Source organism: Pseudomonas sp. LTGT-11-2Z, from assembly GCF_003691445.1.
Taxonomy (GTDB): domain Bacteria; phylum Pseudomonadota; class Gammaproteobacteria; order Pseudomonadales; family Pseudomonadaceae; genus Aquipseudomonas; species Aquipseudomonas monteilii.
In genome coordinates this window covers 5,178,953-5,236,142 of the sequence record NZ_CP033104.1, presented here as the reverse complement: position 1 = coordinate 5,236,142, position 57,190 = coordinate 5,178,953, and the positions used below count along the sequence as shown (strand labels likewise).

The 57,190-nt window shown below is 59.8% G+C and carries 56 protein-coding genes and 1 tRNA gene (2 of these 57 cut by a window edge); 45 read left to right on the top strand and 12 right to left on the bottom strand.

Going from position 1 to position 57,190, the window contains the following annotated elements; genetic code table 11:
• From D8767_RS24740 to D8767_RS24720, 5 genes are all read left to right on the top strand, one after another.
• A protein-coding gene (locus tag D8767_RS24740; RefSeq protein WP_016713236.1) for a hypothetical protein crosses the window boundary here: on the top strand, positions 1-441 show its 3' end. The gene continues 687 nt to the left of window position 1, outside the view; the window shows 441 of its 1,128 coding nt (coding positions 688-1,128); its start codon lies beyond the left edge, outside the window; it ends in the stop codon at positions 439-441.
• 126 nt (positions 442-567) lie between these two features.
• Positions 568-951 (top strand): YkgJ family cysteine cluster protein, encoded by a 384-nt coding sequence (locus tag D8767_RS24735; protein ID WP_025753817.1) that lies wholly within the window; start codon positions 568-570, stop codon positions 949-951.
• Positions 952-1,127: 176 nt separating this feature from the next.
• Positions 1,128-1,691: a GNAT family N-acetyltransferase gene (locus D8767_RS24730; protein ID WP_016713234.1), complete on the top strand. Its 564-nt coding sequence runs from the start codon at positions 1,128-1,130 to the stop codon at positions 1,689-1,691.
• Between the two features lie 110 nt (positions 1,692-1,801).
• On the top strand, positions 1,802-2,341 hold the full coding sequence (locus D8767_RS24725; RefSeq protein WP_016713233.1) for a hypothetical protein: 540 nt from the start codon (positions 1,802-1,804) through the stop codon (positions 2,339-2,341).
• A 20-nt stretch (positions 2,342-2,361) separates the two neighbouring features.
• Entirely contained in the window at positions 2,362-2,748 is a 387-nt protein-coding gene (locus D8767_RS24720; RefSeq protein WP_016713232.1) for a lysozyme inhibitor LprI family protein, read from the top strand.
• A gap of 76 nt (positions 2,749-2,824) precedes the next feature.
• Here D8767_RS24720 and mnmH read toward each other — a convergent pair whose 3' ends face one another.
• Together mnmH and selD are read right to left on the bottom strand one after the other, a co-directional pair.
• Complete coding sequence (mnmH, locus tag D8767_RS24715) at positions 2,825-3,937, bottom strand: tRNA 2-selenouridine(34) synthase MnmH (RefSeq protein ID WP_016713231.1); 1,113 nt, start codon at positions 3,935-3,937, stop codon at positions 2,825-2,827.
• The gene (selD, locus tag D8767_RS24710) at positions 3,937-4,971 is read right to left on the bottom strand and encodes a selenide, water dikinase SelD (RefSeq protein WP_016713230.1); all 1,035 of its coding nucleotides are present in this window, start codon (positions 4,969-4,971) and stop codon (positions 3,937-3,939) included. Before selD ends, mnmH begins: the two co-directional genes overlap by 1 nt.
• 126 nt (positions 4,972-5,097) lie before the next feature.
• Between selD and D8767_RS24705 the strand changes: the two genes are divergently transcribed.
• Genes D8767_RS24705 through phnE form a run of 4 tightly spaced genes read left to right on the top strand, consistent with a single transcriptional unit; the run spans position 5,098 to position 8,343 of the window.
• Complete coding sequence (locus D8767_RS24705) at positions 5,098-5,952, top strand: putative selenate ABC transporter substrate-binding protein (protein WP_016713229.1); 855 nt, start codon at positions 5,098-5,100, stop codon at positions 5,950-5,952.
• Positions 5,949-6,758 (top strand): phosphonate ABC transporter ATP-binding protein, encoded by an 810-nt coding sequence (locus D8767_RS24700; RefSeq protein ID WP_081259017.1) that lies wholly within the window; start codon positions 5,949-5,951, stop codon positions 6,756-6,758. The genes D8767_RS24705 and D8767_RS24700 overlap by 4 nt, the downstream gene beginning before the upstream one ends.
• Entirely contained in the window at positions 6,752-7,579 is an 828-nt protein-coding gene (locus D8767_RS24695; protein ID WP_016713227.1) for an ABC transporter permease, read from the top strand. The genes D8767_RS24700 and D8767_RS24695 overlap by 7 nt, the downstream gene beginning before the upstream one ends.
• Positions 7,576-8,343: a phosphonate ABC transporter, permease protein PhnE gene (gene phnE, locus D8767_RS24690; RefSeq protein ID WP_016713226.1), complete on the top strand. Its 768-nt coding sequence runs from the start codon at positions 7,576-7,578 to the stop codon at positions 8,341-8,343. Before D8767_RS24695 ends, phnE begins: the two co-directional genes overlap by 4 nt.
• Here the strand turns inward: phnE and D8767_RS24685 are convergent.
• Positions 8,340-9,227: a bestrophin family protein gene (locus D8767_RS24685; protein ID WP_016713225.1), complete on the bottom strand. Its 888-nt coding sequence runs from the start codon at positions 9,225-9,227 to the stop codon at positions 8,340-8,342. The genes phnE and D8767_RS24685 overlap by 4 nt on opposite strands.
• Before the next feature lie 308 nt (positions 9,228-9,535).
• Positions 9,536-10,183 carry a trypsin-like peptidase domain-containing protein gene (locus D8767_RS24680; protein ID WP_020371268.1) on the bottom strand — a complete coding sequence of 216 codons (648 nt, stop codon included), beginning with the start codon at positions 10,181-10,183 and terminating at the stop codon, positions 9,536-9,538.
• Between the two features lie 558 nt (positions 10,184-10,741).
• On the opposite strand from D8767_RS24680, the gene D8767_RS24670 reads away from it, so the two are divergent.
• From D8767_RS24670 to D8767_RS24655, 4 genes are all read left to right on the top strand, one after another.
• Positions 10,742-12,061, top strand: a complete 1,320-nt coding sequence (locus D8767_RS24670; protein WP_080578101.1) for a tyrosine-type recombinase/integrase — start codon at positions 10,742-10,744, stop codon at positions 12,059-12,061.
• An 81-nt stretch (positions 12,062-12,142) separates the two neighbouring features.
• Positions 12,143-12,688 (top strand): hypothetical protein, encoded by a 546-nt coding sequence (locus tag D8767_RS24665; protein ID WP_016713220.1) that lies wholly within the window; start codon positions 12,143-12,145, stop codon positions 12,686-12,688.
• 325 nt (positions 12,689-13,013) lie between these two features.
• The gene (gene mobC, locus D8767_RS24660; protein WP_033724061.1) at positions 13,014-13,385 is read left to right on the top strand and encodes a plasmid mobilization relaxosome protein MobC; all 372 of its coding nucleotides are present in this window, start codon (positions 13,014-13,016) and stop codon (positions 13,383-13,385) included.
• Positions 13,382-15,490: a relaxase/mobilization nuclease domain-containing protein gene (locus D8767_RS24655; protein WP_080578100.1), complete on the top strand. Its 2,109-nt coding sequence runs from the start codon at positions 13,382-13,384 to the stop codon at positions 15,488-15,490. Before mobC ends, D8767_RS24655 begins: the two co-directional genes overlap by 4 nt.
• A 1,312-nt stretch (positions 15,491-16,802) precedes the next feature.
• Here the strand turns inward: D8767_RS24655 and D8767_RS24650 are convergent.
• A tRNA-Leu gene (locus D8767_RS24650) sits at positions 16,803-16,887 on the bottom strand.
• 106 nt (positions 16,888-16,993) lie between these two features.
• Here D8767_RS24650 and queA point away from each other — a divergent pair.
• The 6 genes from queA (at position 16,994) to D8767_RS24620 (ending at position 23,060) form a co-directional block, all read left to right on the top strand.
• On the top strand, positions 16,994-18,043 hold the full coding sequence (gene queA / locus D8767_RS24645) for a tRNA preQ1(34) S-adenosylmethionine ribosyltransferase-isomerase QueA (RefSeq protein WP_016713217.1): 1,050 nt from the start codon (positions 16,994-16,996) through the stop codon (positions 18,041-18,043).
• Positions 18,044-18,057: 14 nt separating this feature from the next.
• Positions 18,058-19,173 carry a tRNA guanosine(34) transglycosylase Tgt gene (gene tgt / locus D8767_RS24640; protein ID WP_014589748.1) on the top strand — a complete coding sequence of 372 codons (1,116 nt, stop codon included), beginning with the start codon at positions 18,058-18,060 and terminating at the stop codon, positions 19,171-19,173.
• 43 nt (positions 19,174-19,216) lie between these two features.
• Positions 19,217-19,552, top strand: coding sequence for a preprotein translocase subunit YajC (yajC, locus tag D8767_RS24635; RefSeq protein WP_016713216.1), 336 nt, complete (start codon positions 19,217-19,219; stop codon positions 19,550-19,552).
• Between the two features lie 63 nt (positions 19,553-19,615).
• Complete coding sequence (secD, locus tag D8767_RS24630) at positions 19,616-21,478, top strand: protein translocase subunit SecD (RefSeq protein ID WP_016713215.1); 1,863 nt, start codon at positions 19,616-19,618, stop codon at positions 21,476-21,478.
• A gap of 10 nt (positions 21,479-21,488) precedes the next feature.
• Entirely contained in the window at positions 21,489-22,397 is a 909-nt protein-coding gene (secF, locus tag D8767_RS24625; protein ID WP_016713214.1) for a protein translocase subunit SecF, read from the top strand.
• Positions 22,398-22,517: 120 nt separating this feature from the next.
• Positions 22,518-23,060, top strand: a complete 543-nt coding sequence (locus D8767_RS24620; protein ID WP_029380268.1) for a glycine zipper 2TM domain-containing protein — start codon at positions 22,518-22,520, stop codon at positions 23,058-23,060.
• A 103-nt stretch (positions 23,061-23,163) separates the two neighbouring features.
• On the opposite strand, the gene suhB is transcribed toward D8767_RS24620, so the two are convergent.
• Positions 23,164-23,982, bottom strand: a complete 819-nt coding sequence (gene suhB, locus D8767_RS24615; protein ID WP_016713212.1) for an inositol-phosphate phosphatase — start codon at positions 23,980-23,982, stop codon at positions 23,164-23,166.
• Between the two features lie 151 nt (positions 23,983-24,133).
• Between suhB and trmJ the strand changes: the two genes are divergently transcribed.
• The 21 genes from trmJ (at position 24,134) to D8767_RS24510 (ending at position 42,789) form a co-directional block, all read left to right on the top strand.
• Entirely contained in the window at positions 24,134-24,889 is a 756-nt protein-coding gene (gene trmJ / locus D8767_RS24610) for a tRNA (cytosine(32)/uridine(32)-2'-O)-methyltransferase TrmJ (protein ID WP_016713211.1), read from the top strand.
• A 3-nt stretch (positions 24,890-24,892) separates the two neighbouring features.
• Entirely contained in the window at positions 24,893-25,678 is a 786-nt protein-coding gene (gene cysE, locus D8767_RS24605) for a serine O-acetyltransferase (protein ID WP_016713210.1), read from the top strand.
• 179 nt (positions 25,679-25,857) lie between these two features.
• Positions 25,858-26,349: a Fe-S cluster assembly transcriptional regulator IscR gene (gene iscR, locus D8767_RS24600; RefSeq protein ID WP_025753812.1), complete on the top strand. Its 492-nt coding sequence runs from the start codon at positions 25,858-25,860 to the stop codon at positions 26,347-26,349.
• 46 nt (positions 26,350-26,395) lie between these two features.
• Positions 26,396-27,610, top strand: coding sequence for an IscS subfamily cysteine desulfurase (locus tag D8767_RS24595; protein WP_016713208.1), 1,215 nt, complete (start codon positions 26,396-26,398; stop codon positions 27,608-27,610).
• 46 nt (positions 27,611-27,656) lie between these two features.
• Positions 27,657-28,043, top strand: coding sequence for a Fe-S cluster assembly scaffold IscU (gene iscU, locus D8767_RS24590; RefSeq protein ID WP_003248539.1), 387 nt, complete (start codon positions 27,657-27,659; stop codon positions 28,041-28,043).
• A 28-nt stretch (positions 28,044-28,071) separates the two neighbouring features.
• Complete coding sequence (iscA, locus tag D8767_RS24585; RefSeq protein WP_003248536.1) at positions 28,072-28,395, top strand: iron-sulfur cluster assembly protein IscA; 324 nt, start codon at positions 28,072-28,074, stop codon at positions 28,393-28,395.
• A gap of 8 nt (positions 28,396-28,403) precedes the next feature.
• Complete coding sequence (gene hscB, locus D8767_RS24580) at positions 28,404-28,925, top strand: co-chaperone HscB (RefSeq protein WP_016713207.1); 522 nt, start codon at positions 28,404-28,406, stop codon at positions 28,923-28,925.
• 42 nt (positions 28,926-28,967) lie between these two features.
• Complete coding sequence (gene hscA / locus D8767_RS24575) at positions 28,968-30,830, top strand: Fe-S protein assembly chaperone HscA (RefSeq protein ID WP_016713206.1); 1,863 nt, start codon at positions 28,968-28,970, stop codon at positions 30,828-30,830.
• A gap of 3 nt (positions 30,831-30,833) precedes the next feature.
• Positions 30,834-31,175, top strand: a complete 342-nt coding sequence (fdx, locus tag D8767_RS24570; RefSeq protein ID WP_016713205.1) for an ISC system 2Fe-2S type ferredoxin — start codon at positions 30,834-30,836, stop codon at positions 31,173-31,175.
• Positions 31,176-31,185: 10 nt separating this feature from the next.
• The gene (gene iscX, locus D8767_RS24565; RefSeq protein ID WP_016713204.1) at positions 31,186-31,386 is read left to right on the top strand and encodes a Fe-S cluster assembly protein IscX; all 201 of its coding nucleotides are present in this window, start codon (positions 31,186-31,188) and stop codon (positions 31,384-31,386) included.
• Between the two features lie 88 nt (positions 31,387-31,474).
• Positions 31,475-31,900, top strand: a complete 426-nt coding sequence (gene ndk / locus D8767_RS24560; RefSeq protein ID WP_016713203.1) for a nucleoside-diphosphate kinase — start codon at positions 31,475-31,477, stop codon at positions 31,898-31,900.
• Between the two features lie 28 nt (positions 31,901-31,928).
• Positions 31,929-33,074: a 23S rRNA (adenine(2503)-C(2))-methyltransferase RlmN gene (gene rlmN / locus D8767_RS24555; RefSeq protein WP_016713202.1), complete on the top strand. Its 1,146-nt coding sequence runs from the start codon at positions 31,929-31,931 to the stop codon at positions 33,072-33,074.
• A gap of 14 nt (positions 33,075-33,088) precedes the next feature.
• Positions 33,089-33,850 (top strand): type IV pilus biogenesis/stability protein PilW, encoded by a 762-nt coding sequence (gene pilW / locus D8767_RS24550; protein ID WP_016713201.1) that lies wholly within the window; start codon positions 33,089-33,091, stop codon positions 33,848-33,850.
• Positions 33,847-34,881, top strand: a complete 1,035-nt coding sequence (locus tag D8767_RS24545; protein ID WP_016713200.1) for a RodZ domain-containing protein — start codon at positions 33,847-33,849, stop codon at positions 34,879-34,881. The genes pilW and D8767_RS24545 overlap by 4 nt, the downstream gene beginning before the upstream one ends.
• A 3-nt stretch (positions 34,882-34,884) precedes the next feature.
• Positions 34,885-35,994, top strand: a complete 1,110-nt coding sequence (ispG, locus tag D8767_RS24540) for a flavodoxin-dependent (E)-4-hydroxy-3-methylbut-2-enyl-diphosphate synthase (protein ID WP_016713199.1) — start codon at positions 34,885-34,887, stop codon at positions 35,992-35,994.
• Positions 35,995-36,019: 25 nt separating this feature from the next.
• Positions 36,020-37,309 carry a histidine--tRNA ligase gene (gene hisS / locus D8767_RS24535; RefSeq protein ID WP_016713198.1) on the top strand — a complete coding sequence of 430 codons (1,290 nt, stop codon included), beginning with the start codon at positions 36,020-36,022 and terminating at the stop codon, positions 37,307-37,309.
• Positions 37,310-37,347: 38 nt separating this feature from the next.
• Complete coding sequence (locus D8767_RS24530; protein WP_016713197.1) at positions 37,348-37,989, top strand: tetratricopeptide repeat protein; 642 nt, start codon at positions 37,348-37,350, stop codon at positions 37,987-37,989.
• Entirely contained in the window at positions 37,990-39,132 is a 1,143-nt protein-coding gene (gene bamB, locus D8767_RS24525; RefSeq protein WP_016713196.1) for an outer membrane protein assembly factor BamB, read from the top strand.
• A 116-nt stretch (positions 39,133-39,248) separates the two neighbouring features.
• Positions 39,249-40,712 (top strand): ribosome biogenesis GTPase Der, encoded by a 1,464-nt coding sequence (gene der, locus D8767_RS24520; RefSeq protein ID WP_016713195.1) that lies wholly within the window; start codon positions 39,249-39,251, stop codon positions 40,710-40,712.
• Positions 40,713-40,861: 149 nt separating this feature from the next.
• On the top strand, positions 40,862-42,010 hold the full coding sequence (locus D8767_RS24515) for a pyridoxal phosphate-dependent aminotransferase (RefSeq protein ID WP_016713194.1): 1,149 nt from the start codon (positions 40,862-40,864) through the stop codon (positions 42,008-42,010).
• Positions 41,998-42,789 (top strand): amidohydrolase, encoded by a 792-nt coding sequence (locus tag D8767_RS24510; protein WP_016713193.1) that lies wholly within the window; start codon positions 41,998-42,000, stop codon positions 42,787-42,789. Before D8767_RS24515 ends, D8767_RS24510 begins: the two co-directional genes overlap by 13 nt.
• 129 nt (positions 42,790-42,918) lie before the next feature.
• Here the strand turns inward: D8767_RS24510 and D8767_RS24505 are convergent, their stop codons facing one another.
• Together D8767_RS24505 and D8767_RS24500 are read right to left on the bottom strand one after the other, a co-directional pair.
• Complete coding sequence (locus D8767_RS24505) at positions 42,919-45,474, bottom strand: sulfite reductase flavoprotein subunit alpha (protein ID WP_016713192.1); 2,556 nt, start codon at positions 45,472-45,474, stop codon at positions 42,919-42,921.
• Between the two features lie 102 nt (positions 45,475-45,576).
• Complete coding sequence (locus D8767_RS24500; RefSeq protein ID WP_019098671.1) at positions 45,577-47,868, bottom strand: TonB-dependent siderophore receptor; 2,292 nt, start codon at positions 47,866-47,868, stop codon at positions 45,577-45,579.
• A 222-nt stretch (positions 47,869-48,090) separates the two neighbouring features.
• Between D8767_RS24500 and D8767_RS24495 the strand changes: the two genes are divergently transcribed.
• Positions 48,091-48,771, top strand: a complete 681-nt coding sequence (locus D8767_RS24495) for a Fe2+-dependent dioxygenase (protein ID WP_016713189.1) — start codon at positions 48,091-48,093, stop codon at positions 48,769-48,771.
• 3 nt (positions 48,772-48,774) lie between these two features.
• Entirely contained in the window at positions 48,775-49,542 is a 768-nt protein-coding gene (locus D8767_RS24490; protein ID WP_016713188.1) for a tetratricopeptide repeat protein, read from the top strand.
• Between the two features lie 69 nt (positions 49,543-49,611).
• On the opposite strand, the gene D8767_RS24485 is transcribed toward D8767_RS24490, so the two are convergent.
• The gene (locus D8767_RS24485) at positions 49,612-50,775 is read right to left on the bottom strand and encodes a type III PLP-dependent enzyme (RefSeq protein ID WP_016713187.1); all 1,164 of its coding nucleotides are present in this window, start codon (positions 50,773-50,775) and stop codon (positions 49,612-49,614) included.
• A 494-nt stretch (positions 50,776-51,269) separates the two neighbouring features.
• Here D8767_RS24485 and D8767_RS24480 point away from each other — a divergent pair, with 494 nt between their 5' ends.
• From D8767_RS24480 to D8767_RS24470, 3 genes are all read left to right on the top strand, one after another.
• Entirely contained in the window at positions 51,270-51,767 is a 498-nt protein-coding gene (locus D8767_RS24480) for a sigma-70 family RNA polymerase sigma factor (protein WP_016713186.1), read from the top strand.
• A 20-nt stretch (positions 51,768-51,787) separates the two neighbouring features.
• On the top strand, positions 51,788-52,750 hold the full coding sequence (locus tag D8767_RS24475) for a FecR family protein (protein WP_016713185.1): 963 nt from the start codon (positions 51,788-51,790) through the stop codon (positions 52,748-52,750).
• A 107-nt stretch (positions 52,751-52,857) separates the two neighbouring features.
• Positions 52,858-55,287: a TonB-dependent receptor gene (locus D8767_RS24470; protein WP_016713184.1), complete on the top strand. Its 2,430-nt coding sequence runs from the start codon at positions 52,858-52,860 to the stop codon at positions 55,285-55,287.
• Between the two features lie 35 nt (positions 55,288-55,322).
• On the opposite strand, the gene D8767_RS24465 is transcribed toward D8767_RS24470, so the two are convergent.
• The 3 genes in view from D8767_RS24465 to D8767_RS24455 are tightly spaced (each overlapping or abutting the next) and all read right to left on the bottom strand, a layout consistent with a single transcriptional unit that may run on beyond the window.
• Positions 55,323-56,480, bottom strand: a complete 1,158-nt coding sequence (locus tag D8767_RS24465) for a betaine/proline/choline family ABC transporter ATP-binding protein (RefSeq protein WP_016713183.1) — start codon at positions 56,478-56,480, stop codon at positions 55,323-55,325.
• Positions 56,477-57,130, bottom strand: a complete 654-nt coding sequence (locus D8767_RS24460) for an ABC transporter permease (protein ID WP_016713182.1) — start codon at positions 57,128-57,130, stop codon at positions 56,477-56,479. The genes D8767_RS24465 and D8767_RS24460 overlap by 4 nt, the downstream gene beginning before the upstream one ends.
• On the bottom strand, positions 57,127-57,190 hold the 3' end of the coding sequence (locus D8767_RS24455; protein ID WP_016713181.1) for a glycine betaine ABC transporter substrate-binding protein. Its footprint extends 851 nt past the window's final position; only the last 64 of its 915 coding nucleotides appear in the window; the start codon falls outside the window, past its right edge; its stop codon occupies positions 57,127-57,129. The genes D8767_RS24460 and D8767_RS24455 overlap by 4 nt, the downstream gene beginning before the upstream one ends.

Sequence of the window (57,190 nt, the reverse complement as noted above, 5' to 3'; positions counted from 1 at the left end):
TTTGCCTGCGTGATCCCGTCAGTGGCCAGTGGTACGCAGATCTGCATTTATCCGATGCCGGGGCGTCATGCCACGCTGGTAGGCAACGCGTCGGTCGATGGTGCGAGCGGCGGCGAGGTGCTCAAGGAACCCGGGCTGGTCGTTCGTCATTTTGCCGAAGTCTGCCTTGCCCGCTGGGGTGTTGAGCTGGGCAAGCGACTGGCCTTGAGCGATAGGCAGCTCATGGAGTATCACCGGGCTATGAGCGCTGCTGAAAGGCAGTACCACGCCATGCGCAGCGAGTCTTACACGGTGCTGACCGAGGGTGAGCGAGATAATCGGTTGGTGCATTGCGGCGAGGTTTGTACGCACTTCAGCAAGGTGTGCGGTGATGACTATGACCCGACCGAAGGCCTGGCGTTGACGCGTTGGGACGCGACTACCTACAAGGCGCTGCGGTAGCGGATGCGGGCGGCCGGATCAGCGGCAAAATATTTTGCATGGCCCCTCTATCCAGCCGCCCCGGGTTCGAATGAAAATGGCGCCGCGGGCCAGCCCCGATAACAACAACCTTCCCTCCGTGGCATCATGTCTGAATATAACCCTTGCCTTGACTGCGGCGCCTGCTGCGGGTACTTCCGTGTGTCCTTCTTCTGGGGCGAATGCCAGTCTGCCGGGGGCCTTGTGCCAGACGACCTGGTGGTGCAGATCAACCCCACCCGCGTTGCCATGATCGGCACCGACGCCAAGCCATGCCGCTGCGTCAGCCTTGAGGGCGAGATCGGTAAAGAGGTGGCTTGTACCATTTATGCCAACCGTTCCAGTCCTTGTCGCGAGTTCGAGGCGTCGTGGGAGGGTGGGGTGCACAACCCCAGCTGTGACGATGCGCGGGCGGCGTATGGGCTGCCGCCGCTGACCCCGCCGGGGGCCAATGAGCCGCATTGGCCGGATGATGGGGCTGAGGTGGCCTGATTGCACTGGGTTAGGCTGATGGCCTTATCGCGGGCAATTCCGCTCTTACAGGTATTGCGCCGCAACCTGTAAGAGCGGCCTTGTGTCGCGATGGGCCGCAACGCAGCCCCGGGATGCCCGAACTCTGCGCTTGACGTTAAACTGTCATCTCCCCAGCAATGGACAGGAGATCCGGCGTGACCCCACCCCGCAGTTTCCCCAGTGACCTCTGCCTCGACAGCCCGCGTCTGCACTTGCGCCCCATGCGCCATGCCGATGCCGCGCAATGGCTGGCGATCATGGCCGACCCCGAGGTCATGCGTTATTGGCACCATGCCCCCTGGCAAGACCTGGCCGAAGCCGAAAGTGCCCTGGCCGCCGACCGCGAAGCCTATGCCAATGGTGACCAGCTCAAGCTCGGCATGTACCGCCGCGACAATGGCGAACTCATCGGCATGGTCCAGTTGTTCAACATCGACGATGTCTCCCGCCGTGGCGAGATTGGCTATTGCCTGGCCAGCGCGGTGCAGGGCAGGGGTTATATGGACGAGGCATTGACCTGCTTCATCGACTACCTGGCCCACACCCTGCACATGCGCCGCCTTGAAGGCGAAATCGACCCGCGCAACCAGGGCTCGGCACGCACCCTGGAGCGTCAGGGCTTCGTGCTCGAAGGCACACTGCGAGCGCGCTGGTGCGTGGCCGGCGAGTTGTCCGACTCGGGTCTCTACGGCCTGCTGCTGGAGCCGCCTGTTGCATAGTCTTGCGGCGAATTTCGCGGTAACCCTGCGCGGGACTCGCTGAGGGTTTGGAGGCGGGGCAGGGCCTGGGTTAAGGTCGTAGGCTGTCCCGTTTCCACCAGGTGTGTCCCTTGCCCGTTTTCTACCTGAGCATCAGCTTGCTGCTGTATTTGCTCGCCCTGTTCTTCGATGGCGTGCTGATGAGCGGCAACCATCACATGCCGGCCCTGCAGATGTTGCTGTACGGGCCTTGGGGCGTGCCATTCGGATTGTATCAGTGGTTTGCCAATCCGCTGTTGGCCTTGGCGATTCTTGCCCATCGACGTTTCCGCCGGCTGGCCCTGCTTTTCGGCCTTGGCGCGCTTTACCTGGCGGCCAGTAGTTTCGGCATCGAGCGCTTGCCAGATAACCAGAGCTACGAGTTCCACGACTTTGCAGGTTTTGGCGCTGGTTTTTACCTGTGGCTGGTTGCGATGCTGGTGTTCTGCCTGGGCCAGGCATGGCATTGCTGGAAGGCACGCAGCACCGACGACATGCCGGGTTGGACCTGGCTTGATGTTGCGCTGATCGCCGCATTGGGTGTGGCAATGTATTCGGCAACGCAGATGCCATCGTTGCACTTCGAACCGGCCAACGTACTGATGCCGCCAGAGCAGCCGCAGACGCTTTGATCTCAAGGAGGGTGTTACACATGACCAAGCATTACCTCACGGGCCTGGCACTGACTTGCGTGGTGCCGCTGGCAGTGGCGGACGACTACACGGCGGCCTACGGGCAGTGCATGGACAAGGCTTCCAGCACCGTGGCCATGAGCGCGTGCATCCAGGCTGAAACGCAGGTGCAGGACCAGCGTTTGAACCGGGTGTACAAGCAGTTGATGGGCAAGCTGGAGGCCGGGCAGCAGAAAAGCTTGCGCGATGTGCAGCGCAAGTGGATGGCCTACCGCGATGGCAATTGCCAGTTCCATGTGCAGGCCAGTGGCGGGACCCTGGCGCAGTTGGAAGGTGGGACATGTGTAATGGACATGACCCGTGACCGGGCAGCGGAGCTGGAACGGGTGCTCAGCCCTGGGCAGTGATGTTGCCTGTACCGCCTTCTTCGCGGGCTCGCCCGCGAAGAAGGCGACTCGGTTTATGACACCGGCTGTGCCGGTGCTAATGATGAGGCTTGCGCAGCGCCCGGGCCTTGAGGTACTCGCGCACTTCCACGGCATCTCCGGCAAACTCGATACGCTCAGCCTTCGCCGCACGCTGGTAGGCATACATCGGGTCGTAATACTCGTTCAACAAGCCTTCGATCCAGCCCCGGTGCAGCTCCACCGCGCCGCTGCGCTGCTGCGCTTCCAGCGCCTGGCCCAGCAGCGCCGACAACCGCTGATAACGCTCGCCGCCCAAACGCTTGTAGATGTTGGCCATGCTTTGCAGCATACGCTCGGCAAACAACCGGCGGCCTTCCTCCTCGCCATGCACAGCGGCGAACTCGGCACTCAGGTTGACCACGTAATCACGCAGGATGCGTTCAACGCGGTTGGCAAAACTGTCTTCCAGCCACACCAGTGGGTATTGCTGCATGCCCTGGTACAGCTCCAGCGGCACGGTGCAACTGCCGACGATGCGGCCTTCATCTTCCAGTACGAACTGTTCAACGCCTCGGTCGCGTTTCTTCAGTACGTCGATGGCCAGCTGGTTCTCGAAGTCGATTTGCGCCGGCTGCGCGGTGGCGCGTTTGCCGAAGCTGGAGCCGCGATGGTTGGCATGGCCTTCCAGGTCCAGCACGTTATCCAGCTGATGCAGCACGTCGGTCTTGCCAGTACCGGTAAGGCCGCCCAGCAGCACAAAATCGCACTGCGCCACCGCCTGTTGGGTGGTTTCCAGCAAGAAGGTCCGCATGGCCTTGTAGCCGCCCTTGACGCGCGGGTACTGGATGCCCGCTTCATCACGCAACCAGCCCTGCACGATCTGCGAACGCAGGCCGCCACGGAAGCAGTACAGGTAGCCTTCGGGGTGGGCCTGGGTAAACGCCACCCAGGCGTCCAGCCGAGCCTGCTTGGTGGTGCCGCTGACCAGCTGGTGGCCCAGGGCGATGGCAGCTGCCTGGCCCTGCTGCTTGAAGCAGGTGCCGACCTTCTGCCGCTCCTGGTCATTCATCAGCGGCAGGTTGACCACGCCAGGAAAGGCGCCTTTGGCGAATTCGACGGGGGCGCGCATGTCCATCATCGGCACGTCGTCGAGGAACAGCCGGCGGAAATCGGTGCAGTCGGGGCGCATCAGATCACCTCGACCGCGTGGCTCTGTCGTTCGACCAGCTTGCCGATTGGCGACAGTTGCAGGCCCAGTTCGGCAGCGACTGCCAGGAACGCGTCTTCACCTTCAGGGCTGACCGCCACCAGCAGGCCGCCGCTGGTTTGCGGGTCGCACAGCAGGTGTTTCTGCTCGTCGCTGAGTGCGCCGAGCTTGTGGCCGTAGCTTTCGAAGTTACGCAACGTGCCGCCGGGGATGCAGCCTTCGGCCAGGTAATGCTCGACGCTGGGCAGGCGCGGTACGGCGGCGTAGTCCAAGTGCGCGGTAAGGCCGCTGCCTTCGGCCAGCTCCACCAGGTGGCCGAGCAGGCCAAAGCCGGTGACGTCGGTCATGGCCTTTACACCGTCGAGTTTGCCGAAGCGGCTGCCGGGGGTATTGAGGGTGCACATCCAGTCGCGGGCCAGGCCTTGGTCTTGTGCGCGCAGCTTGGCCTTTTTCTCGGCGGTGGTAAGGATGCCGATGCCCAACGGTTTGGTCAGGTACAGCCGGCAGCCGGCAGTGGCGGTATCGTTGCGCTTGAGGTGGCGCTTGCTGACCACACCCGTGACGGCGAGGCCGAAGATTGGCTCGGGGGCGTCGATGGAGTGGCCGCCGGCCAGCGGAATGCCTGCTTCGGCGCACACCGCACGGCCACCACGAATCACTTCGCGGGCCACTTCCGGTGGCAGCACATTGACCGGCCAGCCCAAAATGGCGATCGCCATCAGCGGGTCGCCACCCATGGCGTAGATGTCGCTGATGGCGTTGGTGGCGGCGATGCGGCCGAAGTCGTACGGGTCATCGACAATCGGCATGAAAAAGTCGGTGGTCGAGACCACGCCGCGCTCGTCGTCCAGCGCGTACACCGCAGCGTCGTCGCGCGAGGCGTTGCCAACCCACAGCTTCGGGTCCAGGGCCTGGGTGCCGCTTTCGGCAAGGATCACATCCAGCACCTTGGGGGAAATCTTGCAGCCACAGCCGGCACCATGGCTGTACTGGGTCAGGCGAATCGGCTCGCTCATACGCACCTCGACAGGTCAAATTGTTGCGCGATTGTAGCAAAGCTGGCCTTTGGGCCTTGGCCTCTTATAATCCTCGGTGTCGACGGATTTGTCGGCATTTCCCCGCTATTGAACCGGAGAACACCCATGCTCAAACGCCCCTTGGCGCTCGCCGCCGGCCTTGTGCTGTCTTGCTGTGCCGTTGTCGTCCAAGCTGCTGAAGTGTTGAGGGTCAGCGCCATCCCCGACGAAGCGCCAACCGAACTGCAGCGCAAGTTCAAGCCGTTGGGCGAGTACCTGGCCAAGCAACTGGGTATGGAAGTGAAGTTCGTACCGGTGGCCGATTACCCGGCTGTGGTCGAGTCGCTGGCCGCCAACCGGCTGGACCTGGCCTGGCTGGGTGGCTTCACGTTCGTTCAGGTACACCTGAAGGACCCGACCGCCACGCCATTGGTGCAGCGTGAGCAGGACGCGCAGTTCACCTCCAAGTTCATCACCGCCAACCCCGACGTGAAGAGCCTGGCCGACCTCAAGGGCAAGTCGTTCGCCTTCGGCTCTATCTCGTCTACTTCGGGCAGCCTGATGCCGCGTTACTTCATGCTCAAGCAGGACAACATCAAGCCTGAAGAGTACTTCGGCCGTGTGGCCTACTCTGGCGCCCATGACGCCACCGTGGCCTGGGTGCAGGCGGGTAAGGTCGATGGCGGCGTGCTCAATGCCAGTGTGTGGCAGAAACTGGTGGATGCCGGCAAGGTCGATACCGCCAAGGTGAAAGTGTTCGCCACTACCCCGACCTACTTTGACTACAACTGGACCGTGCGCGGCAACATGGCGCCGGCGTTGAAAGAAAAGATCAAAAAAGCGTTCCTCGACCTCGACCCGACCAATCCGGAGCACAAGGCTATCCTCGACCTCCAGGCCGCCAGCCGCTTCATCGAGACCAAGCCTGAAAACTATGTAGGCACCGAGCAAGCTGCGCGTGAGGCTGGCCTGCTCAAGTGACTGATTCGAACGTGGCAATCCACCTGCATGGTGCCGGCCTGCGCCATGTCCAGGTACGCGCGCTTGACGCGATCAACCTGAGCATCGAGCAGGGCGAGCGTGTCGCGATCATTGGGCCGTCGGGGGCGGGCAAGTCGAGCTTGCTGCACCTGATGGCTACGGCCATCCAGCCCAGCAGCGGGCGCGTGGAGTTGCTGGGTGAGCAGCCCTGGGCGTTATCCGCCAGGGCACGCCAGCGCCTGCGGGCGCGGGTCGGCCTGGTGCATCAGGCACCGCCCTTGCCACCGCGCCAACGGGTGGTGACGGCAGTACTGGCCGGCCGGCTGGGGCAGTGGGGGTTAACGCGTGGCTTGCTCAACCTGCTGTACCCCAGCGATGTGCCGGGGGCGCGCCAGGTGCTGGCAGAGCTGGGCCTGGCCGACAAGCTGTTCGTGCAGTGCGGGCAGTTGTCGGGTGGTCAGTTGCAGCGGGTGGGTATTGCCCGGGCCCTTTACCAGCGGCCACAGGTGCTGCTGACCGACGAGCCGGTGTCGGCCATGGACCCGGTGCTGGCCGACCACAGCCTGGCCTTGCTAAACCGCCATGCCCAGGCCAATGGCGTGACGCTGGTGGCGAGCCTGCATGCGGTGGAGTTGGCGCTGGCGCATTTCCCCCGGGTGGTTGGTATCCGCGAGGGCCAGGTAGTGTTTGATTGCCCGGCAGAAGCGGTCACCGAACACATGCTGGAGGCGCTGTACGCGAATGAACAACTGGCTTCGCCGCCAACCCAGGGGCCGATTCTGACGGTGCAGATCCCGCGATGCTGAGGGCCGACACCCGCGACCCGGCCCTGCTGCCACGGCTGCTGCTGGCCTTGCTGGGCGTGGCGATACTGTGGCCGGGTATCCAGTTGAGCGAACTGAACCCCGGAGTGCTGTTGCAGGCCGAGAACCGACAGCAGATCGCCCGTTTCACCAGCGCCTTCTGGCCACCCGCGCACGATGCCGATTTTCTCGTGTTGCTGTATGAAGCCACGCTACAGACCTTGGCCGTGGCCACCGCTGGCATGGCGTTGGCGTTGCTGCTAGCCGTTCCGGCGGGGCTGATGGCCAGTCGCGCCTTGTCGTTGCGTGCCGCCTCCCGTGGTGGGCGTGCAGGGCTTTGGTCGCGCCTGCTGCGCCTACCGGTGCGCGGGTTGCTGATCTTCCTGCGCAGCGTGCCGGAAATTGTCTGGGCGCTGTTGTTCGTGCGGGCCGTGGGGCTGGGGCCGACGGCGGGTGTATTGGCCATCGCCATTACCTACAGCGGTATGCTGGGCAAGGTCTACGCCGAAATCTTCGAATCGGTCGACCAGCGCCCGGCCCATGCCTTGTTGCAGGCGGGCAGTGGCCGGCTGATGGCGTTTCTCTACGGCATTCTGCCCAATGCGGCGTCCGAGGTGGTGTCCTACACCGTGTACCGCTGGGAGTGCGCGGTGCGGGCCTCGGTGGTGATGGGGTTTGTGGGGGCGGGCGGGCTGGGGCAGCAGATTGACCTGTCGATGCGGATGTTTGCCGGGGCGGAAGTGGCCAGCATGTTGCTCACCTTCCTGCTGCTGGTGATGCTGGCCGACTTGCTCAGCCGCCTGCTGCGCTGGAGGCTGGCATGAACCGGGTCATCAACCTGTTGTTGCTGGGCGCCATCGTGTTGGCGGTGTTGGCCTCGTTCGCTTACCTGGAGCTGGACCTGCAAGCGCTGGTCGGTAACGGCGGGTTGGGGCAGATGGGCGAGTACGCAGGGCGCTTCCTGCATCCGGACCTGTCTACCGGGCACTTGAAGGCTGTGTGGCGCGGGGCGCTGGAGACGCTGGCCATGTCGGGTCTGGGCACCTTGTTGGCGATGGTCATGGGGATGTTGCTGGCACTGCCGGCGGCAGGGCGATTCGGTTGGCCATTACAGGGCGTAGCGCGGTTGCTGCTGAATGCTTTGCGCGCCATTCCGGAACTGGTGTGGGCTGCGCTGACAGTCCTGGCGGCCGGTCTTGGGCCCAATGCCGGCACCCTCGCGTTGGCACTGCACACCGCCGGTGTTCTGGGACGCTTGTTTGCCGAGGCGCTGGAGAATGCGCCGCCGGAGCCAGCGGCAGCGATTCGCTTGCAGGGCGGCAGCCAGGTGGCCGCATTCTGTTTTGGTACCTTGCCCAATGTGTGGCCGCAGTTGCTGGCCTACAGTTTGTACCGCTGGGAAAACAATATCCGTATGGCCAGCGTGCTGGGCTTTGTCGGGGCGGGGGGCTTGGGGCAGATGCTGTACACCACGTTGAGCCTGTTCCAGGAGGCCCAGGCCAGTACGGTGATCCTGGGCATGCTGGTGCTGGTGTTGCTGGTGGATACGTTGAGTGATGTGTTGCGCCAGCGCTATGTGCGGGCCTAAGCGAGTTCCCCACACTGCGCTTCCCGTTGCATCGACTCCAGGTTCCGCTCGATCGTCTCGCAAATGGTGTCCATCTGGATCTGGTGCTCACTGAACTTGAATGGGCTCTGCAAATCCGTGCCGATTCGCTCGATGGCCAGCAACATGAACCCCACCACTGTCGAAGCCAGCGGCGTGAACCAGCCCAGCGACTCCACCAGCCCTATTGGCACGATCAGGCAGAACAGGGTGATGAACAGTCGCGGAAAATACACGTAAGGGTAGGGCAGCGGTGTATTGGCAATGCGCTCCATACCGCCTTGGGCATTGGACAGGTCCACCAGCGTCGATTCCAGCCGCGCCAGACGGATGCTGTCCAGCCGGCCGGCCTGGTATTCCCGCGCCAGCAAGGCCGCCGAGCCACCGAGAATGTCATTGGCAAAGTTGTTCGAGCGGTTGCGCCGTTCGAATTCAGCCGGCGGGATGAAGGCCATCAGTTCATCCGGGCAGCTCTCCCCCTTCAAGTGTGCAGCCAGGCAGTTCACATAGGCGATGTGCCGGCGCAGCAGGGTGGCCTTGACCGGGTTCAGGCCATCAGCCGGGTCATCGATCAGGTTTAGCGTCTGCCTTGCGAAGCTGCGCGAACTGTTCACCAGCGCCCCCCACAACGTGCGAGCTTCCCACCAACGGTTGTAGGCGCTGCTGTTGCGAAAACTCACCAGTACTACCAGCGCCGAGCCCAGCAAAGTCAGCGGGATCAGCGGCAGGGTGAACTTGCTGTTGAAGAACAGCATGAAATCAATGGTGACCAGCACATCCCAGATCAGCAGCCAGAACAGCGACCAGCCGATGTAGCCGATGGTCTTCACGACCAGGCGGTACTTGCGGGTGATGATGTCTTTCACGCGGGGGGCCTCGAAACGCGGGGGATGCAGAATCGGACGTCGAGGGGAGAGCATGGTTCGGTGCGGTTCGTCTGGGTGTATTACCAGACGTGTTCAGTGCCAGGCTTTGTAGGAATTGGACTGCAGTGTTTTAGGACCACAGTGAAATAGCCCGAGCCAATATCTACGTTGAAAAAGCCCGGGCAAGAAACGAACGGGTCACTCCCACAGGCACTGCACAAGTCTCAAAAGCGGGTTCACCCGCGAAGAGGCCATCAGCCTCACATCACAAGCCGCTTATCATTCGCAAACGCGCTCCGGAACCTGACTCAAGGCTTGGCAGCAACCGCCACATAGCCTTTGATAGAAGCCGGTGCCTGAGGCTTGCCCTTGTGCGCCGTCAGGTACTTAAAGCGCCGCCATTCCTTGTCGATCTCGTTGAACGACATGAACACGCTGATCCGCGCCTTGCCAGCCAGGTCCGGGCGCTTGCCGGCATCGATCTCGCTGGTGGGGATGATGGCCACATTGATGCCGACCACCTTGCCGTCATCGGCGAACACAGGCCCGCCCGACATGCCCTTGGTGATCGGGCCGTCGTGTACTGAATAGAAAACACTGCCTGGCGTGCCTTCAAGCCGCACCAGCGACGCCAGCGCATGGCCCTTGCCCTGCATCGGCATCATGAAACTGTTGAAACCCACCGCCGTCACGGCTTCGCCAGGCACATACTGGCGCCAATCCGGCACGTTGCTGGCCTTGTGTTTGAAGAACACCACATCACCGAGGCCCTCGTGGACCACGTTGCGCAGGAAGGGTGTGTGTTTGGCAGTTACGGCGTAATCCTCGTTCCACTGGATGGCGCTGGCCATCAGCAACATGGGCAGCGGGGCACCGGAGGTGACCACGAAAGCCTGGCTGTAGACGGGATCGGAAACGTACGAGGTTGGCACTCCATTGCACCCACTGAGCAGCATCATTGCCGCCATGCAGGGCGCGATTGTTTTCATGGGTCACACGGTGCGTGGTGAAAAGGGAGCGCAAATATGGCGAAGTGCCATTATGCTGACAATACTTTCGGAATATATCCGACGAGTGACAGGTTAAGCGCTAGCGCATATCGTGGCCAATAGGCTTCATGCATGGCTGGAGGCCTTGAAGTCATTGAGGCGGCGTCAAATTGACAAGGGGCTTTGGGCCTTCCGCGTTGTCTTCGTTTGGGGAATTGAAAGGACTCAAGAATGGTTGAAACGAATGCGCTCGTGCCTGAACTCATTGTCAGTGATATCGAACGCAGCCTTGCTTTCTACAGTGGCCGTGCAATTTGCGATCTGTACGAGAGATCAAAATTCAGGCGAAAAAAAACCGACCATAAGGTCGGTTTTTTTCGGATCTTGGTGCCCCGAGGGAGACTCGAACTCCCTCAAAATTATGCTGCAAGCCAGTGAGCCCGCGTATTTAGAGGCTTCCAGTGGCTTTGGGTAGAAATTTTGGATAGAATTTTGGGTAGAAATGACTAGCCAAGGGCTACTGCTATGACCGATTTTTTAGTCTTGAAATCTGGCACCTACCACGTCCGACTGGACGTTCCAGAGGCTGCACGGGAAGCCTTCGCCGGGCGTAAGGTGCTGACTAAAAGTCTCAAAACCGGCAACCGCTCGGAAGCCCACGTTCTTAAATTAAGATGGTTACACCAATGGAAAGCCGAAATTGAAAAAGCCCGGAGGGGTGAAATCGGTAATTTTCGTGATGACGTTCTTCAAATAGTTGAAAAGCACCAACGGGCTATAAATCTTGATAAAATTCAAGGAAAAGCTCCAACCAGTGAAGCAAAAATGGGCTTTGAAGTAATCCAGTATGCACATGATAAAAAGTTAAGTATCGACCTTGTTAATGAAGCGATTGATATTGCTGCTGGTCGCTCGGATTATTCACCCAAAACTCCATTTTTTAAAAGTCGCCTTGATGCTTTTTATAACTATGAACTAAATCAACGAAAGGTTGACTTGAATACCGTCGATAGACATATCAAGAGAATTAAGGCTCTTGATGCGTTTTTAAAGTCGGAAAATCTGCTTCTAGACTATGAAGCAGTAGCTTCATTCTTGATATCAAAAAACCTTGAGCCGAAGACCAAGAAGCAATATTTGTTTTCGTTTAATGCTTTTTATAATTTCTTGATTAAGAAAGAGCCACCGTTCAAAGAGCATTATCCAATCAATCCTTTTAAAAGTCATGAATTGAGCCAAGTCAGACGTGGAACGCTCAAAGAGGACGAACGACGAGCGTTTACGGCTGATGAAGTCAATACCTTGCATAGTAAGGCAGTCGAGAAAGGTAAGCGTCAGCTAGCCGACTTGATTGAGATAGCAGCCTACACCGGGGCACGGATTGAAGAGATTTGCCGTTTGAAAACATCGTCAGTTGTTAAAGAAGATGGTGTTGATTGTTTTCATATCACAGAAGGTAAAACACAAGCATCTGTTCGTTTTGTTCCAATCCACCCGGCTCTTATGAAAACCGTAAACCGGCTTGTAAGTTCGTCGGACGATGGCTATTTGTTGAAAACAAGCAAAGGCGGCAAGTATGAAACAAAATCCAAGGGCTTAGGTAATCAGTTCTCGGTATTCAAAACAGAGCTTGGCTTTGATAAGCGATGCGTTTTCCACAGCATACGGAAAACTGTAATCACAACGTTAGAACGTGCTGACGTTAAGAACCTTGTCATCATATCCTTGGTTGGTCACAAAGCAGATGGGCTGCTAAGAATGACTTTTGATAGATACTCAGAAGGTCCGACGCCACCCGCCAAATTGAAAGCTGTTGAAAATTTGAAATACAAGTTTTCAGTCTAAATTTCACGCTGGAGTTAGAATCTTTCCTTGTGGTAGCATAGTGATGGCTTACCTATTTTCATTGAATGGCAAGGAAGAGTGATGAAGAAAACCATCGGATTGTGTTTTTCAGTAGTTCTGGCCGCATCATCCTTAGCATCTACCGTTCAGGCTTACGAGAGAGTAGAGCTTGACCACGATAGGACTAGCGTTGAATATTCCGGCCCTATTAAGTCAGTAGCTAAGGTCATTGAGGGCTACAAATGGCTTGGCCAGACCAAAGAAATGAATGGTGGCGTAGTCTTTGAAGCTTATGACAACAAATACTTTGGTAGAGCCGACACCTCTTTGGGCAACGCCATTATGGTTAAAGCTACTTTTTATACTTACGACAAAGTGAGTAAAGAAGCAATCATGATTGCTAGGCAAAGTGAAATTACAGGTTTTGTTGAACTCTACGGAATGGAAAGCCCCGAACTCCAGATTCATATCAAAACCGTAGGCGAAAACGAGTTTCAAGCTTTCTCTAGCAAATACGATGCGGATAGTCCCAAGAAGCTGATGACCTATAAGAAGGTTGAGCAGTTTAATAAAAGCCCTCATGGTGACCGTTTGAAATCAGCAGATGACAGAGGTATGATTTTCTAGAGTATAGTGTGCCGTATATTTAATCCCCAAGGCCACCTAATGAGGTGGCTTTTTTATGCGTGCTATACACTACTATACGTTGCTATACAGTGCTACATAACTTTGCCGATGACTTGCTATACAGCTGCCATACTTACTGAACGCTATACAAACTTGAAAACATTTTAATATATGGTAACTTGATATTAGTAGTTTGAATTCTTTATATGCGAGCAATGTAAATGTATAGCAACTCACTTCGTTCATTGCTTACATTTACGCTCGATTTTTCGCACTACGTTTGAAAAATTAAAATCAAAAACAAATCAACAACCATGAGGAATGTATGAGTGATGATAAAAAACCAAGACAAATGAATGTAAGAATATCCGAAAGTGATTTCAACAAGATTGAACATCAAAGAGCGTTGATGAACAAAAGCCAGTCCGGCTTTATTTCTCATATCATCAACAATGGTGTCAGTGAAATTATCGAAGTCACCCACCCTGAACTTAGACAAGACATTGATAAGATTGAAAGGTTTCTTGGTGGGTATGGAAACAACCTAAATCAAATAGCCAAAAGCCTAAATGCAAATGAGACACCATCTTGTGACATTTTAAAGATGTTAACCGAACTAGACAAGAATATAAAAATACTTTCTGCAATTTTGAGCAAATTGAAAAAGGAGAAACTTAATGTCGTAGGCAAGTCATGATACGTAAAAAGCTAAGCACTCAGAAATCCAAATCAGGAATTTACAAAACAGCCAAATACTTCAACAAAGAAGAGGGCTGCGTTTTATTCGAGTCCAATATTTACACGCCCTTGAATGCCTCAGAGAAGGAAATTGCAAAAGCTATATCACAATCAATTGAAAGTGATATGGGTGACAGCAAGAGAGGTAGAAAGCAATCAGTTAGAACCCAGCACGACGTGGTCAGCTTTCACACAAATGATAATCTCACACCAGAGCAAGCCCGATGTATTGCAAAAGAACTGTATGAAGCCACGCACAAACTTTCAAACAGGAAATATGCGTTAGGTGTTCACATTGATACCGACGAGGTTCATGTTCATATTGTATGGTCGATAAAAGACTTTGATGGTAATTGTTATAATGTTGGCAATGACTATCGCAAGATAGAAAGAGAATGTGACAAGTTAGAAAACAGATATGGACTAATCAAACCAGAGAACAGAATTGCAACAGACATTGACAGATTGGAGAATCATCCAGACCTAAAAGGTAAAAGTGAAGCTGTCAAGAAAAGAGCAATTGCCAATGCAATCAATAAAAAGTATTCAGAGAAGCTTCCATCATCTAATGAACGCATGCTTGAAATACGTGGGATAATTTCAAACAAGGAAGAAATGAAAGAAGATTTAAAAACACTCCTACAACAGTCCAAGTCCCCGAGTGACTTCATAAACAAAATCACAGATAACGGATACAACGTTATCCATAATGGGAAAACTTCTTTTTCCATTCAACATGAAGACCAGATATTCAAAGCATCCGAGCTTGGCCTATCTTACAAAACACTTAAAGCGAAACTAGGTGAAGACACTGGATTTGAGCAGACGTTAAAAGACAAGCACAGCATTAAGGAATACGAAGATTGCTCTATTGCTTCAACTGAAGCAGAACCTGACTACATGAGAAAAATTAAACCTAACTCAGTACTTGCTACTAAGTTTAAATTTATCCAGCACAGTGATAAGGTTGAATATTTCTATAACACAGCCAGCAGCAAGAAATCATTCGAGTATTACAAAGACCCGTCAAAAGTTTCATTCCATGATTTATCAAGACAGTCAGCAAAGGCTGGCATTCAAAGACTTGTTGCTGACGCCAAACCACCACAATCATTCACAGTGAATGGGCCTAATTTCTTCAAGAAAAATATATGGCTTGAATTTCAGTTGATGGGATTGGAAGCCAAAGGCTTTAAGCTTGAAGGTTACACCCCAACCCAAGCAGATTTGGAGCTGGTGAAGAAAGCCCAAGAGCAATATGCTTCTATGAACAAGAAGCCAGAACCCAAACCAGAAGCTCCTACGGTCGCCGTAGAGCCACCTAAACCAGTAGAACCTATTGCTCCACCTGTCATGTCTACACCCGTTCAAAACGAACCAGAACAGCTTGTAGAGCCTACAAAGCAAGTTGAACAGGAAAGCAATTTCGATAGCTTATTTGATGAACTGGAAGATGAGTTCAGTGACAAAACATCCCCAGTGGATAGCTTTAAAGAAATTTTGTCAAAGGTCACAACAGACATGCTTTGCGTTACACACGGCAGCATAACTTGCCGCATCTGCTTTGGTTCAAACATGGAAAATGCACCGGCATTTCAACATGATGAGTTCATTAGTATCAATCATGAAATAGCAACCGCATATGCTGATGCTGGCAGAGCGTTGAAAGAGGAATTTAATCAGATATTGAGTGACAAGATTGACGAATTGAAATCAACACAAGAGTATCAAGAAAAAATTGAAGCCGCACATATTGCAAATATAGAAACTGATTTTCATGACTTTATTGAAAGCCTTATTGATAAACATACGGACTACAAGAAGATTGAAATATTAAGGCATGTTCAAGACGTTTTAGAAGGCAACGGCAATATTATTCCAGACGCGGCTCTGTATGATGATATCACGGAGAAAGTTAATCAATTAGATAACCATGAGCGTGAAATATGTTCAGCTTATGTTCAAAAGCTAATTGATGATGATGGTTCAGGTGCTCCAATTGATGGAGAGTTGAAAAACGCAGATGTGAAAAGCAAAAGAAAAATTAGATACAAACCGTGTTAGCATTTAGACGGACTATAATTTGACTTTTAGAATGGAAATGCTAAAACATAAATAAGTGAACCCCGAATATGGTTAGTATTCAGGGTTCGGCGTTGATGCTGATTGCGGCAGTTTCAACTTGTAATTAAAGTTATAACATATAATTTTAACTCTTCAAGTCTCTCTTGCCTTAAAAATTCCATAACTATAATAAATTCAGTATTCACGCCTTGAACAATGTAGGAAATATAGGTGATTGTTTCGTTGTTCAAGCGAAGAGAAATAAAACGGGGATACTGGAAATTTCTCAACCCGCCAGCCATATAGAGATATATGTTGAACAGGGTTCCGGTGTGGTGCTAATACAACCATTAAGTGTTCAAAGTCTAAACTGAGTATTACTGATTTAGACCCTGAAAATTTCAGGCGAGCGAAACTTGTTTTTAACTCTTAAACAAGGAAGACCAGCTATGCCTGAAAGAGCTTAGCTGGTAAAGCTTTAAAAGCGGAAACCCCTTAGGGTTTTCAAGACACGTACACGTACACGTACACACCCACACCCGCATGACCTAACCCCTAACCCCTTAAAATTTTCTGCTGCGATGATTTAAATGGGTCAAATTCAAGCGATGTGCAACAGGTTGATAGTTATATACCTAAAATCTCACATCCACGTTGAAATGCACATTTAAGAACGTATAAAACCATCTGGATATTGTGAGCCAAGTTCGCCAATAAGGAGGAACGCGTCGAAGGCCAGCAATTTTTCCAAGAAATGAAACTCATAAAATAGCCATTTTTAGAGCCTGAAATTTCTTTCGTGTATAACAATACCGAGAATAAAAACGTTGCGTATTTTGTCCGAATCCGTTAGTTATTTGAAAATTGAGTCCGATATTATTTTAATTTTTCCATGAATTTTTTTGAGTTTTTTATTTTGATGAGCGTCAATTAATGGCTTAAATTCAACAAAATATCGTGTCAATAGTAAATTGAAAATATATTTAAGGTCGGACAATAATTCACAAATTTTAAAGCTTAGGGTTAGGCCTTAATCGGTGCTTTTATATAAGATTTTATATGTGCTCAATTTTCATGCTTGAACAAGTTCAACCACAAAAATCGACCTTGCCGGAGAAGCGAAGGTTTTTGAGTACCCATAAAATCTATTGACTTTTTTGTTAGTGTATGATCTTGGTTTTGCGTGGTGTGATGCTTGGGGCCGCATTTTCCGAGGGAAATGGGTTTGAGAAGGGTAGATTTTTTGGATAGAAAAAGGGGTAGAAATTTCTTTCTACCCCTTCTCTAAGTCCTTGATTTACAAGGAAAATGATGGTGCCCCGAGGGAGACTCGAACTCCCACTCCTTTCGAAAACGGATTTTGAATCCGCCGCGTCTACCAATTCCGCCATCAGGGCAGTGGCGCGCAGTATAGAGAGCTGCCGCTGGTCGGTCAATCGGCTTTCATGGTCAATTTTCACACATTGGGCTAAACTTCCCGGCCCTGCCGAACCGAACATCATCATGCGTGTCGCCGATTTCTCCTTCGAACTCCCTGATTCCCTGATCGCCCGCCACCCGTTGGCCGAGCGCCATGGCAGCCGTCTGCTGGTGCTCGATGGGCCGACCGGCGCGCTGTCGCACCGGCAATTCCCCGACTTGCTCGACTACCTGCGCCCCGGCGACCTGATGGTGTTCAACAACACCCGGGTGATTCCGGCGCGGTTGTTTGGCCAGAAAGCCTCCGGCGGCAAGCTGGAAGTGCTGGTGGAGCGTGTGCTCGACAGCCACCGGGTGCTGGCCCATGTGCGTGCCAGCAAGGCGCCGAAAGAAGGCGCGGTCATCCTCATCGATGGCGGTGGCGAGGCCGAAATGGTCGCGCGCCACGACACGCTGTTCGAGCTGCGGTTCACCGAAGAGGTGCTGCCACTGCTCGACCGCGTCGGCCACATGCCGCTGCCGCCTTACATCGACCGCCCGGACGAGGGCGCCGACCGTGAGCGTTACCAGACCGTGTACGCCCAGCGTGCCGGTGCGGTTGCAGCGCCCACAGCGGGCCTGCACTTCGACGAGGCGCTGCTGGAAAAGATCGCCGCCAAGGGCGTGGAGCGGGCCTTCGTGACCCTGCACGTGGGGGCGGGCACCTTCCAGCCGGTGCGGGTCGACAAGATCGAAGACCACCACATGCATAAAGAGTGGCTCGAAGTGAGCCAGGATGTGGTCGATGCCATCGAAGCCTGCCGCGCACGCGGCGGCCGGGTGATCGCGGTTGGCACCACCAGTGTGCGTTCGCTGGAAAGCGCGGCACGTGATGGCGTGCTCAAGGCCTTCAGCGGCGACACCGACATCTTTATTTACCCAGGCCGGCCGTTCCATGTGGTCGACGCCCTGGTCACCAACTTCCACCTGCCGGAGTCCACGCTGCTGATGCTGGTCTCGGCCTTCGCCGGCTACCCCGAGACCATGGCCGCCTACGCGGCGGCGGTCGAGAACGGGTACCGCTTCTTCAGTTACGGTGATGCCATGTTCATCACCCGCAATCCGGCGCCACGCGGCCCCGAGGATCAAGCATGAGTCGCACCTGTCGAATGTCCTTCGAACTGCTGGCCACCGACGGCAAGGCCCGTCGTGGTCGCATCACCTTCCCTCGTGGCACCGTGGAAACCCCGGCGTTCATGCCGGTGGGCACCTACGGCACGGTCAAGGGCATGCTGCCACGCGATATCGAGGCCATTGGCGCCGAGATGATCCTGGGCAACACCTTCCACCTGTGGCTGCGCCCAGGCACCGAGGTGATCAAGAAGCACAACGGCCTGCACGACTTCATGCAGTGGAAAGGCCCGATCCTCACTGACTCGGGTGGCTTCCAGGTGTTCAGCCTGGGTGCCATGCGCAAGATCAAGGAAGAGGGCGTGACCTTTGCCTCGCCAGTCGATGGCTCGAAAGTGTTCATGGGCCCGGAAGAGTCGATGCAGGTGCAGCGTGACCTGGGCTCGGACGTGGTGATGATCTTCGACGAGTGCACCCCGTACCCGGCCGAGCATGACGTGGCGCGCACCTCCATGGAGCTGTCGCTGCGCTGGGCCCAGCGCTCGAAGAACGCCCACGCCGACAACACCGCAGCACTGTTCGGTATCGTCCAGGGCGGGATGTACCAGGACCTGCGCATGCGCTCGCTGGAAGGCCTGGAAAACATCGGCTTCGACGGCCTGGCCATCGGCGGCCTGTCGGTGGGCGAACCCAAGCACGAAATGATCAAGGTGCTGGATTACCTGCCGGGCCAGATGCCTGCTGACAAACCTCGTTACCTTATGGGGGTAGGCAAACCGGAAGATCTCGTTGAGGGTGTGCGCCGCGGCGTCGACATGTTCGACTGCGTGATGCCGACGCGTAATGCGCGCAACGGCCATCTGTTCGTCGATACAGGGGTGATCAAGATCCGCAACGCGTTCCATCGCCACGATGAATCGCCGCTGGATCCGACCTGTGACTGCTACACCTGCACCAACTTCTCCCGCGCCTATCTGCATCACCTGGACAAGTGCGGCGAAATGCTGAGCAGCATGCTGAATACCATCCACAACTTGCGCCATTACCAGCGCTTGATGGCCGGTTTACGCGAGGCTATTCAACAGGGTAAATTGGCCGCCTTTGTCGACGCCTTCTACGCCAAGCGCGGGCTGCCTGTGCCGCCTTTGGACTGACTATTCGCACACATTATTAGAAAATTTACATTAGGAGTGCCCAATGAGCTTCTTGATCCCCGCCGCCTACGCGGACGCAGCAGCACCCGCCGCCGGCCCAGCCGGTACTGGCTTCGAGTGGATTTTCCTGGTCGGTTTCCTGGTCATCTTCTACCTGATGATCTGGCGCCCGCAGGCCAAACGCGCCAAAGAGCAGAAGAACCTGCTGAGCAACTTGCAGAAAGGTGACGAAGTTGTCACCAACGGCGGCATCGCCGGCAAGATTATCAAGGTTTCCGATGACTTCGTGGTACTGGAAGTGTCCGACAACGTCGAACTGAAGTTCCAGAAGGGTGCCATTGCGGCCACCCTGCCAAAAGGTACGCTCAAGGCTATCTGAGTTACCGTTTTTTCTTTCCAGTCGGGGCGCGCAACGCGCCCCGCGTCTTGAACGGGCGGCGTGATGCTGAACAAATACCCTCTGTGGAAATATGCACTGATCGTGCTGGTACTGGTGGTCGGTTTCATTTATTCCGCTCCCAACCTCTACCCGGATGACCCTGCGGTGCAGATCAGCGGTGCCAGCTCGGCGCTGCAGGTGAACCAGGCCGACCTCGATCGCGTCAGCAAGGCGCTGGTCGATGCCAAGATCGCCGTCAAGGGCGCAAGCCTGGGCGAGAAGGGCAGCGGGCTGATCCGCCTGACCAACCAGGAAGACCAACTGCCAGCCAAGGATGTCGTGCGCAAGGCGCTGGGCGATGATTACGTCGTGGCCCTGAACCTGGCCCAGACTACCCCGCAATGGTTGCGCAATCTGGGTGCAAGCCCGATGAAGCTGGGCCTGGACCTGTCCGGTGGTGTGCACTTCCTGCTGGAAGTGGACATGGACAAGGCCATGACGGCCCGCATGAAAGTCTACGAAGGCGAGGTCAAGACCTTGCTGCGCAAAGAGCGCGTCCGCTACCGCAGCCTGCCTCAGCAGGATGGCGGCATCATGCTGGGCTTCGCTGACGATGCTACCCGCGAACAGGCGCGTGCCCTGATCCGCAAGAATTTCAATGACTTCGACCTGACCACCACCGAGCGCAACGAGCTTGCGGTGCTGCGTCTGGCGCTGACCCAGGCAAAAGTTGCCGAAATCCGCGAATACTCGATCAAGCAGAACCTCACCACCGTGCGCAACCGCGTGAACGAGCTGGGCGTGGCTGAGCCGCTGGTACAGCGCCAGGGCGCCAACCGTATCGTGGTCGAGCTGCCAGGTGTGCAGGACACTGCCGAAGCCAAGCGTATTCTCGGTAAAACGGCCAACCTGGAGTTCCGCTTCGGTGCCGAGCCAGGCGCGTCCAAGGCCACTACCGAGGTGTTCGAGTTCCGCGAAGGCGGCCGCTCCGCCCCTGTAGAGCGTGGCCTGATCATCACCGGTGACCAGGTAACCGACGCCCAGGCCAGCTTTGACGAGCACGGCCGCCCACAGGTGAACATCCGCCTGGATGGCCACGGTGGCGAGCTGATGAGCCGCGCTACCCGCAGCAACGTGGGTCGCAGCATGGCGGTGATCTTCATCGAGCAGAAGCCTGTCACCCGCTACGTCAAGCAGACCGTCGACGGCGTCGAGAAGGACGTTGCCGTACAAAGCTTCGTGGAAGAGAAGAAAATCATCAGCCTGGCGACCATCCAGTCGCCGCTGGGTAGCCAGTTCCGCATCACTGGCCTGAACGGCCAGGGCGAATCGTCCGAACTGGCCCTGCTGCTGCGTGCCGGTGGTCTGGCTGCGCCAATGTACTTCGCTGAAGAACGTACCATTGGCCCAAGCCTGGGTGCCGACAACATCACCAAGGGTATCGATGCATCGCTGTGGGGCATGCTGTTCGTCTCGCTGTTCATCATCGCCATCTACCGCGGCTTCGGCGTGATCGCCACCATTGCCCTGGCGGGCAACATGGTGCTGCTGCTGGCACTGATGTCGCTGCTGGGCGCCACCCTGACCCTGCCGGGTATTGCCGGTATCGTGTTGACCATGGGTATGGCGGTAGACGCCAACGTACTGATCTTCTCGCGTATCCGCGAAGAGCTGAACGCCGGCATGTCGGTACAGCGCGCCATCCACGAAGGCTTCAACCGCGCCTACACCGCGATCATCGACGCCAACCTGACCAGCCTGCTGGTCGGCGGCATCCTGTTCGCCATGGGTACCGGCCCGGTCAAAGGCTTTGCGGTCACCATGTCCCTCGGGATTTTCACCTCGATGTTCACCGCCGTCATGGTGACCCGTGCAATGGTCAACCTGACCTGCGGCGGGCGTGACATCAAGAAGCTGTGGGTTTGAGGGAGCTGCGATGAAAACCATCAACTTCATGGGCGTGCGCAATGTCGCGTTCGCCATTACCGTGCTCCTCACCGTGCTGGCGCTGTTCAGCTGGTGGCAGAAAGGCCTGAACTTTGGCCTGGACTTCACCGGCGGTACGCTGATCGAGCTGACCTACGAGCGCCCGGCCGACCTCAAGGCGGTGCGCGCCGAGCTGGTCGATTCCGGGTTCCACGAGGCTGTGGTGCAGAGCTTCGGCGCCACCACCGACCTGCTGGTGCGTATGCCGGGCGATGACCCGCAACTGGGTAACAAGGTAGCTGCTGCCCTGCAAAAGGCGGGCGGTGACAACCCGGCCACCCTCAAGCGTGTCGAGTTCGTCGGCCCGCAGGTAGGTGAAGAGCTGCGCGACCAGGGCGGCATGGGCATGCTCCTGGCCTTGGGCGGCATCCTCATCTACCTGGCCTTCCGCTTCCAGTGGAAGTTCGCCGTGGGCGCGATCGTTTCGCTGATCCACGACGTGGTGGTCACCCTGGGTATCCTGTCGTTCTTCCAGATCACCTTCGACCTGACGGTGCTGGCAGCGGTGCTGGCGATCATCGGTTACTCGCTGAACGACACCATCGTGGTATTCGACCGGGTGCGTGAGAACTTCCGCGTCATGCGCAAGGCATCGTTGATCGAAAACATCAACGTTTCCACCACCCAGACCCTGCTGCGTACCATCGCCACCTCGGTCTCGACCTTGCTGGCCATTGCCGCGCTGCTGTTCTTCGGTGGCGATAACCTGTTCGGCTTCTCGCTGGCCCTGTTCATCGGCGTCATGGCTGGTACCTACTCGTCGATCTACATCGCCAACGTGGTACTGATCTGGCTGAACCTGAACAGCGAAGACCTGATCCCGCCGGCCAAGGCGGAAGGTGTGGACGAGCGCCCATAAAGGCTTGTCTCACGCCGTTTGGCTGCCCGAAAGGCGCGAGTATTGAACTCGCGCCTTTTTTTTTGCTCCAAGGCTGGGAGAAGGCGGGCTAACCCCCGCAGGTATGATCAGGAGGTTCATGTGAACAAATCAATGCTGGTGGGTGCGGTACTGGGTGCTGTCGGTGTAACTGCCGGAGGTGCTGTGGCGACCTACAGCTTGGTCAACAAGGGGCCTGAGTATGCGCAGGTCACCGACGTGCAACCGATCAAACAACAGGTAAAAACTCCGCGCGAGGTCTGCAAGGACGTCGCCGTGACGCGTCAGGCACCGGTCAAGGACCAGCACCAGATTGCCGGTACTGTGGTGGGTGCAATCGCCGGTGGTTTGCTGGGTAACCAGATTGGCGGCGGCACCGGCAAGAAGATCGCCACCGTGGCCGGTGCGGTCGGTGGCGGTTATGCCGGTAACAAGGTGCAGGAAGGCATGCAGGAGCGTGACACCTACACCACCACGCAAACTCGCTGCAACACGGTGAATGACATCAGTGAGAAGGTGGTGGGCTACAACGTGACCTACACTCTTGGCGATCAGGTCGGCAAGGTGAAGATGGACCGTGAGCCGGGGGCGACCATTCCAGTGGACAAGAATGGCAAGCTGATCCTGAGCGAGGCAGGGCAGTGATCTTGTTGCCTGTGCCGGCGATGAGGTCGGTGCAGGCAATGCAAAGCTGTCAGGCAAAAAAAAGCACCCCGAGGGGTGCTTTTTGCTTTCCGGCGATCTGCGCTTAGCGCTTCATGCTCTCTGGCAGGTGCGGCTGGATGGCCGTCAGTACGGCCTTGAAGCACTTGATGTTGCCTGCAACGATGTGGCCCTTGTCGAGGAAGTCGTGGCCACCGTTGAAGTCGCTCACCAGGCCACCGGCTTCCTGGATCAGCAGCACGCCAGCTGCCATGTCCCACTCGGACAGGCCCGACTCCCAGAAGGCGTCGAAACGGCCAGCGGCCACGTAGGCCAGGTCCAGGCTGGCGGAACCGGCGCGGCGGATGCCGGCGGTCTGGCCAGTCAGGGCGCGGAACATGCCCAGGTAGTTGTCCATGTCAGCCATCTGGTTGTCACGGAACGGGAAGCCGGTACCCAACAGGGCACCTTCCAGGCTGGTGCGCGAGCTGACGCGCAGGCGACGGCCATTGAGTTGGGCACCACGGCCACGGCTGGCGGTGAATTCTTCCTGGCGAACCGGGTCGACGATCACGGCGTGCTCAAGGCGGCCACGGTATTTGCAGGCGATGCTGACGGCGAAGTGCGGGATGCCACGCAGGAAGTTGGTGGTGCCGTCCAGCGGGTCGATGATCCACAGGTAATCCTTGCCTTCTTCGCCGCTACCCGCGTGCAGGCCGGTTTCCTCGCCCTGGATGGAGTGGTTCGGGTACGCCTTGCGCAGGGCGTTGACGATGCTCTGCTCGGCGGCGCGATCAACCTCGGAAACGTAGTCCTTAGCCTCTTTCTCGTCCACCTTGATGCTATCCAGGCGTTCGATGGAGCGGAAAATCAGTTCACTGGCGCTGCGAGCGGCGCGCAGGGCGATATTCAGCATAGGCTGCATGGGCGGGTCACCTGGAGATGTTAAAGAAGAAAGCCGATCATTCTAGCAGAAAACTTTGGCGGCAGAAGTGTCACATTTGCTTTCATGGCGTTACGTCTGTCGGTTCTGTAAGATCGAAGCCCCTGATTCCTGCATCTGTGAGCACAACACCTTGCTGCAAAATATTCGTGTTGTTCTGGTCAATACCAGCCACCCCGGCAACATCGGCGGCGCTGCGCGTGCCATGAAAAACATGGGCTTGTCGCGTCTGGTGCTGGTGCAGCCGAAAGAATTCCCCGCCGTGGATGCCAGTGCCCGTGCCTCGGGCGCCGACGATGTGCTGGATAACGCCCAGGTGGTCGACAGCCTTGAGCAGGCGCTGGTCGGCTGCAACCTGGTCATGGGCACCAGCGCCCGCGAGCGCAGCATTCCCTGGCCGTTGATCGGCCCGCGCGAGTGCGGTGCCAAGGCGGTGGAGCATGCCAATGGTGGCGAAGAAATCGCCCTGGTGTTCGGGCGCGAACACGCTGGCCTGACCAACGAAGAACTGCAGCGATGTCACTTCCACGTGCACATTCCCTCCAACCCCGACTTCAGTTCGCTGAACCTCGCCGCTGCCGTGCAGGTGCTCGCCTATGAGGTGCGCATGGCGTGGCTAGCTGGCGGTGCAGCGCCGGAAAAAGTCGAGAAGGTTGACGCCAGCGAGCTGGCGACCATGGACGAAATGGAGCTGTTCTACGACCACCTGGAAAAAACCCTGGTGGGCATCGGCTTCCTCGACCCGGAAAAACCCAAGCACCTGATGCCGCGCTTGCGCCGGCTTTATGGGCGGGTGGCGGTCGAGCGTTCGGAAATGAGCATTTTGCGCGGCATCCTTACCGAGACCCAGAAAGTGGTCCGGGGCGAGCCGCATAAACGGAAGGACTGACAGATGTTCGAACGCCTGCGTGAAGATATTCAAAGCGTATTCCACCGTGACCCGGCTGCGCGCAATGCCTTCGAGGTGCTCACCTGCTACCCCGGCATGCATGCCATCTGGCTGCACCGTCTGGGCAATGCCTTGTGGAAGCGTGATTTCAAGTGGCTGGCCCGGCTGGTGTCCAACTTCGGCCGCTGGCTGACCGGTATCGAGATCCACCCGGGCGCCACCATTGGCCGGCGCTTCTTCATTGACCATGGCATGGGTATCGTTATTGGCGAAACCGCCGAGATCGGCGACGACGTCACCCTTTATCAGGGCGTGACCCTGGGCGGCACCAGCTGGAACAAAGGCAAGCGCCACCCCACTCTGGAAAACGGCGTGGTGGTAGGGGCGGGGGCCAAAGTGCTGGGCCCGTTCACGGTCGGCGCGGGGGCCAAGATTGGTTCCAATGCAGTGGTGACCAAGGCGGTGCCAGCGGGCGCCACGGCGGTGGGCATCCCTGGGCGGATCATCGTCAAGAGCGAAGACAACGAAGTCGAGGCCAAGCGCAAGGCCATGGCCGAGAAGATCGGCTTCGATGCCTACGGCGTCAGTGGCGACATGCCCGACCCGGTGGCGCGTGCCATCGGCCAGATGCTCGACCACTTGCAAGCGGTGGACGAGCGGCTGGAGGGTATGTGTGGCGCCCTGACCAAGATGGGGAGCGACTACTGCGCCAAGGAGCTGCCAGCCCTGCCGGAAGATGATTTTGCCGAGGAGGCCAAGGTGGCCCAGCGCGACACTCAGTCGCATTGATTGCGCCGCACTGAAATCATAGTGACATACGGGGCGTGTGCTCACGCCCCTCGTCTGCTACACTCGCGCCCGCCTCCCCGATGCAAACCCGACTAAAGCAGTAGGTCTTATAGTTGACTTAAATGCTCGGGAATCGCATACTCGCACACATCCCGAAACTCCCGTGGTACCCAATAGCCATGCGACTGACTACCAAAGGCCGATACGCCGTGACCGCCATGCTCGACCTGGCGTTGCACGCGCAGCATGGGCCGGTGTCTTTGGCCGATATTTCCGAGCGCCAGGGCATTTCCCTCTCTTATCTGGAACAGCTGTTCGCCAAGTTGCGCCGCAGCAGCCTGGTTTCCAGCGTGCGCGGTCCAGGCGGTGGCTACCAGCTGTCGCGGGGCATGGCAACCATCCAGGTGGCCCAGGTCATCGATGCGGTCAACGAATCGGTCGATGCTACCCGTTGCCAGGGCCTCGGGGACTGCCATGCCGGTGATACCTGCCTGACCCACCACCTGTGGTGTGACCTCAGCCAGCAGATCCATGAATTCCTCAGCGGCATCAGCCTGGCCGACCTCGTCATGCGCCGTGAGGTGCAGGAAGTCGCCCAGCGCCAGGACTTGCGACGTGTCGCAGGCCGAACCGCCCAGCTGGACAAGATTGAGACGTCCGCCGTCGATTGATCCCCCTGGGACGATGAGCGACGCCACCGCCTGATAGGAGAGACAAATGAAGTTGCCGATCTACCTCGATTACTCCGCGACCACTCCGGTCGACCCACGCGTGGCCCAGAAGATGGCCGACTGCCTGCTGGTCGACGGGAACTTCGGTAACCCGGCTTCGCGCTCCCACGTCTTCGGCTGGAAGGCCGAGGAAGCGGTCGAGAACGGTCGTCGCCAGGTTGCCGAGCTGATCAACGCCGATCCGCGCGAAATCGTCTGGACCAGCGGTGCCACCGAGTCCGACAACCTCGCGCTGAAAGGCGTCGCGCACTTCTATCAGACCAAGGGCAAGCACATCATCACCTCCAAGATCGAGCACAAGGCGGTCCTGGATACTGCTCGCCAGCTGGAGCGTGAAGGTTTCGAAGTCACCTACCTTGAGCCAGGCGAAGACGGCATCGTCACCCCGGCCATGGTAGAAGCGGTGCTGCGCGACGACACCATCCTGGTCTCGCTGATGCACGTGAACAACGAAGTCGGCTCGATCAACGACATCGCCGCCATCGGTGAACTGACCCGCTCGCGCGGCGTCCTGTTCCACGTCGATGCCGCCCAGTCGGCCGGCAAGGTCGAAATCGACCTGCAAAAAATGAAAGTCGACCTGATGTCGTTCTCGGCGCACAAGGTCTACGGCCCTAAAGGTATCGGCGCGCTGTACGTCAGCCGTAAGCCGCGTGTACGCCTGGAAGCCATCATTCACGGCGGTGGCCATGAGCGCGGCATGCGTTCGGGCACTCTGCCAACTCACCAGATTGTCGGCATGGGCGAAGCCTTCGCCATCGCCAAGCAGGAAATGGTCGCAGAGAACGCGCGCATCAAGGCCCTGAGCGACCGCTTCTTCAAGCAGGTTTCGGACCTTGAAGAGCTGTACGTCAACGGCAGCCAGACTGCCCGCGTACCGCACAACCTGAACCTGAGCTTCAACTACGTCGAAGGCGAATCGCTGCTGATGTCGCTGAAGGACATCGCCGTTTCGTCCGGATCGGCCTGCACCTCCGCGTCGCTCGAACCTTCGTACGTACTGCGTGCCCTGGGCCGCAACGACGAGCTGGCGCACAGCTCGATCCGCTTCTCCTTTGGCCGTTTCACCACCGAAGAAGAAGTCGACTACGCCGCGCAGAAAGTCTGCGAGGCCGTCAACAAACTGCGTGAGCTGTCGCCGCTGTGGGACATGTACAAAGACGGCGTTGACATCTCCAAGATCGAGTGGGCCGCCCACTAAGCAGTCGCCGGCAAGAGCGGCTCCCTGATGAGGAAGGAATTGCACCATGGCATACAGTGAAAAGGTCATCGACCACTACGAAAACCCACGCAACGTCGGCAAGATGAATGCCGAAGACCCAGACGTTGGCACCGGCATGGTCGGCGCCCCGGCGTGCGGTGACGTAATGCGTCTGCAAATCAAGGTCAACGAGCAGGGCGTTATCGAAGACGCCAAGTTCAAGACCTACGGCTGCGGTTCGGCCATTGCTTCCAGCTCCCTCGCCACCGAGTGGATGAAGGGCAAGACCCTGGACGAAGCCGAGACCATCAAGAACACCCAGCTGGCCGAAGAACTGGCGTTGCCGCCGGTCAAGATCCACTGCTCGGTACTCGCCGAAGATGCCATCAAGGCAGCGGTACGCGATTACAAGCAGAAGAAAGGCTTGATCTAAGCCGCCTGTTGCGAGGTAAGGAGTCCTGATGGCTATCAGCATGACAGAAGCCGCCGCCAACCACATTCGCCGCTCCCTCGACGGGCGCGGCAAGGGTGAGGGCATTCGCCTGGGCGTGCGCACCACCGGTTGCTCGGGCCTGGCCTACGTGCTGGAGTTCGTTGACGAACTGGCGGACGAAGACCAGGTGTTCGAGAACCACGGCGTGAAGGTGATCATCGATCCCAAGAGCCTGGTCTACCTCGACGGCACCGAGCTGGATTTCGTCAAGGAAGGGTTGAACGAAGGCTTCAAGTTCAACAACCCCAACGTGCGCGGTGAGTGTGGCTGCGGCGAAAGCTTCAACGTTTGAGGCTGGCTGTGGGAACTCCTTGTCATTTCGCATTGTTTGACCTCCAGCCAAGCTTCCGCCTGGACCTCGACAAGCTGGCCACTCGCTACCGCGAGTTGGCCCGCGAAGTCCATCCCGACCGCTTTGCCGACGCCTCCGAGCGTGAGCAGCGTGTAGCGCTGGAGAAGTCCGCAGCCCTCAACGACGCTTACCAGACACTGCGCAGTGCGCCGCGTCGCGCCCGCTATCTGCTGGCCATCAGTGGTCATGAAGTGCCCCAGGAAGTCACGGTCCACGACCCGGACTTCCTGTTGCAGCAGATGCAGTGGCGCGAAGAGCTCGAAGAGTTGCAGGACGAAGCCGACCTTGACGGCGTGGGTGTGTTCAAGCGGCGCCTGAAGGCTGCCCAGGACACCCTGAACGAGGACTTTGCCGCCTGCTGGGATGCCCCAGGCGAGCGCGAAAAGGCCGAGCGCCTGATGCGTCGCATGCAATTCCTCGACAAGCTCGCCCAAGAAGTGCGCCAACTGGAAGAGCGCCTCGACGATTAACCCGGTGTCGCCCGTGATGGCACCTAAGGTATTCAGATAAGCATGGCCCTACTGCAGATTGCCGAACCCGGTCAAAGCCCTCAGCCGCACCAGCGCCGCCTGGCGGTGGGGATCGACCTGGGTACCACCAACTCTCTGGTCGCCGCATTGCGCAGCGGCCGTAGCGAGCCCCTGCCTGATGCGCAGGGTAACGTCATTCTGCCGTCCGCGGTGCGCTACCTCGAAGGGCGCAGCGAAGTGGGGCAGGCCGCACGTGATGCCGCTTCCAGCGACCCGCTGAACACCGTGCTGTCGGTCAAGCGCCTGATGGGGCGCGGCCTGGCCGACGTCAAGCAGCTGGGCGAGCAGTTGCCCTACCGCTTTGTGGGTGGCGAGTCGCATATGCCGTTCATCGACACGGTGCAGGGCCCGAAAAGCCCGGTGGAAGTGTCCGCTGACATCCTCAAGGTGCTGCGCGAGCGCGCCGAAGCGACCCTGGGTGGCGAGCTGGTAGGCGCGGTGATCACCGTGCCGGCCTATTTTGACGACGCCCAGCGCCAGGCCACCAAGGACGCTGCGCGCCTGGCTGGCTTGAACGTGCTGCGCCTGCTCAATGAGCCGACGGCGGCTGCCGTGGCCTATGGCCTGGACCAGAATGCCGAAGGTGTGGTGGCCATCTATGACCTGGGTGGCGGTACCTTCGATATTTCCATTCTGCGCCTGACCGCTGGTGTGTTCGAGGTGCTGGCCACCGGTGGCGATACCGCCCTGGGTGGCGACGATTTCGACCACGCCATTGCCGGCTGGATCATCGAGCAGGCTGGCCTGTCGTCCGACCTGGACCCGGCGACCCAGCGTGCGTTGCTGCAAACAGCATGCGCCGCCAAGGAAGCCCTGACCGACGCCGACGTGGTCGGCGTCAGCCATGGCGCCTGGCAGGGTGAGCTGAGCCGTGCCGCGTTCGAAGCCATGATCGAACCGATGGTTGCCCGCAGCCTCAAGGCGTGCCGCCGCGCCGTGCGCGACAGTGGCGTGGAGCTGGAAGAAGTCAGTGCCGTGGTCATGGTGGGTGGCTCGACCCGCGTACCGCGAGTGCGCGAAGCCGTGGGCGGGCTGTTCGGCCGTACCCCGCTGACCTCGATCGATCCTGACCAGGTGGTGGCCATCGGTGCCGCCATTCAGGCCGACACCCTGGCCGGCAACCGCCGTGAAGGTGGTGAACTGCTGCTGCTCGATGTCATTCCGCTGTCGCTTGGTCTTGAGACCATGGGCGGTCTGATGGAGAAGGTGATCCCGCGCAATACCACCATTCCGGTGGCGCGTGCCCAGGAGTTCACCACTTATAAAGATGGCCAGACGGCCATGATGATCCACGTCCTGCAGGGTGAGCGCGAGCTGATCAGCGACTGCCGCTCGCTGGCCCGTTTCGAGCTGCGCGGCATTCCGGCCATGGTTGCCGGTGCGGCGAAAATCCGCGTCACCTTCCAGGTGGATGCCGATGGCCTGCTCAGCGTCGCCGCCCGCGAACTGGGTTCGGGCGTGGAAGCCAGCATCCAGATCAAACCGTCCTACGGCCTGACCGATGGTGAAATCGCCCGCATGCTGAAGGACTCCTTCGAACACGCAGGTTCCGACAAGCACGCCCGCCAGCTGCGCGAGCACCAGGTGGACGGCGAGCGCCTGCTTGAAGCGGTACAGGGCGCCCTGGACGCCGACGGTGAGCGCCTGCTCAGCCGTGAAGAGCGCGAAGCCATCGAATTCCAGATGCAAGAACTACGTGATTTGCTGGCCGGCACCGATGGCGCAGCCATCGAGCAACAGACCAAGCGTCTGTCGCAGGTGACCGACGCATTTGCCGCCCGTCGCCTTGATTCGACGGTCAAAGCCGCACTGGCCGGGCGCAACCTGAATGAGATCGAGGAGTAACCGATGCCGCTGGTGACATTCCTGCCGCATGAGAAGTTCTGCCCCGAGGGGCTGACCGTGGAGGCGCCGACTGGGACCAATATCCTGGAACTGGCCCACGACCATCACATCGAGATGGAAAGTGCCTGCGGCGGCGTCAAGGCCTGCACCACTTGCCACTGCATCGTGCGCAAGGGTTTCGACTCGCTGGAAGAAGCCGACGAGCTGGAAGAAGACATGCTGGACAAGGCCTGGGGCCTGGAAGCGCAGTCGCGCCTGGGGTGTCAGGTGGTCGTCGCTGACGAAGACCTGACCATCGAGATCCCCAAGTACTCGCTCAACCACGCCGCTGAAGCGCCGCACTGAGGTTTGCACCATGAGCCTGAAATGGATTGATGTACTTGAGATCGCCATTCAGCTTGCAGAAAGCAAGCCTGAGGTCGATCCTCGTTATGTGAATTTCGTAGACCTGCACCGCTGGGTGCTGGCATTGCCAGAGTTCAGCGACGATCCGTCACGCGGCGGTGAGAAAGTGCTCGAGGCCATCCAGGCTGCCTGGATCGACGAAGCCGACTAAGCGTCACTTGCAGGTTAGGCAATCCCCCGGAACCCGCGTATAATTCGCGGGTTTAATTTTTCGTGTCACTCATATTCTGGAGTTTTCCATGGCTGTTCAACGTACTTTCTCGATCATCAAGCCTGACGCCGTTGCCAAAAACGTCATCGGCAAGATCACCACTCGCTTCGAAGAAGCCGGCCTGAAAATCGTTGCCTCGAAAATCAAGCAACTGTCCAAAGCCGAAGCCGAAGGCTTCTACGCTGAGCACAGCGAGCGCGGCTTCTTCGGTGACCTGGTTGCCTTCATGACTTCCGGCCCGGTTGTTGTTCAGGTTCTGGAAGGCGAAAACGCCATCGCTCTGAACCGTGAGCTGATGGGCGCTACCAACCCTAAAGAAGCTGCTCCAGGCACCATCCGTGCCGACTTCGCCGAGTCGATCGACGCCAACGCCGTTCACGGTTCGGACTCCGAAGCTGCTGCTGCTCGCGAAATCGCTTACTTCTTCGCTGCTACCGAGGTAACCACTCGCTAAGCGAAAGCTTACGGGTGAGGGTGAATCCATGACGACATCTACTGGCAAAATCAACCTGTTGGGTCTGACCCAGCCGGAAATGGAACAATTCTTCGACTCGATCGGGGAAAAACGCTTCCGTGCCGGCCAGGTGATGAAATGGATTCACCATTTTGGCGTGTCCGACTTTGCGGCCATGACCAACGTAGGCAAGGTCTTGCGCGAAAAGCTCGAGGCCGTTGCCGAGATTCGGCCTCCGGAAGTGGTCAGTGAAGACATTTCCGCCGACGGTACCCGCAAGTGGGTGATCCGCGTTGCCTCCGGCAGCTGCGTCGAGACCGTCTACATTCCTACCGACGACCGCGGCACCTTGTGCGTATCGTCGCAAGCCGGCTGTGCCCTGGACTGCAGTTTCTGCTCCACTGGCAAGCAAGGCTTCAACAGCAACCTCACTGCCGCCGAAGTGATCGGCCAGGTGTGGCTTGCCAACAAATCCTTCGGGACCGTCCCTGCCAAAGTCGACCGCGCGATTACCAACGTGGTGATGATGGGCATGGGCGAGCCCTTGCTGAACTTCGACAACGTCATCGCCGCCATGAAAATCATGATGGATGACCTGGGCTATGGCATTTCCAAGCGTCGCGTTACCCTGTCCACCTCGGGCGTGGTGCCGATGATCGACGAGCTGGCCAAGCACATTGACGTGTCGCTGGCCCTGTCGCTGCACGCACCGAACGACGAACTGCGCAACAAGCTGGTACCGATCAACAAGAAGTACCCGCTGAAAGTGCTGCTGGAGTCTTGCATGGGCTACATGTCCACCCTGGGTGGCAAGCGCGTGCTGACCATCGAGTACACCCTGCTCAAGGACGTCAACGACCAGCCTGAGCATGCCGCGCAAATGATCGAATTGCTGCGCGATGTACCGTGCAAGATCAACCTGATCCCGTTCAACCCGTTCCCGCATTCGGGCTACGAGCGGCCAAGCAACAACGCCATTCGTCGCTTCCAGGACCTGCTGCACCACGGTGGCTTCAACGTCACCACCCGCACCACCCGTGGTGACGATATCGATGCTGCCTGTGGTCAGCTGGTCGGCCAGGTCAACGACCGCACCCGCCGTAGCGAGCGCTACATCGCTGTGCGCCAGCTCTCCGCGGACGTCGAGCTGCAAGACAGCGCCGCCAGCCACTGACCGGGACTTTGCCCATGAGCCTGCGCGCCGCGCTGTCGATCCTTGCGCTCTTGCTGCTGGCCGGCTGTGTGTCGGGCGGCGCGAGCGACCCCCTGGCCAGCCGCCAGGGCAGGGCAGAGGCGGGGCGGGCTTATGTGCAACTGGGCCTGGGGTATTTGCAACAGGGTTTGACCGCGCAGGCCAAGGCGCCACTGGGCAAGGCCCTGGCCCTCGACAGCACCGATGCCGACGCGCACGCGGCCCTGGCGCTGGTATTCCAGGCCGAAGGTGAGCCGGCACTCGCCGAAGCCCACTTTCGCAAGGCCTTGCAAGCCCGCGCCGGCGACACGCGAATGCGCAACAATTACGGCAGTTTCCTTTATGCTCAGGGGCGATTTGCCGAGGCCGAGCAGATGTTTCGCCTGGCCAGCGCCGATACCCTGTATCCTGAGCGCTCACGCGTGTACGAGAACCTGGGCCTGACTGCCCTGAAGCGCGATCGCCGCGACCAGGCGCATGCTTACCTGCTGAAAGCGTTGCAACTCAACCAGCGGCAACCGAAAGCGTTGCTGGAAATGGCTGAGTTGTCCTACGAAAACAGGCATTATGTGCCGGCCCGGGACTACTACGATCGTTTCAGCCAGTTGAGCGACCACGATGCCCGTAGCCTGCTGCTGGGCAGTCGCCTTGCCCGGGTGTTCGACGAGCAGGGCACACTGGCCGAGATGGGCCAGCAATTACAACGACTTTATCCCGGTACGCCGGAATATCAGCAATACCTGTCGGAGCAACGATGAACGCCGCGCATCCCGAAGTAGCAGTAGCGCCTGGCCAGAACCCCGGTGAGCTTTTGCGCCTGGCCCGTGAGAAACGGGACTGGTCTCAAGCCGAGGTGGCCCGCAAGCTCAACCTCACTGTCAGTTCGTTGAACCACGTGGAAACCGGCGCCTTCGACAAGCTGCCAGGGCATACGTTTGCCCGTGGCTACATTCGCGCCTATGCCAAGCTCATGGACCTCGACCAGGCCGCCCTGGTAGAGGCCTTCGACCGCTACACCGGCACCCACGCCAAAGGCAGCGAGGTACATTCGCTGGGCCGTATCGAAGAGCCGGTGCGCCTGTCGCACAACATTCTGCGCGGCGTCAGCCTGCTGTTGCTGGTGGCGGTGGTCGGTGGCGGCTTCGTCTGGTGGCAGGACCAGGGCAGCCTGCGTGGCAAGGACCTGGCCAAGATTGCTTTGGAGCACGTCGAAGTCGAAAGTGCCGACGGCACCACCCAGATTCACCCGCTCGATGAGCCTGAAGACCAGGCTGTTTCCGCTGGCCAGCAAGCCGAAAGCGCACCGCTGGCGCTGGAGCAGGGCGCTGCCGAACAGCCCGCCGCCGCTGCTGAACAGGCACCGGCAAGCCCGGCGCCAACCCTTGCTGCAGTGCCTGCGCCGACGCCGGCCCAGCCAGCGTCCGCGCAGCCTGCACCTGCTGCAGTGGCTACCCCGGTAGCACCGGCTACCCCGGCACCGGCCGCTGTTGCACCTGCCGCACCGGCGCCGGCCGTGGCTGCCGCCGAGCCAGCCGCAGTACCGGCAGGCAGCGCCAAGGTCGCCATCCAGTTCACCGCCGATTGCTGGACCCAGGTGTCCGATGGCAACGGCAAGGTGCTGTTCAGCGCCATCAAGCGCAAGGGGGACAACCTCGAACTGACCGGCAAGCCGCCGTTCGCGGTGCGTCTGGGCTTTGCCCGTGGCGCCCAGGTCAGCTACAACGGCCAGGCCGTCGATGTTGCCCCGTTCACCAGTGGCGAGACCGCTCGCCTGAAGTTGGGACAGTAAGTCATGCACGGCGAATCTCCGATCAAACGTCGCGAATCCCGCAAAATCTGGGTCGGCAATGTGCCGGTGGGTGGTGATGCGCCCATCGCGGTGCAGAGCATGACCAACACCGACACCAACGATGTGGCCGCCACCGTGGCGCAAATCCAGCGCCTGGTCGATGCCGGCGTGGACATCGTGCGCGTTTCAGTGCCGGACATGGACGCCGCCGAGGCGTTCGGCAAGATCAAACAGCTGGTCAGTGTGCCGCTGGTCGCCGACATCCACTTCGATTACAAAATTGCCCTGCGTGTGGCCGAGCTGGGCGTGGATTGCCTGCGCATCAACCCCGGCAACATCGGCCGTGAAGACCGTGTACGCGCCGTGGTCGATGCCGCCCGCGACCGTGGTATCCCGATCCGTATCGGCGTCAACGCCGGCTCCCTGGAAAAAGACCTGCAGAAGAAGTACGGCGAGCCGACCCCGGCCGCATTGGTCGAGTCGGCCCTGCGCCACGTCGAGCACCTCGACCGCCTGGACTTCCAGGACTTCAAGGTCAGCGTCAAGGCCTCCGACGTGTTCATGGCCGTCGAAGCCTACCGCCTGCTGGCCAAGCAGATCGTGCAGCCGCTGCACCTGGGCATCACCGAAGCCGGTGGCCTGCGTTCGGGGACGGTGAAATCCGCCGTCGGCCTCGGTATGCTGCTGGCCGAAGGCATTGGCGATACCATCCGTATCTCGCTGGCGGCCGACCCGGTCGAAGAAGTGAAAGTCGGCTACGACATCCTCAAGTCGCTGCACCTGCGCTCGCGTGGCATCAACTTCATCGCCTGCCCGAGCTGCTCGCGGCAGAACTTCGATGTGGTCAAGACCATGAACGAGCTGGAAGGGCGCCTTGAAGACCTGCTGGTGCCGCTGGATGTGGCAGTGATCGGTTGCGTGGTCAACGGCCCGGGCGAAGCCAAGGAAGCCCATGTAGGGTTGACCGGCGGTACGCCGAACCTGATCTACATCGATGGCAAGCCTGCGCAGAAGCTGACCAATGACAACCTGGTCGATGAGCTGGAAAAACTCATCCGCCAGAAAGCGGCCGAAAAGGCCGAAGCCGATGCGGCGCTGATCGCCCGTGGCTGACACACAGAATTCGTAAGGACTATTCGTGAGCAAATCGCTGCAAGCCATCCGTGGCATGAACGACATCCTGCCAGAACAGTCGCCACTGTGGCGCTACTTTGAAGGCACCGTGGCCGGGCTGCTGGACACCTACGGGTACAGCCAGATCCGTACGCCGATCGTCGAGTTCACCGAGCTGTTCAAGCGCTCGATCGGTGAAGTGACCGATATCGTCGAAAAAGAGATGTACACCTTCGAGGATCGCAACGGCGATTCGCTCACCTTGCGCCCTGAAGGCACCGCCGCTTGCGTGCGTGCCGTGCTGGAGCATGGCATCACCGGCAATGGCCAGGTGCAGAAACTGTGGTACATCGGCCAGATGTTCCGCCACGAGCGCCCGCAGAAAGGCCGCTACCGCCAGTTCCACCAGATTGGCGTGGAAGTGTTCAACCTGGACGGCCCGGACATCGATGCCGAGCTGATCATGCTGACCTGGCGCCTGTGGGGCCTGCTGGGCATCCAGGACGCGGTCAAGCTGGAGCTCAACAGCCTGGGTACCAGTGAGGCCCGTGCACGCTACCGTGACGCGCTGGTCGAGTTCCTCTCGGCACGCCTGGAGCAGCTGGACGAAGACAGTCAGCGCCGCCTGAAGAGCAACCCGCTGCGCATTCTCGACAGCAAGGACCAGAACACCCAGGCGGTACTGGTGGGTGCGCCGAAGCTGGAAGACTACCTGGACGAAGCGTCCCGCGTGCACTTCGAAGGCCTGAAGGCCCGCCTGGACGCAGCCGGCATTCCGTTCGTGATCAACACCAAGCTGGTACGTGGCCTGGACTACTACAGCAAGACCGTGTTCGAGTGGGTCACCGACAAGTTGGGCGCCCAGGGCACCGTGTGTGCCGGCGGCCGCTACGACGGGCTGGTCGAGCAGATGGGCGGCAAGCCGACCACCGGCGTTGGTTTCGCCATGGGTATCGAGCGCCTGATCCTGCTGCTGGAAACCCTTGGCAAGGTACCGGAGTCCATCAGCCGCCAGATCGACGTCTACCTGTGCGCCTTTGGTGAGCAGGCCGAACTGGCAGGTCTGCGCCTGTCCGAAGGCCTGCGTGACCGCCTGCCGGGCCTGCGCCTGGCGGTAAACGCCGGTGGTGGCAGCTTCAAGAGCCAGTTCAAGAAAGCCGACAAGAGTGGCGCGCTGTTCGCCCTGATCCTGGGCGACGACGAGCTGGCAAAGCAAGAAATCGGCTTGAAGCCCCTGCGTGGCCAGGGCGAACAACAGAACATTGCCTGGGATGCTCTGGCAGAGCACCTGGAAACCGCGATCGCGCAGGCGTAACGCGGTTCAACAACGAATAGGCGAAAAGGAGTATTGGGGTGTCGAGTACCGATGATGATGATCTGGCAGGGGTCAAGGACTGGTGGAATCGCAACGGCAAGCCGCTGCTGACCGGCGCATTGCTGGCCGGCGTGGTGGTATTGGGCTGGAATACCTGGCACAAGTACCAGAACAACCAGTCGCAAGGTGCCTCGCAGCTGTATCAGGCGTTGCTTGAGACCAGCCTGACGCCGACTGGCCAGCCAGACGCCACCAAGGTCGCGGAACTGGCCGGCAAGCTCAAGAGCGAGTTTGGCGGTACTGCTTACGCCCAGTACGGCAGCCTGTTCGTGGCCAAGGTGGCAGTCGAGAGCGGTAAGCTCGACGACGCCGCTGCCGAGCTGAAAAGCGTGCTGGACAAGCCGGCCGACGTGACCTTGGGCGAGATTTCGCGCCAGCGTCTGGCTCGCGTGCTTGCCGCCCAGAACAAGGCCGAAGACGCGCTCAAGCTGCTTGACGGTGATGCCGACAAAGCCTTCCTGGCCAGCCGTGAAGAGTTGAAAGGTGACCTGCTGGTGCAACTGGGCCGTGCCGCCGACGCACACAGCGCTTACGAAAAAGCCAAGGCTGCGCTGTCCGATGACGCGGCAGTCGGTGGCCTGCAATTGAAGCTGGATGACCTGGCTAAAGGGGACGCGTAAGTGATCGGTTGGAAACATGCAGCAGTGCTGACCCTGGCCGTGCTGGCCGCAGGTTGCAGCAGCAACAGCAAGAAGGAACTGCCTCCGGCCGAGCTGACCAAGTTCACCGAGGAAGTGGTGCTGAAGAAGCAGTGGAGCCGTTCGATCGGTGACGGCCAGGGTGAAACCTACAACACCCTGGTGCCGGCCATCGAGAACGACCGTATCTACGCCTCCGACGTCAACGGCGAAGTGTTCGCCCTGGACCGCATCACTGGCGATGTCGTGTGGAAGAAGGACCTGGAGCTGCAGGTTTCCGGCGCAGTTGGCGTGGGCTATGGCCTGGTCATGCTCGGCACCCTCAAGGGTGAAGTGATTGCCCTGGATTCCAGCACCGGTGAAGAGCGTTGGCGCTCCCGCGTGACCAGCGAAGTGCTGGCCCCGCCTGCCAACAACGGTGATGTGGTGGTGGTGCAAACCCAGGACGACCGCCTGATTGGCCTGGATGCCGCTACTGGCGACCGCCGCTGGATCTACGAAAACACCCCGGCCGTACTGACCCTGCGTGGCACCGGTGCCCCGATTGCCACCAACCGCCTGGCCATTGCCGGCCTGTCCACTGGCAAGGTGGTGGCGGTGGACATCAATAACGGCGTGCCAGTGTGGGAAAGCCGTGTGGCCATTCCACAAGGCCGTTCCGAGCTGGACCGTGTGGTCGACATCGATGGCGGCTTGCTGCTGTCCGGTGAAACCCTCTACGTCAGCACCTATCAGGGCCGTGTAGCGGGCCTGGACCTGGAAAGCGGCCGTGTGCTGTGGCAGCGTGATGCGTCCAGCTACGTGGGCGTTGCCCAAGGTTTCGGCAATGTCTACGTCAGCGAAGCGTCGGGTACCGTGGAAAGCGTCGACGAGCGCACTTCCAGCGCCCTGTGGACCAACGACACCATGGCGCGCCGCCAGCTGTCGGCGCCGGAAGTGTTTTCCAGCTACGTAGCGGTAGGCGACTTTGAAGGTTACCTGCACCTGCTGAGCCAGGTCGATGGCCGCTTCGTCGGCCGTGAGCGTATCGACAGCGATGGCCTGCGCGCCCGCCCACTTGTGGTCGGCGACACCATCTACGTCTTCGGCAACAGCGGCAAGCTCGAGGCACTGACCATCCGCTGAAGCTATGCTTGAAGCCTTGGCGGGCTTCAAGCTGCGGCGTAGGACACGCCGCCCGTACTCCGGCCGCTGCCTTGCAGCGGCCTTTGCATTTTCAAGAATTCGAGAGTGGAGAGCCGATGGTTCCCGTAATTGCCCTGGTGGGCCGCCCGAACGTCGGCAAATCCACCATGTTCAACCGCCTGACCAAAACCCGCGATGCCATCGTCGGTGACTTGTCGGGCCTGACCCGTGACCGCCAGTATGGCGATGCCAGCTGGCAGGGTCGTTCCTTCATCCTGATCGACACCGGTGGTATTACCGGTGACGAAGTGGGCATGGACGAGAAAATGGCCGAGCAGTCGCTCATGGCCATCGAAGAAGCCGACTACGTGCTGTTCCTGGTCGATGCCCGCGCCGGCATGACCGCCGCCGACCAGATGATTGCCGAGCACCTGCGCAAGCGCAACAAAGAGGCGATTCTGGTCGCTAACAAGATCGACAACATCGACGCCGACGTAGCTCGCGCCGAGTTCTCGCCGCTGGGCATGGGCAACGCCATTCCGGTGGCGGGCTCCCAGGGCCGTGGCATCAACGCGCTGATGGAGGCCGTGCTTGGCCACCTGCCGCGCGACCAGGTCGAAGAAGCCCTGGACGCCGAAGTCGCCGAAGGCGAAGAAGCTGTGCGCATCCCTGGCCCGAGCGAGAAAGATGGCATCAAGATCGCCATTATCGGCCGCCCGAACGTGGGTAAATCCACCCTGGTCAACCGCATGCTCGGTGAAGAGCGCGTGGTGGTCTATGACCAGCCGGGTACCACCCGTGACAGTATCTACATCCCGTTCGAACGCGATGGCGAGAAGTACACCTTCATCGACACCGCCGGTGTGCGCAAACGCGGCAAGATCCACGAGGAAGTCGAGAAGTTCTCGGTGGTGAAGACGCTGCAGGCGATCAAGGACGCCAACGTGGTGATCTTCGTCATGGACGCCCGCGAAGGTGTGGTGGACCACGACCTGAACCTGCTGGGCTTTGCCCTGGAAGCGGGCCGCGCCATCGTCATCGCCCTGAACAAGTGGGATGGCATGCAGCCCGGCGAACGCGACTACGTGAAGACCGAGCTGGAGCGCCGGCTGTTCTTCGTTGACTTCGCCGACATCCACTTCATCTCCGCCTTGCATGGCACTGGCGTGGGTAACCTGTACAAGTCGGTGCAGGCCGCGTTCAAGTCGGCGGTAACCCGTTGGCCTACCAGCCGCCTGACGCAGATCCTGGAAGACGCCGTGAGCGAGCACCAGCCACCGCTGGTGAACGGTCGCCGCATCAAGCTGCGCTATGCCCACCTGGGGGGGGCCAACCCGCCGCTGATCGTGATTCACGGTAACCAGACCGAGAAAATTCCGAAGTCGTACTCGCGTTACCTGGAGAACACCTACCGCCGTGTGCTGAAGCTGGTCGGTACGCCGATCCGCATCGAGTACAAGGGCGGTGAGAACCCGTACGAGGGCAAGAAGAACACCCTCACCGACCGCCAGGTCAACAAGAAGCGCCGCCTGATGTCGCACCACAAGAAGGCCGAGAAGAAGCGCCGCGACAAGCGCTGATTCCGCCTCAGCCTCTTCGCGGGCTTGCTCGCGAAGAGGCCGTTTGATCCAAAGCAATGCCCCTAATGTTTCAACCTTTTTCCTGACCGCCCGATCCGCTATGCTCGGACTCCACCCCGTGCCGGATACACCCCAGGAAAGAGGGCTCCATGATCCGCAGCAAACTGCCGAACGTCGGCACGACCATCTTCACCACCATGTCCCAGCTCGCCGTGCAGACCGGTGCGCTCAACCTGTCCCAGGGTTTCCCTGATTTCAACGGCCCGCAGGCCCTGCTCGATGCAGTGGGCCGGCATGTGGCTGCCGGGCACAACCAGTATTCGCCGATGACCGGCCTGCCGGCCCTGCGCCAGCAGGTGGCAGCCAAGGTCGAGCGCCTGTATGGCGCCAAGGTGGATGCGGACCAGGAAGTGACCATCACCCCCGGTGCCACCGAGGCGATCTTCTGTGCCATTCAGGCTGTGGTCCATGCGGGTGACGAGGTCATCGTCTTCGACCCTTGCTACGACAGTTACGAGCCGTCCGTGGAGCTGGCCGGTGGCCGCTGCGTGCATGTGCAACTCAGCGACGGCGACTTCCGCATCGACTGGCAGAAGTTCAGCGATGCCTTGAGCCCGCGCACGCGCATGGTCATCCTCAACTCGCCGCATAATCCCAGTGGCGCGTTGATTACCCGCGAAGACCTCGACCAGTTGGCGGCACTCATTGCCGACCGTGATATCTACCTGGTCAGCGACGAGGTCTACGAGCACCTGGTGTACGACGGCGTACGCCACGCCAGCGTGCTGGCCCATGAGCAGTTGTACCAACGCGCCTTCGTGGTCAGCTCGTTCGGCAAGACCTACCACGTGACCGGCTGGAAGACCGGCTACGTGATCGCGTCCCCGGCGCTGAGCGCGGAGCTGCGCAAGGTTCACCAGTACGTCAACTTCTGCGGCGTGACGCCTTTGCAATGTGCGCTGGCCGACTTCATGGCCGAGCACCCCGAGCACATCGATGAACTGCCGGCCTTCTACCAGGCCAAGCGAGACCTGTTCTGCGGTTTGCTGGACGGTTCGCGGTTCAGCTTCACCCGCACGGCGGGTACCTATTTCCAGCTGGTGGACTATTCGCAGATCCGCCCGGACCTGAACGATGTCGACATGTCGCTGTGGCTCACCCGCGAGCACGGTGTGGCGACCATTCCGGTGTCGGTGTTCTACCAGCAACCCATCCCCGAGCAACGCCTGGTCCGCCTGTGCTTTGCCAAACGAGAGGAGACGCTGCGTCAGGCAGCGGAACGACTATGCGCGATTTGAGCACACTGCCGAACCTGAGAGTCGCCCTGGTGCAAACCACCCTGGCCTGGCACGACCGCGAGGCCAACTATGCGCACTTCGAGGTGCTGCTGGAGCAGGTGGGCGAGGTGGACCTGGTAATCCTGCCGGAAATGTTCACCACCGGTTTCTCGATGCAATCGGAAAGCCTGTGCGAGCCGGAGAACGGCCCGACCTACAAGTGGCTGAAGGCCCAGGCGAAGAAATGCAACGCGGTGATTACCGGTAGCGTGATCATCCAGGCCAGTGACGGCAGCCACCGCAACCGCTTGCTGTGGGCGCGGCCGGATGGCGAAATTCTGCATTACGACAAGCGCCACCTGTTCCGCATGGCCGGTGAGCACAAGCACTACACCCCGGGCGAGCGCCAGGTCCAGTTCGAGCTCAAGGGCTGGCGAATTCGCCCACTGATCTGCTACGACCTGCGCTTCCCGGTGTGGAGCCGCGATGCCCAGGACACCGACCTGCTGCTGTACACCGCTAACTGGCCGGCTGCGCGGCGCCAGCACTGGAACCGGCTGCTGCCGGCGCGGGGGATCGAGAACCTGTGCTATGTGGCAGCGGTTAACCGGGTGGGGACGGATGGCAAAGGCTTTGCGTATTCGGGCGATAGCCAGGTGCTGGACTTCCAGGGTGAGAGCCTGCTCAGTGCCGGGGAAGCGGACGGGGTGTTCACTGCAGTGTTGAGCGCGGCGGAGCTGGCGGCTTACCGGGCCAAGTTCCCAGCCAACCTGGATGCCGATACCTTCGAGCTTCACTGACGGCCTGAACTGGCCCTATCGCCGGCAAGCCCGCTCCCACAGGTACTGCACAGTATTCGAAATCTGTGAGGACCCTGTGGGAGCGGGCTTGCGGGCGAAGAGGCCGGCGCTGGTTACATTAATTTTCGATCAATACACATCCCGCCGATACCGGCCATCCTCGATCAGTTGCTGTACAGCAGCGTCCCCAAGCATGCCGTTCAGCGCAGCATCTACCCCCGCAGCCATCCCTTGCAGGCTGCCGCAGACATACACACAGGCGCCATCCGCCACCCAGCGTTTGAACTCCTCGGCCTGCTGCAGCAACACATCCTGCACATACACCTTCTCAGCCTGATCGCGTGAAAACGCGAGATCCAGCCGTGCCAGGTCGCCGCTGTCCAGCCAGCCTTGCAGCTCATCGCCACACAGCAGGTCATGCGCCCGGTTACGCTCGCCGAACAGCAGCCAGTTACGCTGCTCGCCAGCATTCACCCGCGCCCGAATCAGGCTACGCAGGCCGGCCAGGCCGGTGCCGTTACCGATCAGAATCATCGGTGCGGCACTTTCCGGCAGGTGGAAACCGCTGTTACGCCGCAGGCGCAGGCTCAAGGTGCCGTTCAGCGGCAGGTACTCGGTCAGCCAGCCCGAGCCCAGGCCCAGGTGGCCATCGGCGTGGCGTTCCTGGCGCACGATCAGCTCCAGCACGCCATCGCTGGCGATCGAGGCGATGGAGTATTCGCGGCTGCCGATCGGCACCAGTGCATCGATCAACGCCTGCGGCTGCAAGCCGATCAAGTGATCACGACGTGCCGGCAACTGGCGGCCAGCGAGGGCCTGGGCCAGGGTTTCGCTCAGGCCATTCACCTGCACCTTGGCGCTGGCGTCCAGCGCCAGGCCATTGAGGAAGGCGTCGACACGGGGCTGGCCATTGAGCGGTAGGATCTCCACCAGGTCGCCAGCCTCCCAGCTGGCAGGCGCTTCCGGTTGCAAGCCAAGCAGGTACACCGGCTGCCCTTGGCTGCCTGGGTTCAACAGTTCGCGGCGCACCAGTGACCAGTTGGCAAAGCTCGGCGGCTGCCAGGCGGCCACCGGCTGGGCGCCGGTCAGTTGCGCCAGTTCTTGCTGCCACTGCTGCAGCGCTGCCTGGTCGGCATTGTCCACTTCCACCGGGCTGAACGCGCTGCTGGCGCCGCGCTCACCCAGCCATGCCTGCAAGCGGCGGGCGAAGCCGCAGAAGTGCGGATACTGGCGGTCGCCGAGGGCGAGTACAGCGTAGCTGAGGTTGTTCAGCGCCCAAGGTTGGCCAAGCACCTTGCGCTCGAAGGCGCGGGCGCTGTCGGGGGCTTCGCCGTCGCCGAAGGTGCTGACCACGAACAGCGCGCGGCGGGCTTGTCGAAGGTCGTTTTCACCCAGTTCGGCCAGGGCGCGCACCTGTACCGGCATGCCCGCTGCTTGCAGCTGCCCGGCGCTCTGCCAGGCCAGTTGCTCGGCAAAGCCGCTTTGGCTGGCAAAACTGATCAGCCAGCTTTCGCCGCTGCCATTGTTGCTGGCAACGTTGCCACGGGCCTCGCGCACCTGGCGCTTCTTGCGGCGGCGGTCGAGGTATAGCAGCCAGCCGGTGACGAAGAACAGCGGCATGGTCAGGCTGGCGATGGTGACGATGATGCGGCCCGGCAGGCCGAAGTATTCGCCAACGTGCAGGGCGTAGACGCTTTGCAGCAGCTGGGCCTTGAAGGACTTATCGGTGTAGCGGTCGTGGTTTTTCACCTGTCCGGTGGCCGGGTCCAGCACCAAGGTGTTGAACGCGCGCGGGTGATCGGCGTTGTCCAGCAAGTAAAACAGGTTGGCAGGCTGGCCACCCGCCGGCGGCAGGCGCAGGTTATACATGGCCAGGCCTGGGCCGGCAGCGTTTTTGAGGTTGGCCCAGATCGCGTCATAGTCGACCACCAGCGGCGGTGCGTTCTTGTCGACTTTCTGCGGCCCGTGGCGGCCACGGCCTTCGCCGCGTTTTTGTTGCTGGCCCGCGGCCGGCTTGTCGGCCAGCAGCTTGTTCAGGCCTTCGCGGTACCATTCATAGGACCAGAACAGCCCGGTAAGGGCGAACAGCAGATAGAACAGCAGGCACCAGGTACCGGCCACGGCGTGCAGGTCCCAGTTGAAGGCTCGGCCTTTCTTCGCCCAGTCGAAGGTCAGCCAGGTGCGCCAGTCCAGTGCCTTGCGCGGCCAGCGCAGGTACAGTCCGGAGAGGCAGAAGAACACCAGCATCAGGGTGCAGGCACCGGTAATCTGCCGGCCGGTGTCGCCCATGGCCAGGAAGCGGTGCAGGTTGAGCATGAGGTTGAAGAAGCCTTGCCCGGCCACTTTGCCCTTGAGTTCGCCGGTGTAGGGGTCGGCATAGCGCAGCTCGCCACGGCGTTCGCCTGGTGGCGGCATGAAGAAGATCCGTGCGGCGTTGCCTTCACGCACGTCGACCCACAGCATCGACACCTTGTCGTGTTGCTGGGCCTCGACTCGCTGGACCAGCTCGGCTGGCGGCAGCACGCCTTCGGCGCGCACCTCTACCTTGAGCACATCGGCATTGAATGCGCGCAGCAGTTCTTCCTGGAACGAGTACAAGGCCCCCGTGATGCCCATCAGGGCCAGCACCAGGCCAGCGGTGATGCCAAAGAACCAGTGCAATTGGAACAGCGTCTTCTTCACCACGTCTCTCACCTTGTGTTGCTGCCGCTACCTGCGCGGCGTGCATTATGCCTTGATACGCAAAAGCCCCGCTCACTGGTATGAACGGGGCTTTGGGCTGCTGCGTTAGAAGTGAACGCTGGTGGTCAACAGTGCAGTCCGCCCGGCCGCCTGGTTGGCGAAGTGGGTGGAGAAGGCCTTGTCGTAGTACACCTCGTTGGTCAGGTTCTGCACGTTCAGCTGCAGGTCGACGTTCTTGGTCAGCTTGTAGGCCGCCATGGCGTCGTAGCGAACGTAGCTGTCGACCATGGTGGTGTTGGCTACGCTGCCGTACACGTCATCCACGTAGAACGCACCGCCACCGATGGTCAGCTTCGGCGTGATCGCGTAAGTGGTCCACAAGCTGGCGCTGTTGTTTGGCGTGTTCGGCAGTTGGTTGCCGTCGTTGGCCTTGCCCAGCGGGCCGCCGTCGATCTGGCGTGCCTGCATGTAGGTGTAGCCGGCGAACACCTGCCATTTATCGGTCAGCTTGCCGCTGGCAGACAGTTCAATACCTTGCACGCGGGTTTCACCGACGTTCTCGTAGGTGTTGGTGTTGACCTGTACCCGGGCGTTTTCTTTCTCGGTGCGGAACAGCGCCGCAGCCAGAGACAGGCGCTCGTCAAGCAGGTTCCACTTGGTGCCGATCTCGTAGTTGGTGGTTTCTTCCGGCTCCATATCGCTGGCCAGCAGATTCCCGTTGCGGTCAGGTGTGCCACCCAGCGGGTTGCCTTCGGTACCTTCGCCGAGCATGGCGCCTGGTGGCGTAGCGGAGGTGGCGTAGGACACGTAGATGCTGCCGTTTTCGGCCGGCTTCCACACCAGACCCAGTTGGCCGGTCACGAACTCGCTGACGTCGTTGCCTTTGGCAGTGGTGGTGCCAGCGGCGTTGTAGGTTTTGTAGTCGGTGTCGAAGTGGTCGTATCGCAGGCCCATGTTGACCAGCCACTCGGGGGTCAGCTCCAGGGTGTCGAATACATAGATCGCGCGGGTCTTGCTGTTGGTGGTGGTGCCAGCGTAGTTGCGCGAGATGGTGCCGTTCCACGGATCATCCGGGTTCGGGTTGCTCAGCGAGGTGCAGTTGTACCCGCTGGTGGAGCCGATCATGCCCGGGGTGCAGTTGGTATTGGCGCTGCCGCCTGGGACGGTGTCGGTGTCAACGGTGTAGCTGGAGCGCTCGCTTTCTTCACGGCTCAGCTCGATACCGGTGGAGAAGCTGTTTTTCAAACCACCTACATAGAACTCGCCGAACAGGTCGGTCTGGTTGGTGGTGGTGGCGGTATTACCCACCCGGGTGTTGGCACGACGCCACACGCTGCCGTTGTTGACGTTGCCCTTGCTGTCGTCAGGCTGGGTCAGGATGTAGTCCTGCATGCTGTTGCCGTGACGCAGGGTGTTCTTGATGGTCAGCGCGTCGGTCAGGTCGTGCTCGATGGCGAAGGTGGCGATGTCCACGCGGGTCTTGCGGAAGTCGCGACCGGTCAGGCCGTAGAAGTTATCGCTGTCGCCGCCGTCATTCGGTTTGCTCGGGTGCGCCGAGGTGCGCCCGGCGCTGCCGTTGGTCGGGATGGTGTAGGGGATGCCCGAATCCGGCAGGTCGTCGCTTTCCAGGTGGTAGTAGTCAAGGTTGACGCGGGTTGGCGTGCCCAGGCCGAAGGCCAGCGACGGGGCGATACCCCAGCGGTCGTAGTTGACCTTGTCGCGGCCGGCGACGTTGCTTTCGTGGGTCATCAGGTTCAGGCGGCCGGCAACGGTATCGCTGAACTGGTAGTTGCCATCGAAGGTGTAGCGCTGGGTCTGGTCGCTGCCCCAAGTCCAGGCGCCGTCGAGCGAGTTGCCAAGGTGCGCGCGCTTGCTCACCAGGTTGATGGTGCCGCCTGCAGCGCCACGGCCACCGATGGCCGAGTTAGGGCCCTTGGCCACTTCCACCGACTCGATGGCGAAAATTTCGCGGGTTTGCGCGCCAGTGTCTCGTACGCCGTCCAGGTACGTATCACCCTGGGCATCGAAGCCACGAATGAACGGGCGGTCGCCTTGCGGGTTGCCGCCTTCGCCAGCACCGAAGGTAATGCCCGGCACAGTGCGCAGTGCGTCCTGCAGGGTCAAGGCATTGGTGTCCTTGATCACTTGCTGCGGGATCACGGTAACCGAGCGCGGGGTGTCTAACAGCGGCGCGGTGTACTTCTGCGAGGAGGCCTTTTCAACCTTGTAATCGGTGCTGGCTTGTTCAGCCTTGCCATTGACGCTGGTGGCGTCGAGGGTGATGGCGCTGGTGGCGGCCGGGTCGGCGGCGTAGACCGACGTGGCGCTAAGGGCGACACCGATGGCAGACACGATCAGGCGTGGCGAACTCACAGCAGATGGTACGGACTGGCGCATTGCTAAGGACCTTCCCCAAGGTGTTGAGGCGGCGGATCTTAATGTAAGCAATTGTGACTCACAATTGAGATTCGTTACCATTCGTGAGGAATTTACAATCTTTACAATTTGCCTTTACGGTTTCATCCAGCTGAAACGTCTTAAGCGGCGAATGGGGCTTGTGCAGCGCAAAAGGGAATCAATATCATTGGCGCCTTTACACTTCCTAACGGTGCTGCTGCCATGCTGCTTCACATCCCAGGCCTGTTCGACGCTGATGAGCTGGCCCGTATTCGCCAGGCGCTGGAGCAGGCCGACTGGGCTGATGGCAAGGCTACGGCTGGCTACCAGTCGGCCAAGGCCAAGCACAACCTGCAGTTGCCGGAAGGGCACCCGCTGGCCAAGGAGATTGGCAGCGCGCTGATCGACCGGCTGTGGAAAACTCCGCGCTTCATGTCGGCGGCCTTGCCACACAAGGTGTTCCCGCCGCTGATCAACTGCTACCGCGAAGGCGGCAACTTCGGTTTCCACATCGACAACGCCCTGCGCCAGCCCAAGGGCAGCCCGGAGCGGGTGCGTACCGACCTGTCTTCCACGCTGTTCCTCAGCGACCCGGACAGCTACGACGGTGGCGAGTTGGTGATTCAGGACACTTACGGCGTGCAGCAGGTCAAGTTGGCCGCCGGTGACCTGGTGCTGTACCCCGGCACCAGCCTGCACAAGGTAAACCCGGTAACCCGTGGCCAGCGTTACGCCGCATTTTTCTGGACCCAGAGCCTGGTGCGTGAGGACAGCCAGCGGACGCTGTTGTTCGAGATGGATAACGCTATCCAGCAATTGACTGCCGATGTGCCGGACCATCCGTCGCTGCTGCAACTGACCGGCACGTACCACAACCTGCTGCGCCGCTGGGCTGAGGTATGAGCCGTGTCCTACCAGTTGCGACGTGAGGAAGTGGTGGATGTGGCCGGTTTGCAGGCCATGCTGGAGGAAAGCCCCGGCAAGGCCGCTCAGGCGATTCTGGCGGCAGCGGGGCAGGGCGCGGTCGAGGCGCAGTTGCTGTTGGGGCAGATCCTGCTGGATGGCCGTGGAATCCAGGAGGATGCCACCGTGGCCCGGCGTTGGTTTGGCATCGCCGCACAGGGCGGCAGTGCCATGGCGCACAACATGCTCGGGCGTTGCCTGGAGCATGGTTGGGGCGGCGAGCCGAGCCTGACGCAGGCGGCCATCCACTATGCGCGCGCGGCTGATGCCGGTTTGGATTGGGGCCTTTACAATCTGGGCAACCTGCTGGCCACTGGTCGCGGGGTGCCGGCCAATCAGGCGCAGGCACTGATGTGCTACGAGAAGGCTGCGCAGATGGGGCATGCCAAGTCGATGAACCTGTACGGGCGTTACCTGGAGCAGGGCATTGCAACGGCGCCAAGCCCGGCGCGAGCGGTGCGCTGGTATCGGCGTTCGGCTGAGGCTGGGGATTTTCGAGGGATGTTCAGCCTGGCGCTGGTACTGGTAGAGCGCGGGCAGATGGCGGAGGCCGGGCAGTGGTTGGAGCGGGCGCGGGTTGAGGGGAACATGAATTTCCTGCGCGCTGCGTTGGTGACCTTGCAGGGCGCTGGGCCGGTGTTGATGGCCTTTGCGGGGCGGTATGCCGAGGAGATCGAACGGCGCGAAGACCGTTCCAATCCGACCGGTTGACGCGGTCAGGTGTAGGAGCGGCCTTGGGGGCACGCAAATAAAAACGAGGCCTTGCGGCCCCGTTCTGCATTACAGGTAGTAAGCCTTCAGCGGCGGGAAGCCGTTGAATTCCACCGCGCTGTAGCTGGTGGTGTAGGCGCCGGTCGACAGCCAGTACAGGCGGTCACCGATGGCCAGGTTCAGCGGCAGGCCGTACTTGTAGTTTTCGTACATGATGTCGGCGCTGTCGCAGGTCGGGCCGGCGATGACCACTTCTTCGGCTTCGCCTTTCTTCTCGGTCCAGATCGGGAACTTGATGGCTTCGTCCATGGTTTCGATCAGGCCGGAGAACTTGCCCACATCGGTGTAGATCCAGCGCTCGACGGCGGTACGCGACTTGCGCGCCACCAGCACCACTTCGCTGACCAGGATACCGGCGTTGGCAATCAGCGAACGGCCTGGCTCCAGGATGATTTCCGGCAGCTCGTCACCGAAGTCTTCCTTCAGGAAGCGGATGATTTCTTCAGCGTAGGTTTCCAGGCTGTTGGTACGGGTGATGTAGTTGGCCGGGAAGCCGCCACCCATGTTGATCAGCTTGAGCTCGATGCCGTCTTCTTCCTTCAGGCGCTCGAAGATCACCTTGACCTTGGCAATGGCAGCATCCCACACGCTGATGTCGCGCTGCTGCGAGCCCACGTGGAAGGAGATGCCGTAAGGCACCAGGCCCAGGTCGCGGGCGAGGATCAGCAGGTCCATGGCCATGTCGGTCTGGCAGCCGAACTTGCGGGACAGCGGCCAGTCAGCCGTGGTCGAGCCTTCAGTCAGGATACGCACGTACACTTTCGAGCCCGGTGCGGCCTTGGCGATGTTGCGCAGGTCGGCTTCGGAGTCGGTGGCGTACAGGCGCACGCCCTTCTCGTAGAAGTAGCGGATGTCCTTCGACTTCTTGATGGTGTTGCCGTAGCTGATACGGTCGGCGCTGACGCCACGGCCCAGCACTTTGTCCAGCTCGTAGATCGAGGCGATGTCGAAGCTCGAACCTTTCTCTTTGAGCAGGTCGATGATTTCGACGGCCGGGTTGGCCTTGACCGCGTAGTACACCTTGGCGAATTCGAAACCGGCGCGCAGGTCGTCATAGGCCTGGCTGATCATCTGGGTATCGATGAGTACGAACGGGGTTTCCTGCTTGTCGGCGAACGCCTTCATTTTCTGGAAGGTGTCACGCGCGAAATAGTCTTCGACCTGGATCGACATGCTCAGGGACTCCATGGGCAAACTGAAAGAATAAGTGGCTGCAAACTGAACGTCCTCCGTATCCCCACTTTGGTTCGCCTACTCAGTACTTGAGCCGGATGGATCGTTTCCAGCATGGACGTTCGGCGCGCACTTTAGGGCGTGAAGAATGCAGAATCAACAGGTAATCCGGGCGTGATCGGCGTGGATCGACGACCAGCCATTTGAATAGACGACCCATGTGACCGGCTGATGTTCCCCACGATGTTTCAAGCGTAAAAAATTGTGGAATAGACCGCATTGGGGCCTTCGCCGGTAAACCCGCTCCTACAGGGTTTTCGCCATTCCTGTGGGAGCGGGTTTACCCGCGAAAGGGCCAGGGGTGTTCATATTTATGGCCACATTTTCCTGGTACCCACGTACAGGAAATGGCTCATAAATTTTTTGTTACCGACTGGCGGATTTGCTGGTTTTGATGAGAAACATTACTATTCGCACCCTTGTCTGCCTCCCTGATGACCCCGACCGTGTCCGGACACAAAGGCTTCCTCGACCATTACCATGAGCTGATCGGCACCTGGACGCGCAAACTGCGCAGTCGTCAGCAGGCCGAGGACCTCACCCACGATGCCTTTGTCCGGGTACTGGAAAACCCGCGCGAACAGGTTGAGCAGCCGCGTGCCTACTTGCACCAGACCGCTCGCAACATTGTCGTGGATGGCTTGCGCCGCGAAGACCGCCGCCAGGCCCTGGAACTGGAAGCTTTCGACGATGGCGGTAGCGGCAGTGGCGACCCGGAGGCCTACGTGCAAGCCCTGGAGCTGGCCGACAGCGTCGAGCGGGCACTGGCCGAGCTGCCGCTCAACTGCCGGCAGGTGTTCATCTGGCAGAAGCTCGAAGGCCTTACCCAAGCCGAAATCGCCGAGCGCATGGGGTTGAGCAAGAACATGGTCGAAAAGTATATGATCCGCACGCTCCGGCACTTGCGTGAACATGTGGATGTGTCGGCATGAAGCGTCAGGAGACCTTTTCGATGAAACAGCACGGTACCGATACCGTCCGCGAGCAGGCGGCCGCATGGTTCGCCCGCGAGCAGGATGCGCCTCGGGATGCCGGGCTGCAGAAACAGTTGCGTGCCTGGTTGGCGAGCGACGAGCGCCACCGGGAAGAGTACGAACACCTCAGTCGCGTTTGGCAGGCCGCCAGCTTCATTCCACGCCAGCGCCTTGAAGCGCTGTGCCAGCCGGAACCGGTGCAGCAGCTGCCTCGTCGGCGCTTTGTGCGTCAGGCCTTGGCCGCCAGTGTTGCGGTGTTGGCGTTGGGGCTGGGCTGGGCCGGCTGGCACTACCAGCAACTGAACCATCAGGACAGCCTGCAGACTGCCTTTAACGAGCGCCGCCAGGTTGAGTTGCCGGATGGCACGCACCTGGAACTTAATGGCAACACACAGGTGCAGGTCGATTTCAGCGCCGGACAGCGGCATATCCGCCTGAGCGCCGGGGAGGTGATGTTCAGCGTCGCTCACGACAGCGCCAGGCCGTTCGTGGTCGACACCGCCCAGGGCCGTGTGACGGTAACCGGTACCCGCTTTGACGTTCGCCTGGACCCAGCCAGCACCCGGGTAGCGGTGGAGCAGGGTTCGGTGCGTGTGCAGGGCAAGGGAGCGTCACTTGCGCAGCTTACGGCCGGGCAGGGTTCGCAAATAGACGCACAAGGCGCGGTCACCGCACCTTACGCAGTCAATGCTGCCGCTGTGACCGCCTGGCGCCAGGGCAAGCTGGTGTTCGATAACGCGACCTTGGCCGAGGTAGTGGCTGAAGCCTCGCGCTACCGCAGCCAACCGTTGCGGGTTGCCCCGGGCAAAGTCGCCCAGATGCGCCTTTCCAGCACTTTCAGCACCGACGACACCGACGCGCTGCTGCGGGCCTTGCCGAGCATCCTGCCGGTGGCCATCAAGGCCCATGAAGACGGCTCCCGCGAAATAATTGCGAAATAGATTCAGGTTTTTTTCCACTCGTTCGTCTTCCTCGCCAGCTGCAACTGCCAAGCATTTCCATTTGCACGCGGTTGGCGTTTATTCCGCATTCAGGATGTTTCGACGACGTGAACAACAACAAACCTTTCCCACGTTTGCCCGCCCTGGCGCTGGCCCTGGCGGTCAGTGCCGTGGCCGTCAACAGCCAGGCTGCACAGGCCGGCAACACCATCCAGATCCAGGCCCAGCCGCTGGGATCGGCGCTGAGCCAGCTTGGCCAGCAGACCAACCTGCAACTGTTCTTCAGCCCCGAGTTGGTGGCTGGCAAGCAGGCCCCGGCGGTGTCCGGCAACTTGGCGCCGGTGCAAGCGCTGCAACAGTTGCTGCAAGGCAGCGGGCTGACCTTCGAGGTGTCCCAGGACACCGTTGTGGTAAAGCCGCTGCCGACTACCCTAGACTTGGGCAGTGGCAGCCTGGAGCTGGCGCCCACCGACATCAAGGTAGTCGGTGACTGGCTGGGCGATGCGCAGCAGAGCGTGGTGCAGAACCACCCCGGCGCACGCACCGTGGTGCGCCGCGAGGCGATGGTGGAAAAGGGCGCCATGAATGTGCGCGATGTGCTGCGTGGCATCCCGGGTGTGCAGGTGCAGGATTCCAACGGCACTGGCGGCAGCGATCTGTCGCTGAACGTGGGCGTGCGCGGCCTGACCTCGCGCCTGTCGCCGCGCTCCACCGTGTTGATCGACGGCATCCCGGCCGCGTTCGCGCCGTATGGCCAGCCTCAGCTGTCGATGGCGCCGATTTCCTCGGGCAACCTCGACAGCATCGACGTGGTACGTGGCGCAGGCTCGGTGCGTTATGGCCCGCAGAACGTGGGAGGGGTGATCAACTTCGTCACCCGGGCAATTCCGGAAAAGGCCTCGGCAGAGCTGTCCACCACCCTGGAAACCTCCCAGCACGGCGGCTGGAAGCACACCGAGTCGGCCTTCGTCGGCGGCACGGCAGACAACGGCATGGGTGTGGCACTGCTGTATACCGGCGTCAACGGCAACGGTTACCGTGAAAGCAACAACGGCAACGACATCGACGACGTTATCCTCAAAACCCACTGGGCGCCGACCGATGTCGACGAGTTCTGGCTCAACTTCCACTACTACGATGGCCGCGCCGACATGCCCGGTGGCCTGACCCAGGCCCAGTACGACAGCAACCCGTACCAGTCGCTGCGCGATTACGACTACTTCGCCGGTCGGCGCAAGGACGTATCGTTCAAGTGGCAACGCCAGCTCGACGATGCCACCCAGTTCGAAGTGCTGACTTATTACACCGACAGCTTCCGTGGCAGTGCCATCGCTTCGCGTGACATGAAGACCCTGTCGTCGTATCCGCGCAACTACCACACCTTCGCCATCGAGCCGCGTGTGTCGCGTATCTTCTTTGCCGGCCCGACCACGCAGGAAGTCAGTGTGGGTTACCGCTACCTGAAGGAAGCGATGCGTGAGCAGTCGACGCGCCTGGCGCTGATCGACAACGTGCCCACCGTGACCCCGACCTCCGACGGCCATGTGTTCCAGGACCGTAGCGGTGGTACCGAGGCCAGCGCCTACTACATCGACGACAAGATCGATGTGGGTAATTGGACCATCACCCCGGGCATCCGCTTCGAGCACATCAACACCGACTGGCGCGACCGCCCGGTGCTGGACGCCAACAACCGCCCGGTAGCGGAGAAGAAACGCAGCATCACCAGCAACGAGCCGCTGCCAGCGTTGAGCGTGATGTACCACATCTCCGATGCCTGGAAGGTGTTCGCCAACTACGAGACCTCGTTCGGCAGCCTGCAGTACTTCCAGCTGGGCCAGGGCGGCACCGGCAACAGCACGGCCAATGGCCTGGAGCCGGAAAAGGCCAAGACCTACGAGATCGGTACGCGGTATGACAATGGTGGTTTCGCCGGTGAGCTGACGGCGTTCTACATCGACTTCGATGACGAGTTGCAGTACATCAGCAACGATGTGGGTTGGACCAACCTTGGCGCCACCAAGCACCAGGGTATCGAAGCGTCGGTTCGTTATGACCTGGCCGGGCTGGACCCGCGCTTCGAAGGCCTGTCGGTGAACGGCGGCTACACCTACACCCGCGCCACCTATGAAGGCGAGATTCCCGGCTTCAAGGGCCGTGACCTGCCGTTCTACTCACGCCAGGTGGCCACTGCCGGCGTGCGTTACGAGGTCAACCGCTGGACCTGGAACCTGGATGCCTACGCCCAATCCAAGCAGCGTGCGCCGGGCACCGGGATCAACGCCGACGGCAGCTTCAATGGTGACTACATCACCGAGCCGAGTGCCGATGGGCAGTATGGCGATATTCCGGGTTACGTGACCTGGCATGCCCGTGGCGGGTATGAGTTCGGGCCAGAGATGTCCAACCTGAAGCTGGCGGCGGGGGTGAAGAACCTGTTCGACAAGCAGTACTTCACCCGTTCCAGCGACAACAATGCCGGCATTTATGTGGGTGAGCCGCGCACCTTCTATGTGCAGGCCAGTGTAGGGTTCTGATCTGAAATTGCCGGGGCGCAAAGCGCCCCTAGCAATTACGAAACCACCGCCTCAGCTGGCGAAACAATGCTGGTCTTAGCCCCCCGCGATCTTCCTGAACTCAGGTAAGCCGCAATCGACTCCTGCGTCACCTCGCCCAAGAACACCTGCTCGGCATCCAGCACCGGCAACCACGCCCTATTAAATTCGTACATCCGCGACAGCAGGATGCGCAAATGCTCATCATGCGACGCTGTGGCATTGAACGGCCGCAGGAAGTCACCACAGGTGCCTTGCTGGCGATGCATGTCGCGCCGGCGCACATACCCCAGCGCCTTGTTCTGCGCATCGGTCACCACCACATAGCGGCGGTCGTGTTCATCCAGCAGTTCCAGTGCATCGCTGACCGGCGTTTCCGGGCTCACCGACGGCGCGTTGTCCGCCGCATCCTCGGCACGTACCAGCAATAGGCGTTTGAGGGTGCTGTCCTGGCCAACGAAGTTACTGACAAACTCATCCGCCGGGTGCGCCAGCAGGGTGTCCGGGTGGTCCAGCTGCAGCAGCTTGCCGGCACGGAAGATGGCAATCTTGTCACCCAGCTTGATCGCCTCGTCGATGTCGTGGCTGACCATGATCACCGTCTTGTTCAGCGCCCGCTGCATCTCGAAGAACTCGTTCTGGATCATCTCGCGGTTGATCGGGTCGACCGCGCCGAACGGCTCGTCCATCAGCAGCACCGGCGCTTCTGCAGCCAAGGCGCGGATAACACCGATGCGCTGCTGCTGGCCACCGGACAGCTCACGCGGGTAGCGCTGCAGGTACTGCTTGGGCTCCAGCTTGATCATGTGCATCAGCTCGCGCGCACGCTCGTGGCACTTTTGCTTGTCCCAGCCGAGCAGGCGCGGGACCACGGTGATGTTCTCTTCGATGGTCATGTTGGGGAACAAACCGATCTGCTGGATCACATAGCCGATGTGCCGGCGCAGGGTCACTTCGTCCAGCCCGGTGGTGTCTTCGCCATTGATGAACACCTGGCCCGAGGTGGGGGTGATCAGGCGGTTGATCATTTTCAGCGTGGTGCTTTTGCCGCAGCCCGAGGGGCCGAGGAACACGCAGATTTCCCCTTCGTTGACGGTGAGGTTTACCGCGTCGACGGCTTTCACGTCCTTGCCGTTGACGTTGAAGGTTTTGCTGAGGTTCTTCAGTTCGATCATGAGCGCAGTCCTTCTGGAGTCAGGGCACGTTGCAGGGTTTGCAGGAGCAGGTCGGCAATGATCGCCAGCAGGCTGACCAGCACGGCGCCGACCAGCAGCATCGACATGTCGCTGCGGCTGATGGAGGTGAGGATGAGCACACCCAGGCCGCCGGCGCCGATGGTGGCGGCGATGGTCATGACGCCGATGTTCATGACCACGGCGGTGCGCACACCGGCGAGGATCACCGGCACGGCGATGGGCAGCTCGACCATGCGCAGGCGCTGGCCGAAGGTCATGCCGATGCCGCGTGCGGCTTCACGGATGCCGGGCTCGACGTTGGTCAGGGCCAGGTAGGTGTTGCGCATGATCGGCAGCAGCGAATAGAGGAACACGGCAGTGATCGCCGGGAGTGGTCCAAGGCCTTGGCCGAACTTGGAATAGAACGGCAGCAGAAGGCCGAACAGGGCAATGGAGGGGATGGTGAGCAGCACCGTGGCGCTGGCCTGCAATGGGCCAGCGAGGGCCGGGAAGCGCGTCATCAGAATGCCCAGCGGCACCCCGACGAGGATCGCCAGGCCTACTGCTATGCCCACCAGCATGATGTGCTGCCAGGTCAGTTGCAGCACCTGGGCCCAGTCCAGGTGGCTGAAGGTATCGATCAGGTTCATGGCTGGCCCTCGCTGTTCAGTGGGTGCTCACGCAGGAAGGCGGCGGCGACGGCGGTCGGG

Bases quoted from the DNA above. Each gene is read 5' to 3' on its own strand.
- D8767_RS24735 (WP_025753817.1), top strand. From the start codon at position 568: ATGTCTGAATATAACCCTTGCCTTGACTGCGGCGCCTGCTGCGGGTAC.
- D8767_RS24720 (WP_016713232.1), top strand. From the start codon at position 2,362: ATGACCAAGCATTACCTCACGGGCCTGGCACTGACTTGCGTGGTGCCG.
- mnmH (WP_016713231.1), bottom strand. From the start codon at position 3,937: ATGCGCCCCGACTGCACCGATTTCCGCCGGCTGTTCCTCGACGACGTG.
- selD (WP_016713230.1), bottom strand. From the start codon at position 4,971: ATGAGCGAGCCGATTCGCCTGACCCAGTACAGCCATGGTGCCGGCTGT.
- D8767_RS24705 (WP_016713229.1), top strand. From the start codon at position 5,098: ATGCTCAAACGCCCCTTGGCGCTCGCCGCCGGCCTTGTGCTGTCTTGC.
- D8767_RS24695 (WP_016713227.1), top strand. From the start codon at position 6,752: ATGCTGAGGGCCGACACCCGCGACCCGGCCCTGCTGCCACGGCTGCTG.
- phnE (WP_016713226.1), top strand. From the start codon at position 7,576: ATGAACCGGGTCATCAACCTGTTGTTGCTGGGCGCCATCGTGTTGGCG.
- D8767_RS24680 (WP_020371268.1), bottom strand. From the start codon at position 10,183: ATGCTGCTCAGTGGGTGCAATGGAGTGCCAACCTCGTACGTTTCCGAT.
- D8767_RS24670 (WP_080578101.1), top strand. From the start codon at position 10,742: ATGACCGATTTTTTAGTCTTGAAATCTGGCACCTACCACGTCCGACTG.
- D8767_RS24665 (WP_016713220.1), top strand. From the start codon at position 12,143: ATGAAGAAAACCATCGGATTGTGTTTTTCAGTAGTTCTGGCCGCATCA.
- mobC (WP_033724061.1), top strand. From the start codon at position 13,014: ATGAGTGATGATAAAAAACCAAGACAAATGAATGTAAGAATATCCGAA.
- D8767_RS24655 (WP_080578100.1), top strand. From the start codon at position 13,382: ATGATACGTAAAAAGCTAAGCACTCAGAAATCCAAATCAGGAATTTAC.
- queA (WP_016713217.1), top strand. From the start codon at position 16,994: ATGCGTGTCGCCGATTTCTCCTTCGAACTCCCTGATTCCCTGATCGCC.
- tgt (WP_014589748.1), top strand. From the start codon at position 18,058: ATGTCCTTCGAACTGCTGGCCACCGACGGCAAGGCCCGTCGTGGTCGC.
- yajC (WP_016713216.1), top strand. From the start codon at position 19,217: ATGAGCTTCTTGATCCCCGCCGCCTACGCGGACGCAGCAGCACCCGCC.
- secD (WP_016713215.1), top strand. From the start codon at position 19,616: ATGCTGAACAAATACCCTCTGTGGAAATATGCACTGATCGTGCTGGTA.
- secF (WP_016713214.1), top strand. From the start codon at position 21,489: ATGAAAACCATCAACTTCATGGGCGTGCGCAATGTCGCGTTCGCCATT.
- suhB (WP_016713212.1), bottom strand. From the start codon at position 23,982: ATGCAGCCTATGCTGAATATCGCCCTGCGCGCCGCTCGCAGCGCCAGT.
- cysE (WP_016713210.1), top strand. From the start codon at position 24,893: ATGTTCGAACGCCTGCGTGAAGATATTCAAAGCGTATTCCACCGTGAC.
- iscR (WP_025753812.1), top strand. From the start codon at position 25,858: ATGCGACTGACTACCAAAGGCCGATACGCCGTGACCGCCATGCTCGAC.
- D8767_RS24595 (WP_016713208.1), top strand. From the start codon at position 26,396: ATGAAGTTGCCGATCTACCTCGATTACTCCGCGACCACTCCGGTCGAC.
- iscU (WP_003248539.1), top strand. From the start codon at position 27,657: ATGGCATACAGTGAAAAGGTCATCGACCACTACGAAAACCCACGCAAC.
- iscA (WP_003248536.1), top strand. From the start codon at position 28,072: ATGGCTATCAGCATGACAGAAGCCGCCGCCAACCACATTCGCCGCTCC.
- hscA (WP_016713206.1), top strand. From the start codon at position 28,968: ATGGCCCTACTGCAGATTGCCGAACCCGGTCAAAGCCCTCAGCCGCAC.
- fdx (WP_016713205.1), top strand. From the start codon at position 30,834: ATGCCGCTGGTGACATTCCTGCCGCATGAGAAGTTCTGCCCCGAGGGG.
- iscX (WP_016713204.1), top strand. From the start codon at position 31,186: ATGAGCCTGAAATGGATTGATGTACTTGAGATCGCCATTCAGCTTGCA.
- ndk (WP_016713203.1), top strand. From the start codon at position 31,475: ATGGCTGTTCAACGTACTTTCTCGATCATCAAGCCTGACGCCGTTGCC.
- rlmN (WP_016713202.1), top strand. From the start codon at position 31,929: ATGACGACATCTACTGGCAAAATCAACCTGTTGGGTCTGACCCAGCCG.
- pilW (WP_016713201.1), top strand. From the start codon at position 33,089: ATGAGCCTGCGCGCCGCGCTGTCGATCCTTGCGCTCTTGCTGCTGGCC.
- D8767_RS24545 (WP_016713200.1), top strand. From the start codon at position 33,847: ATGAACGCCGCGCATCCCGAAGTAGCAGTAGCGCCTGGCCAGAACCCC.
- ispG (WP_016713199.1), top strand. From the start codon at position 34,885: ATGCACGGCGAATCTCCGATCAAACGTCGCGAATCCCGCAAAATCTGG.
- der (WP_016713195.1), top strand. From the start codon at position 39,249: ATGGTTCCCGTAATTGCCCTGGTGGGCCGCCCGAACGTCGGCAAATCC.
- D8767_RS24515 (WP_016713194.1), top strand. From the start codon at position 40,862: ATGATCCGCAGCAAACTGCCGAACGTCGGCACGACCATCTTCACCACC.
- D8767_RS24510 (WP_016713193.1), top strand. From the start codon at position 41,998: ATGCGCGATTTGAGCACACTGCCGAACCTGAGAGTCGCCCTGGTGCAA.
- D8767_RS24500 (WP_019098671.1), bottom strand. From the start codon at position 47,868: ATGCGCCAGTCCGTACCATCTGCTGTGAGTTCGCCACGCCTGATCGTG.
- D8767_RS24495 (WP_016713189.1), top strand. From the start codon at position 48,091: ATGCTGCTTCACATCCCAGGCCTGTTCGACGCTGATGAGCTGGCCCGT.
- D8767_RS24485 (WP_016713187.1), bottom strand. From the start codon at position 50,775: ATGTCGATCCAGGTCGAAGACTATTTCGCGCGTGACACCTTCCAGAAA.
- D8767_RS24480 (WP_016713186.1), top strand. From the start codon at position 51,270: ATGACCCCGACCGTGTCCGGACACAAAGGCTTCCTCGACCATTACCAT.
- D8767_RS24475 (WP_016713185.1), top strand. From the start codon at position 51,788: ATGAAACAGCACGGTACCGATACCGTCCGCGAGCAGGCGGCCGCATGG.
- D8767_RS24465 (WP_016713183.1), bottom strand. From the start codon at position 56,480: ATGATCGAACTGAAGAACCTCAGCAAAACCTTCAACGTCAACGGCAAG.
- D8767_RS24460 (WP_016713182.1), bottom strand. From the start codon at position 57,130: ATGAACCTGATCGATACCTTCAGCCACCTGGACTGGGCCCAGGTGCTG.